This window comes from Streptomyces sp. NPDC058145 (genome assembly GCF_042884245.1).
Classification (GTDB): Bacteria; Actinomycetota; Actinomycetes; order Streptomycetales; family Streptomycetaceae; genus Streptomyces.
Genome location: NZ_JBHVUH010000007.1, coordinates 338579 through 396249, shown reverse-complemented (window position 1 = coordinate 396249; position 57671 = coordinate 338579). Strand labels below are relative to the sequence as shown.

Annotated in this window: 51 protein-coding genes, 1 pseudogene and 1 riboswitch (2 of these 53 running past the window's edge); of the genes and pseudogenes, 41 read left to right on the top strand and 11 right to left on the bottom strand. The window is 72.2% G+C overall.

From position 1 onward, the window contains the following. The 3 genes and pseudogenes from ACFVVO_RS18660 to ACFVVO_RS18650 form a co-directional block, all read left to right on the top strand. Positions 1 to 1044 carry the 3' portion of an amino acid permease gene (locus ACFVVO_RS18660; protein ID WP_390056164.1) on the top strand. 420 nt of this gene lie to the left of the window's left edge, so the window shows 1044 of its 1464 coding nt (coding positions 421–1464); its start codon lies off the left edge, out of view; the stop codon is at positions 1042 to 1044. 219 nt (positions 1045 to 1263) lie between these two features. Then, positions 1264 to 1407: pseudogene (locus tag ACFVVO_RS18655) on the top strand (Appr-1-p processing protein); the annotation flags it as partial. After that, positions 1404 to 2321, top strand: coding sequence for a PfkB family carbohydrate kinase (locus ACFVVO_RS18650; protein ID WP_390056162.1), 918 nt, complete (start codon positions 1404 to 1406; stop codon positions 2319 to 2321). The pseudogene ACFVVO_RS18655 and the gene ACFVVO_RS18650, both read left to right, overlap by 4 nt. 12 nt (positions 2322 to 2333) lie before the next feature. Here ACFVVO_RS18650 and ACFVVO_RS18645 read toward each other — a convergent pair whose 3' ends face one another. Then, positions 2334 to 3827: a M1 family metallopeptidase gene (locus tag ACFVVO_RS18645; protein ID WP_390056161.1), complete on the bottom strand. Its 1494-nt coding sequence runs from the start codon at positions 3825 to 3827 to the stop codon at positions 2334 to 2336. A gap of 172 nt (positions 3828 to 3999) precedes the next feature. On the opposite strand from ACFVVO_RS18645, the gene ACFVVO_RS18640 reads away from it, so the two are divergent. Further along, positions 4000 to 5949: a Xaa-Pro dipeptidyl-peptidase gene (locus ACFVVO_RS18640; RefSeq protein ID WP_390056159.1), complete on the top strand. Its 1950-nt coding sequence runs from the start codon at positions 4000 to 4002 to the stop codon at positions 5947 to 5949. Positions 5950 to 5953: 4 nt separating this feature from the next. Here the strand turns inward: ACFVVO_RS18640 and ACFVVO_RS18635 are convergent, their stop codons facing one another. Continuing rightward, positions 5954 to 6871, bottom strand: a complete 918-nt coding sequence (locus ACFVVO_RS18635) for an FAD-dependent oxidoreductase (protein WP_390056270.1) — start codon at positions 6869 to 6871, stop codon at positions 5954 to 5956. A gap of 90 nt (positions 6872 to 6961) precedes the next feature. On the opposite strand from ACFVVO_RS18635, the gene ACFVVO_RS18630 reads away from it, so the two are divergent. Continuing rightward, the gene (locus ACFVVO_RS18630) at positions 6962 to 7987 is read left to right on the top strand and encodes an oxidoreductase (protein WP_390056157.1); all 1026 of its coding nucleotides are present in this window, start codon (positions 6962 to 6964) and stop codon (positions 7985 to 7987) included. A 74-nt stretch (positions 7988 to 8061) separates the two neighbouring features. After that, the gene (locus ACFVVO_RS18625; protein ID WP_390056156.1) at positions 8062 to 9705 is read left to right on the top strand and encodes an ABC-F family ATP-binding cassette domain-containing protein; all 1644 of its coding nucleotides are present in this window, start codon (positions 8062 to 8064) and stop codon (positions 9703 to 9705) included. Positions 9706 to 9947: 242 nt separating this feature from the next. On the opposite strand, the gene ACFVVO_RS18620 is transcribed toward ACFVVO_RS18625, so the two are convergent. Both ACFVVO_RS18620 and ACFVVO_RS18615 read right to left on the bottom strand, forming a co-directional pair. Continuing rightward, entirely contained in the window at positions 9948 to 12380 is a 2433-nt protein-coding gene (locus ACFVVO_RS18620) for a Tex family protein (RefSeq protein ID WP_390056154.1), read from the bottom strand. Between the two features lie 103 nt (positions 12381 to 12483). Next, positions 12484 to 12615: an LPFR motif small protein gene (locus ACFVVO_RS18615; protein WP_351668260.1), complete on the bottom strand. Its 132-nt coding sequence runs from the start codon at positions 12613 to 12615 to the stop codon at positions 12484 to 12486. Positions 12616 to 12754: 139 nt separating this feature from the next. Between ACFVVO_RS18615 and ACFVVO_RS18610 the strand changes: the two genes are divergently transcribed. After that, positions 12755 to 13714 (top strand): GlxA family transcriptional regulator, encoded by a 960-nt coding sequence (locus tag ACFVVO_RS18610; RefSeq protein ID WP_390056152.1) that lies wholly within the window; start codon positions 12755 to 12757, stop codon positions 13712 to 13714. 11 nt (positions 13715 to 13725) lie between these two features. Further along, entirely contained in the window at positions 13726 to 14361 is a 636-nt protein-coding gene (locus ACFVVO_RS18605; RefSeq protein ID WP_390056150.1) for a DJ-1/PfpI family protein, read from the top strand. Here ACFVVO_RS18605 and ACFVVO_RS18600 read toward each other — a convergent pair. After that, positions 14348 to 15097, bottom strand: a complete 750-nt coding sequence (locus ACFVVO_RS18600; RefSeq protein ID WP_390056149.1) for an enoyl-CoA hydratase/isomerase family protein — start codon at positions 15095 to 15097, stop codon at positions 14348 to 14350. The two genes, ACFVVO_RS18605 and ACFVVO_RS18600, sit on opposite strands and share 14 nt — an antisense overlap. Positions 15098 to 15384: 287 nt before the next feature. Between ACFVVO_RS18600 and ACFVVO_RS18595 the strand changes: the two genes are divergently transcribed. After that, on the top strand, positions 15385 to 15882 hold the full coding sequence (locus ACFVVO_RS18595; RefSeq protein WP_390056268.1) for an ATP-binding protein: 498 nt from the start codon (positions 15385 to 15387) through the stop codon (positions 15880 to 15882). A 3-nt stretch (positions 15883 to 15885) separates the two neighbouring features. Here ACFVVO_RS18595 and idi read toward each other — a convergent pair whose 3' ends face one another. From idi to galE, 3 genes are all read right to left on the bottom strand, one after another. Then, positions 15886 to 16479, bottom strand: a complete 594-nt coding sequence (gene idi / locus ACFVVO_RS18590; RefSeq protein WP_390056147.1) for an isopentenyl-diphosphate Delta-isomerase — start codon at positions 16477 to 16479, stop codon at positions 15886 to 15888. A 198-nt stretch (positions 16480 to 16677) separates the two neighbouring features. After that, a complete protein-coding gene (locus tag ACFVVO_RS18585; protein WP_390056145.1) occupies positions 16678 to 17619 on the bottom strand; it encodes a cation diffusion facilitator family transporter in 942 nt (313 codons plus the stop codon). A gap of 158 nt (positions 17620 to 17777) precedes the next feature. Beyond that, complete coding sequence (gene galE, locus ACFVVO_RS18580) at positions 17778 to 18749, bottom strand: UDP-glucose 4-epimerase GalE (protein WP_390056143.1); 972 nt, start codon at positions 18747 to 18749, stop codon at positions 17778 to 17780. 278 nt (positions 18750 to 19027) lie between these two features. Here galE and ACFVVO_RS18575 point away from each other — a divergent pair, with 278 nt between their 5' ends. From ACFVVO_RS18575 to ACFVVO_RS18480, 20 genes are all read left to right on the top strand, one after another. Then, a complete protein-coding gene (locus tag ACFVVO_RS18575; RefSeq protein WP_390056141.1) occupies positions 19028 to 20851 on the top strand; it encodes a DUF5941 domain-containing protein in 1824 nt (607 codons plus the stop codon). Beyond that, positions 20848 to 21600 (top strand): sugar phosphate nucleotidyltransferase, encoded by a 753-nt coding sequence (locus tag ACFVVO_RS18570; protein WP_390056139.1) that lies wholly within the window; start codon positions 20848 to 20850, stop codon positions 21598 to 21600. The genes ACFVVO_RS18575 and ACFVVO_RS18570 overlap by 4 nt, the downstream gene beginning before the upstream one ends. Continuing rightward, on the top strand, positions 21588 to 22649 hold the full coding sequence (locus ACFVVO_RS18565) for an iron-containing alcohol dehydrogenase family protein (RefSeq protein ID WP_390056137.1): 1062 nt from the start codon (positions 21588 to 21590) through the stop codon (positions 22647 to 22649). The genes ACFVVO_RS18570 and ACFVVO_RS18565 overlap by 13 nt, the downstream gene beginning before the upstream one ends. Further along, entirely contained in the window at positions 22627 to 23406 is a 780-nt protein-coding gene (locus ACFVVO_RS18560; protein ID WP_390056135.1) for a CDP-alcohol phosphatidyltransferase family protein, read from the top strand. Before ACFVVO_RS18565 ends, ACFVVO_RS18560 begins: the two co-directional genes overlap by 23 nt. Positions 23407 to 23411: 5 nt before the next feature. After that, complete coding sequence (locus ACFVVO_RS18555; protein ID WP_390056133.1) at positions 23412 to 24284, top strand: glycosyltransferase family 2 protein; 873 nt, start codon at positions 23412 to 23414, stop codon at positions 24282 to 24284. Positions 24285 to 24378: 94 nt separating this feature from the next. After that, entirely contained in the window at positions 24379 to 25308 is a 930-nt protein-coding gene (locus tag ACFVVO_RS18550; RefSeq protein WP_390056132.1) for an ABC transporter permease, read from the top strand. Then, positions 25301 to 26098: an ABC transporter ATP-binding protein gene (locus ACFVVO_RS18545; RefSeq protein ID WP_390056130.1), complete on the top strand. Its 798-nt coding sequence runs from the start codon at positions 25301 to 25303 to the stop codon at positions 26096 to 26098. The genes ACFVVO_RS18550 and ACFVVO_RS18545 overlap by 8 nt, the downstream gene beginning before the upstream one ends. Positions 26099 to 26454: 356 nt before the next feature. Next, a complete protein-coding gene (gene hpnC, locus ACFVVO_RS18540; RefSeq protein ID WP_390056128.1) occupies positions 26455 to 27351 on the top strand; it encodes a squalene synthase HpnC in 897 nt (298 codons plus the stop codon). Next, entirely contained in the window at positions 27348 to 28298 is a 951-nt protein-coding gene (gene hpnD, locus ACFVVO_RS18535; protein ID WP_390056127.1) for a presqualene diphosphate synthase HpnD, read from the top strand. Before hpnC ends, hpnD begins: the two co-directional genes overlap by 4 nt. Further along, positions 28298 to 28438, top strand: coding sequence for a DUF6380 family protein (locus ACFVVO_RS18530; protein WP_390056125.1), 141 nt, complete (start codon positions 28298 to 28300; stop codon positions 28436 to 28438). Before hpnD ends, ACFVVO_RS18530 begins: the two co-directional genes overlap by 1 nt. Next, the gene (gene hpnE / locus ACFVVO_RS18525; RefSeq protein WP_390056123.1) at positions 28435 to 29871 is read left to right on the top strand and encodes a hydroxysqualene dehydroxylase HpnE; all 1437 of its coding nucleotides are present in this window, start codon (positions 28435 to 28437) and stop codon (positions 29869 to 29871) included. The genes ACFVVO_RS18530 and hpnE overlap by 4 nt, the downstream gene beginning before the upstream one ends. Beyond that, positions 29871 to 31004, top strand: a complete 1134-nt coding sequence (locus ACFVVO_RS18520) for a polyprenyl synthetase family protein (protein WP_390056121.1) — start codon at positions 29871 to 29873, stop codon at positions 31002 to 31004. The genes hpnE and ACFVVO_RS18520 overlap by 1 nt, the downstream gene beginning before the upstream one ends. A 114-nt stretch (positions 31005 to 31118) precedes the next feature. After that, on the top strand, positions 31119 to 33170 hold the full coding sequence (gene shc / locus ACFVVO_RS18515; RefSeq protein ID WP_390056119.1) for a squalene--hopene cyclase: 2052 nt from the start codon (positions 31119 to 31121) through the stop codon (positions 33168 to 33170). 1 nt (position 33171) lies between these two features. Beyond that, complete coding sequence (locus ACFVVO_RS18510; RefSeq protein ID WP_390056118.1) at positions 33172 to 33813, top strand: 1-hydroxy-2-methyl-2-butenyl 4-diphosphate reductase; 642 nt, start codon at positions 33172 to 33174, stop codon at positions 33811 to 33813. Between the two features lie 5 nt (positions 33814 to 33818). Continuing rightward, positions 33819 to 34841, top strand: a complete 1023-nt coding sequence (gene hpnH / locus ACFVVO_RS18505; protein ID WP_390056116.1) for an adenosyl-hopene transferase HpnH — start codon at positions 33819 to 33821, stop codon at positions 34839 to 34841. Positions 34842 to 34845: 4 nt separating this feature from the next. After that, on the top strand, positions 34846 to 35979 hold the full coding sequence (ispG, locus tag ACFVVO_RS18500; RefSeq protein WP_390056115.1) for a flavodoxin-dependent (E)-4-hydroxy-3-methylbut-2-enyl-diphosphate synthase: 1134 nt from the start codon (positions 34846 to 34848) through the stop codon (positions 35977 to 35979). Between the two features lie 35 nt (positions 35980 to 36014). Continuing rightward, positions 36015 to 38114 carry a 1-deoxy-D-xylulose-5-phosphate synthase gene (gene dxs / locus ACFVVO_RS18495; RefSeq protein WP_390056113.1) on the top strand — a complete coding sequence of 700 codons (2100 nt, stop codon included), beginning with the start codon at positions 36015 to 36017 and terminating at the stop codon, positions 38112 to 38114. Then, positions 38111 to 39496, top strand: coding sequence for an aspartate aminotransferase family protein (locus ACFVVO_RS18490; protein ID WP_390056112.1), 1386 nt, complete (start codon positions 38111 to 38113; stop codon positions 39494 to 39496). The genes dxs and ACFVVO_RS18490 overlap by 4 nt, the downstream gene beginning before the upstream one ends. Positions 39497 to 39570: 74 nt before the next feature. After that, complete coding sequence (locus ACFVVO_RS18485) at positions 39571 to 40194, top strand: helix-turn-helix domain-containing protein (protein WP_390056111.1); 624 nt, start codon at positions 39571 to 39573, stop codon at positions 40192 to 40194. Continuing rightward, positions 40191 to 40313, top strand: coding sequence for a DUF6126 family protein (locus tag ACFVVO_RS18480; RefSeq protein WP_190019420.1), 123 nt, complete (start codon positions 40191 to 40193; stop codon positions 40311 to 40313). Before ACFVVO_RS18485 ends, ACFVVO_RS18480 begins: the two co-directional genes overlap by 4 nt. Positions 40314 to 40319: 6 nt before the next feature. On the opposite strand, the gene ACFVVO_RS18475 is transcribed toward ACFVVO_RS18480, so the two are convergent. Further along, on the bottom strand, positions 40320 to 41117 hold the full coding sequence (locus ACFVVO_RS18475) for a tyrosine-protein phosphatase (RefSeq protein WP_390056109.1): 798 nt from the start codon (positions 41115 to 41117) through the stop codon (positions 40320 to 40322). Positions 41118 to 41289: 172 nt separating this feature from the next. Here ACFVVO_RS18475 and ACFVVO_RS18470 point away from each other — a divergent pair, with 172 nt between their 5' ends. The 3 genes from ACFVVO_RS18470 (at position 41290) to ACFVVO_RS18460 (ending at position 45866) form a co-directional block, all read left to right on the top strand. Then, on the top strand, positions 41290 to 43386 hold the full coding sequence (locus tag ACFVVO_RS18470; protein WP_390056107.1) for an alpha-galactosidase: 2097 nt from the start codon (positions 41290 to 41292) through the stop codon (positions 43384 to 43386). A 308-nt stretch (positions 43387 to 43694) separates the two neighbouring features. After that, positions 43695 to 43856, top strand: a riboswitch (cyclic di-AMP (ydaO/yuaA leader). 4 nt (positions 43857 to 43860) lie between these two features. Then, the gene (locus ACFVVO_RS18465; protein WP_390056106.1) at positions 43861 to 44826 is read left to right on the top strand and encodes a peptidoglycan DD-metalloendopeptidase family protein; all 966 of its coding nucleotides are present in this window, start codon (positions 43861 to 43863) and stop codon (positions 44824 to 44826) included. Between the two features lie 254 nt (positions 44827 to 45080). After that, positions 45081 to 45866, top strand: a complete 786-nt coding sequence (locus ACFVVO_RS18460; protein WP_390056266.1) for an SGNH/GDSL hydrolase family protein — start codon at positions 45081 to 45083, stop codon at positions 45864 to 45866. A gap of 212 nt (positions 45867 to 46078) precedes the next feature. Here ACFVVO_RS18460 and ACFVVO_RS18455 read toward each other — a convergent pair whose 3' ends face one another. Next, positions 46079 to 46699, bottom strand: coding sequence for a TetR/AcrR family transcriptional regulator (locus ACFVVO_RS18455; protein ID WP_390056104.1), 621 nt, complete (start codon positions 46697 to 46699; stop codon positions 46079 to 46081). 66 nt (positions 46700 to 46765) lie between these two features. Further along, a complete protein-coding gene (locus tag ACFVVO_RS18450; protein WP_390056103.1) occupies positions 46766 to 47947 on the bottom strand; it encodes a Glu/Leu/Phe/Val dehydrogenase dimerization domain-containing protein in 1182 nt (393 codons plus the stop codon). Positions 47948 to 48129: 182 nt separating this feature from the next. Between ACFVVO_RS18450 and ACFVVO_RS18445 the strand changes: the two genes are divergently transcribed. From ACFVVO_RS18445 to ACFVVO_RS18405, 9 genes are all read left to right on the top strand, one after another. Beyond that, on the top strand, positions 48130 to 49323 hold the full coding sequence (locus tag ACFVVO_RS18445) for an MBL fold metallo-hydrolase (protein WP_390056101.1): 1194 nt from the start codon (positions 48130 to 48132) through the stop codon (positions 49321 to 49323). Positions 49324 to 49403: 80 nt separating this feature from the next. Then, positions 49404 to 50840, top strand: coding sequence for a polysaccharide pyruvyl transferase family protein (locus ACFVVO_RS18440; RefSeq protein ID WP_390056099.1), 1437 nt, complete (start codon positions 49404 to 49406; stop codon positions 50838 to 50840). 382 nt (positions 50841 to 51222) lie between these two features. Then, the gene (locus tag ACFVVO_RS18435) at positions 51223 to 53205 is read left to right on the top strand and encodes an ATP-binding protein (protein ID WP_390056098.1); all 1983 of its coding nucleotides are present in this window, start codon (positions 51223 to 51225) and stop codon (positions 53203 to 53205) included. Between the two features lie 98 nt (positions 53206 to 53303). Beyond that, positions 53304 to 53738, top strand: a complete 435-nt coding sequence (locus tag ACFVVO_RS18430) for a roadblock/LC7 domain-containing protein (protein WP_390056096.1) — start codon at positions 53304 to 53306, stop codon at positions 53736 to 53738. A 2-nt stretch (positions 53739 to 53740) separates the two neighbouring features. Next, positions 53741 to 54112 (top strand): DUF742 domain-containing protein, encoded by a 372-nt coding sequence (locus tag ACFVVO_RS18425; protein ID WP_390056095.1) that lies wholly within the window; start codon positions 53741 to 53743, stop codon positions 54110 to 54112. Continuing rightward, on the top strand, positions 54090 to 54689 hold the full coding sequence (locus ACFVVO_RS18420) for an ATP/GTP-binding protein (RefSeq protein WP_390056093.1): 600 nt from the start codon (positions 54090 to 54092) through the stop codon (positions 54687 to 54689). The genes ACFVVO_RS18425 and ACFVVO_RS18420 overlap by 23 nt, the downstream gene beginning before the upstream one ends. A 61-nt stretch (positions 54690 to 54750) precedes the next feature. After that, entirely contained in the window at positions 54751 to 55326 is a 576-nt protein-coding gene (locus ACFVVO_RS18415) for a GAF domain-containing protein (RefSeq protein WP_390056092.1), read from the top strand. Positions 55327 to 55526: 200 nt separating this feature from the next. Continuing rightward, on the top strand, positions 55527 to 56555 hold the full coding sequence (tdh, locus tag ACFVVO_RS18410) for an L-threonine 3-dehydrogenase (RefSeq protein ID WP_390056091.1): 1029 nt from the start codon (positions 55527 to 55529) through the stop codon (positions 56553 to 56555). A gap of 147 nt (positions 56556 to 56702) precedes the next feature. After that, positions 56703 to 57671 carry the 5' portion of a glycine C-acetyltransferase gene (locus tag ACFVVO_RS18405; RefSeq protein ID WP_390056089.1) on the top strand. Its footprint extends 231 nt past the window's final position, so the window shows 969 of its 1200 coding nt (coding positions 1–969); the start codon lies at positions 56703 to 56705; its stop codon lies beyond the right edge, outside the window.

Genomic DNA, 57671 nt, shown 5'->3' with positions numbered 1-57671 from the left:
CTGTTCACGGCCATCCCGCAGTGGGTGCTGGCGCTGATCGCCCTCGCGGTGGTGCTGGCGGTGAACCTGATCTCGGTGAAGATCTTCGGCGAGATGGAGTTCTGGTTCGCGATCATCAAGGTCGCGACCCTGGTCGGCTTCATGTTCGTCGGCATCTTCCTGCTCGCCACCCAGCACGAGGTCGGTGGCGAGAAGCCGGGCCTGAGTGTCATCACCGACCACGGCGGCCTCCTGCCGCAGGGCATGATGCCGGTCGTCCTGGTCATGCAGGGCGTGATCTTCGCGTACGCGGCCCTCGAGCTGGTCGGCGTCGCCGCCGGCGAGACCGCCGAGCCGGAGAAGGTCGTCCCGCGCGCGGTGAACTCGATCATGTGGCGCGTGGGCCTGTTCTACGTCGGCTCGGTCGTGCTGCTCGCCCTGCTGCTGCCCGGCTCGGTGTACTCCGCCGACCAGAGCCCGTTCGTCACGGTGCTGTCGAAGATCGGCATCCCGGCGGCCGGCGACGTGATGAACCTCGTCGTGCTGACCGCCGCCATGTCCTCGCTCAACTCCGGCCTGTACTCCACCGGCCGCATCCTGCGCTCGATGGCCACGGCCGGTTCGGCGCCGAAGTTCACGGCCCGCATGAACCGCAGCCAGGTGCCCTACGGCGGCATCCTGCTGACCTGCGCGGTCTGCGTGCTCGGCGTCGGCCTGAACTACCTGGTGCCCAGCCAGGCCTTCGAGATCGTGCTGAACGTCGCCTCCCTCGGAATCATCAGCACCTGGGTGATCATCATGGTCTGCCACCTGGTCTTCGTCCGCCGCGCCCGCGCGGGCCTGGTGACCCGGCCGCACTTCCAGCTCAGGTTCAGCCCGGTCGCCGAGATCGCCACGATCGTCTTCCTGCTGGCCTGCCTCGGCATGATGTGGAACGACCCCGAGGTCGGCCGCAAGACCCTCCTGCTCATCCCCCTGATCGCCGTCCTCCTGATCGCCGGCTGGTTCGGCGTCCGCCGCCGCGTGTCCCAGAACACGGACCAGGAACTGTCCCGGCTGACGTAGTGGTGAAGTGGGGGCCACTCCTGACAGTGGTCCCCACGGAGCCCGCGGGTCCGGGATGTGAGGCGCACGGTCACGACCGCCCCCTGGAGGGGCGCGGGGAACTGCGCGACCGGCCACACCCGGTCTCGTGGTGCCCACCGACCCGAGGGCCTACGGCGAATCGCCGCCCTTTCGATTCAGCGGAGCGCTCCCGCACTCCACCGCCTCGGCAACCAAGTGATCGAACTCGGTGCGTCCGGGCACATGCCCCGCATAGGCTGCGGTCCGGCGGGAGGCAAGTGGTCCCGTGCCGAGCCGCTCGTGACCGAGCGGCTGGTGCGGCGCGGGATCGCGGTGACGGTGTACGGGGAGGGTGGGGGATGACCTCGCAGAGCGAAGCGATCGATGTGCTCGTGCTGGGTGGGGCCGGGGTGGACACGATCGTGTACGTCCCGGAGCTGCCCCTGCCGTACGCCGACAGTTACGGGATCGACTCCGGCATCCGTACCCGTGCCGGGCAGACCGGCGACTTCGTCGCCCTGGGGCTGGACGCGCTGGGGCTGCGCACCCACCACCTGGACCTGATCGGCGACGACCCGGAGGGCGACCTCGTGCGCGCCCTGCACCGGGAGCGGGGCATCGGGCTCACCGCGCTCCCGGGCCCCGCCGGGACCAAGCGGGCGGTCAACCTCGTGGGCCCGGACGGCCGGCGGCTGTCCCTGTACGACACCAGCCGCGCCCACCCCGACGACCGCTTCCCGGAGGACACGCTCCGCGCGCTCGCCGCGGCGAGCCGGCACGTCCACGTGACCATCACCCAGCCCTGCGCCCAGGCCCTGCCCGTGCTGGCCGAGACGGGCGTGCCGCTCTCCACCGACCTGCACGACTGGGACGGCGAGAACCCCTACCACGAGCCGTTCGCGCTCGCGGCGGACGTCGTCTTCCTCTCCGCGGCCGCGCTGTCCGACCCCGAGCGGACCGTACGGCGCATCGCCGAGCGGGGCCGGGCCGAGGTCGTCGTCGCCACCGCCGGGGCCGAGGGCGCGTATCTGCTGGCAGACGGCGAGCTGACCCGGATACCGGCGGTGGCCCCGCCCGCGCCGGTGGTCGACTCCAACGGCGCGGGCGACGCCTTCGCCGCCGCGTTCCTCTATGGCCGGCTCGCCGGCGAGCCGGCCGTGCGGTGCGCCCGGTACGGGGCGGTCGCCGGCGCCCACGCCTGCACGGTCCCGGCCACCCGCGCCGAGCCGATGGGCCGCGACGCCCTCGTCGAGCGGATGGCCGCCACCACGGTGTGAGCCGTTCGGGCGTCAGTGCCCGTGCACGTCGTTCGTCGCCTCGATCCGCTTCCACGACCGAGGCCGCGCGACGTCCGCTCCCGCCCCCGCGAGCGACGCCGCGCGGGCCGCGGGCGCGGCCGGCTTCGACGGCTGGAACAGCCAGGTGTCGAACAGCGCGGCCAGCGGCCTGCCCGACACCCGCTCGGCGTACTTCTGGAAGTCGGCCACCGACGCGTTGCCGTACGCGTGCTCCTTCGGCCAACCCTTCAGAACGGCGAAGAACGCGTCGTCCCCGATCTCCTCGCGCAGCGCCTGGATGGCGAGCGCGCCCCGGTCGTAGACGGCGGCGTCGAACTGGTGGTCCGGGCCCGGGTCACCGGGCGCGACCGTCCAGAACGCGTCGTCGGCCGGATGGGAGGCGTACACGTAGTCGGCGAGTTCCCGCGTGGTGCCCTCGCCCTCGTGCTCGGACCACAGCCACTGGGCGTAGCGCGCGAAGCCCTCGTTGACCCAGATGTCCTTCCAGCCCTTCAGCGACACGTCGTCCCCGTACCACTGGTGGGCCAGCTCGTGCACGACCACCGAGGTGTTGGAGCCGTTCGCGAACTGCTTCGGGCTGTAGTAGACCCGGGTCTGCGTCTCCAGCGCGTACCCGGTGGTGGTGTTGGGCACGTATCCGCCGGCCGAGGCGAACGGGTACGGCCCGAAGTAACCGCTCAGCCAGTCCACGAGCTCCCCGGTGCGCTCCACACTCGCCCGGGCGGCACCGTCGTTGTCGCCGAGGTCCTCGCTGTAGGCGTTGAGGACCGGCACCCCGCCGTCGGAGGTGCCGGTGGTGATGTCGAACCTCCCCAGGGCGAGCGTGGCCAGATAGGTCGCCTGCGGCTTGTCCTGCCGCCAGTTGTAGCTGGTCCGGCCCAGCTTCGAGACGGTCGACTGCAGCGTGCCGTTGGAGATGGCCTGCGTGCCGTCCGGCACGGACACCGACACGTCGTAGGTGGCCTTGTCGCTGGGGTGGTCGTTGCTCGGAAACCACCACCAGGCGGCCTCGGGCTCGTCGGCGGCCACCGCGCCGTCCGGCGTGCGGTGCCAGGTGGTGAAGCCGTAGGCGCTCTTCGCCGACGGCACCCCGCTGTAGCGGACCACGACGGTGACCGGTGTGCCCTTCGCCAGTGGTCTGCCCGGGGTGACGACGAGTTCGTGCTCGCCCGACCTGGCGAAGGCCGCCCTGCTGCCGTTGACCCGTACCTCGCTCACGTCCAGCAGGAAGTCCAGGTCGAAGCTGGACAGGTCCTGGGTGGTCCGCGCCAGGATGGTCGCGGTGCCCCGCAACTCGTCCGTCCCCGGCTGGTACCGCAGCCGCAGGTCGTAGTGCGAGACGTCGTAGCCGCCGTTGCCGTAGTTCGGGTAGTAGGGGTCGCCGATGCCCGGCGCGCCCGGGGTGTGGCTCGCGGCCGATGCCGGGATCGCCAGCAGGAGGGAGGCCGCCGCCAGTGCGCCCGGCGCGATGATTCTGCGGTGCACGTCAGCTCCAAGTCTTCGGGACAGGAAGTCTGTTCGGAGCCTATTCAGTCGCTGTGGCCCCCGGCCTGTCCATGGCCCCTGCCGTCACACGATCGCCATTCGGCCGTCATACGCCACCCGGCTGCCGTAAAGCCCTCTTCTGTACGGGAGTTGACGGGGGTACCGTCCGCGCATGCCGACACGCACGCGCTTCACGATCTGGAGAACGCTCGCGACCGCGGCCGTCGCAGCCCTGACGGCCGCCTTCCTCACCCCGTCCGGTGCCGACGCCGCGCCACGCGAGAGCCGGCCCGTCTACTCCTACGCACACGCCGTCCGCGAGGCCGTCTGGGTGGACACCGGCCTCGACGCGGACGGTGACGGACGGACCGACCGGGTGGCCGCCGACATCGTCCGGCCCTCCGAACCGGCCCGCCAGGGCCGCAAGGTGCCGGTCATCATGGATGCCAGCCCGTACTACTCCTGCTGCGGACGCGGCAACGAGAGCCAGCTCAAGACGTACGACGCGCAGGGCCGCGTCGTCCAGATGCCGCTGTTCTACGACAACTACTTCGTGCCCAGGGGCTACGCCTTCGTCGGCGTCGACCTGACCGGCACCAACCGCTCGGACGGCTGCGTCGACGTCGGCGGCCGCTCCGACATCCAGTCCGCCAAGGCCGTGATCGACTGGCTCAACGGCCGTGCCAGGGCCTACACGACCCGCACCGGCTCCACGACCGTCAGGGCCGGCTGGACCAACGGCAGAACCGGAATGATCGGCAAGAGCTGGGACGGCACCATCGCCAACGGCGTCGCCGCCACCGGCGTACGGGGCCTGAGGACGATCGTCCCGATCAGCGCCATCTCCTCCTGGTACGACTACTACTTCGCCCAGGGCGCCCCGCTGTACGACGGCGGCCCCGACGAACTGGCCGGCTACGTCGAGAGCGACGCCGCCCAGGCCCACTGCGCGGCCGTCCGGAAGAAGCTCGCCGACGGCAGCCCGCGCGACGGCGACTGGACCCCGCTGTGGACCGAACGCGACTACGTGAAGGACGCGGCCCGGGTACGCGCGAGCGTGTTCCTCGCGCACGGCATGCAGGATCTCAACGTGCGCACCAAGCACTTCGGTCAGTGGTGGGACGCGCTGGCCAAGCACGGCGTCGAGCGCAAGATCTGGCTCTCCCAGACCGGGCACGTCGACCCCTTCGACTACCGGCGCGGCGCCTGGGTCGACACCCTGCACCGCTGGTTCGACCACGAACTCCTCGGCTACGACAACGGCATCGACCGCGAGCCGATGGCCGACATCGAACGCCACCCCGACCAGTGGGTCACCTCCCGTGCCTGGCCGCCGCACGGCACCCGGACCACCACCCTGCGCCCGGCCCCCGGCGCACGAGCGGGCGTCGGCACCCTCGGCCTGCGCCCGGCCACCGGCACCGAGACCTTCACCGACGACCCCGCGCTGAGCGAGACCGACTGGGCCGCCCGGCTCACCACCCCCACCCCCGAGAAGGCCGGCTTCCTCACCCCACCGCTCACCCGCGACCTGCGCCTGTCCGGCTCCTCCCGGGTGACGGTCACCGCCACCCCGACCACCACGTCGGCCCATCTGTCCGCCGTCCTGGTGGACCTCGGCCCGGACACCGTCCGCGACTACGCCGACGCGGCCGAGGGCATCACCACGCTCACCGACCGCACCTGCTGGGGCGAGAGCACACCCGGGGACAGCGCCTGCTTCAAGAAGACCGCGGCCAGGACGGTGCGGACCGACTACACGGTGTTCAGCCGGGGCTGGGCCGACCTCGGCCACCACGTCTCGCTCGGCAGGGGCGTCCCGCTCACCCCGGGCAAGGCCGTCACGATGACCCTGGACCTGGCCGCCACCGACCACGTCGTCCCCCGGGGCCACCGTCTGGCACTGATCATCGCCGGCACGGACAAGGACCTCATCGACCCGCCGTCCACCCGGCCGGCCCTCACCCTGGACCTGTCCCGCACGTCGGCCCGGCTCCCGCTGACCGGAGGCACGGCGGCGTTCGCCGATGCCACCGCAGGCAGCACGGCCGCCGCTCCCGCACCCCGGCGGCTGACCGGCGTCGGCACACCGGACCTGACCGAGCACATCCCCGCGCCCTGACCCGTCAGGCGGCCGGGTTCAGCACCAGCCCGGCCGCCTGACGGGCGCACCCCCAGGCCACCGTGATCCCGGCCCCGCCGTGTCCGTAGTTGTGCACCAGCGGCCGCCCGTCCGGCAGCGAACGCCGTTCCAGGCGTACCGCGTCCCGGGCGGGCCGCAGACCCACCCGGTGCGCCAGGACCCGCGCCCCGGCGATCTCCGGCCGGATCTCCGCGCACCGCGCGACGATCGCCCCGGCGGTCGCGGGATCCGGTTCCAGCGACCAGTCGTCGTCCTCCGCCGTACCGCCGAGGAGCAGCACACCGGGCTGCGGGATGAAGTAGGCCGAGGCGGCGGAGGAGTGGTCGACGGAGGTGTACCAGGTCGCGATCCCCGGGTTCTCCACCACCACGAGCTGCCCGCGCACCGGGCGCACCGCCGGGTCCGGCACCAGCGAACGGGAGCCCAGGCCCGTGCAGTTGACCACGGCACCGGCGGGCACGGCCGCCAGGTCGGTCACCTCCCGCTCCTCGACCGTGCCGCCCGCCTTCGCCAACCGCTCCCGCAGCCACGCCAGATGGACCGGCATGTCGATCACCGGCAGCCGCGCCGCCAGCCCCCCGGGCACCGCCCGCAGCCCGGGCACCCGGCCCGCCCACGCGCCCAGCTCGTCCAGCCGCGTCCCTTCATGTACGCCCTCGACCAGGCGTACGCCCGTCTCCCCGGGGCGGGCCGCCAGTTCCCCGTACACGGCGAGGGAATCCAGCGCCCAGGCACCGACCAGCGGCTCGGGCTCGATCCGGTACGGCCACCACAGCCCGCCGGCCACCGCCGAGGTCGTGCGTTCGGCGGGCTCGCGCGCCCACACCCGCACCCGCCGCCCGGACTCGGCCAGCACCACGGCGGTCGTCAGCCCGGCGATCCCGCCGCCCACCACGATCACTTCGTCACTCGACTCGCGCTTCACACCCAGACGCTAAGCGAATATGTCATGCAGCGCTCACATCCGTCCCGGTGTGGGAATACTCACAGCATGTCTGCCGCATACGCGACCTTCGGCCTGGCACCGGCGACACGCGCCGGCGGTGTCCTCGCCGACGGCGGCTACCAGGTCCACCGCGACTTCGTGGACTTCGTCGTCGACGGCCGTCCCCTGCTGTTCCGGCTCTCCGACCTGGACGCCGTCTCCCCGCTCGCCTCCGACGTCCCCCCGGCCATCTTCACCGAGCAGGTGCGCGGCCTGCTGCGGGAGACCGAACCCCCGCTCCCCGGCGGCCGGTTCGTGATCTACGGCTGCCCCGAATGCGCGGACCTGGCCTGCGGCGCGGTGACCGCGGTCATCGAGCGGGACGGCGAGGACTACGTCTGGCGCGACTTCGCCTGGCAGACCGGTGAACACGCCGATCCGGAACTCAACGGGTACCACGGCATAGGGCCGTTCCGTTTCCACGGCCCCGAGTACCGGGCCACGCTCGCCGCCCTCGTCGCGGACACCGGCGGCCCGTCCGCGGCCCGCCGCCGGGTGCTGCTGATCGGCGCGCGCGTCGCCGTCCTCGCCCGGCTCGCCGCCGCGCTGCGCACCATCGGCATCGGCGCCGACATCACCCAGGACGCCACCGGCGTTCCCGCCGAGGAACTGCGCGGCTACGGCGCGGTCGCCTTCGGCCGTGCCGTGAGCGAGGCCCAACGAGCCTGTGTGATGGGCGCGTTCGAGCGGGCCGGGGTGGCGGTCGCCCGGGTGGACGGCCTGGCCCCGGTCGTCCCGCTGCTCGTCGCGCAGATCGAGCAGGCCCTGCACCGCGGCCCGCTGCCGGGCCGACTGACCTGCCTGGCCGCCGCCGACGGCACGGCGGACGTCGAGGTGACCTCCGCCTGCCGGGTCCGGGTGACCGCCTACCGCCTCGACCGGCTGCACCGTACCCACGCCCGGGACGTCTTCGACGGCGTCCTGGAGCCCGGCCTGCACCGCGTCCCGCTGGACCCGGAGGCGGTCAAGGGGGAGTCCTTCGTGGTGGCCCGGACCACGGGGAGCGTACTGGTGCGGCGGGTGGGGAAGTGAGCGGCGGGCCGCCCCCGCACGGCGGGGAACCGGGCTGAACGCGGGGTGCCCGGGAGATTAGGATCGGCGCTCTGATGACTGCCACCCTCGTCGCCAAGAACCTCGCCGCCGGACACGGCGACCGCTCCCTCTTCGCCGGGCTCGACCTTGTCGTCGCACCGGGCGACGTGATCGGTCTCGTCGGTGTCAACGGCGCCGGCAAGTCCACGCTGCTGCGCCTGCTCGCCGGCCTGATCCCGCCCGAGCAGGGCGAACTGCGGCTCTCCCCGCCGACCGCGACCGTCGGCCATCTGCCGCAGGAGCCGGAGCGCAGGCCGGGGGAGACCGTCCGGGGGTTCCTGGCCCGCCGCACCGGCGTGGCCGAGGCACAGCGGGTGATGGACGAGGCCACCCAGGCGCTGGTCGACGGCGCACCCGGCGCCGACGACGCCTATGCGGCGAGCCTGGAGCGCTGGCTCGGCCTCGGTGGTGCCGACCTGGAGGAACGCGCCGAGGAGGTGGCCGACTCGCTGGGCCTCGCCGTCGACCTGGACCAGCCGATGACCTCCCTGTCCGGCGGCCAGGCGGCCCGCGCCGGTCTCGCCTCCCTCCTCCTCTCCCGCTACGACGTCTTCCTCCTGGACGAGCCCACCAACGACCTGGACCTCGACGGGCTGGAGCGCCTGGAACGCTTCGTCACCGGCCTGCGCGCGGGCACGGTGGTCGTCAGCCACGACCGCGAGTTCCTCGCCCGCACCGTCACCAAGGTCCTCGAACTGGACCTGGCCCAAGGGCGGATCAATCTCTTCGGCGGCGGCTACGAGGCCTACCTGGAGGAGCGCGACGTCGCCCGCCGGCACGCCCGCGAGGAGTACGAGGAGTACGCCGACAAGCGGGGCGCCCTCCAGGACCGCGCGCAGATGCAGCGCTCGTGGATGGACAAGGGCGTGAAGAACGCCCGGCGCAAGGCCGGCAACGACAACGACAAGATCGGCCGCAAGTTCCGCAGCGAGGCCAGCGAGAAGCAGGCCGCCAAGGCCCGGCAGACCCAGCGCATGATCGAGCGCCTCGATGTCGTCGAGGAGCCGCGCAAGGAGTGGGAGCTGCGGATGGAGATCGCGGCCGCCCCGCGGTCCGGAGCGGTCGTGGCGACCCTGCGCGACGCCGAGGTCCGGCGCGGCGGCTTCACCTTCGGACCCGTCTCGCTCCAGATCGACTGGGCGGACCGGGTGGCGGTCACCGGGGCCAACGGCGCTGGCAAGTCCACCCTGCTCGGCGCGCTGCTGGGCCGGATCCCGCTGGACTCCGGACACGCCGCCCTGGGCTCGGGCGTCCTGGTCGGCGAGGTCGACCAGGCCCGCCGGCTGTTCCACGGCTCCGAGTCGCTGCTCGACGCCTTCTGCGCGGCCGTGCCCGACACCGAGCCGGCCGAGGTCCGCACCCTGCTCGCCAAGTTCGGCCTGAAGTCGGGCCATGTGCTGCGCCCGGCCGCGACCCTCTCCCCGGGCGAGCGCACCCGCGCGGCCCTGGCGCTGCTCCAGGGCCGCGGTGTCAACCTCCTCGTCCTCGACGAGCCGACGAACCACCTCGACCTGCCCGCCATCGAACAGCTCGAGTCGGCCCTCGACGCCTACGAGGGCACCCTCCTGCTGGTCACCCACGACCGCCGCATGCTGAACGCGATCCACGTCACCCGGCGCCTCGAGGTCGCCGCGGGCAAGGTGACCGAGCAGCCCTAGGGCCTGTCGTTCGGATCATGCCGGGCTCGCGGGCCCGGCACCGCCCCTCGCCGCGCTGTCGTCGGGTGCCATGGCTCCGCCTTGGCGCCCTCCGCCGCCCTGCGAGGCTCCCTAGCTGCCCGAAAGGCGTGGGAGCTGACCCCACACCAGACCCCGCTCCCTGATCCCGCCTGATCCGAACGAAGGACCCTGGCCGCCCTCAGCGGCCGGGGCCGGGGTCGGGCACCCCGGCCCCGGGACGGTCAGCGGCGGCCGTTCTTCGGGTCGAGCAGGCCCGCGCGGCGCAGCGCGTCGGCCATCGCGCTGTTGGCCGGAGCCGGGGCCTGACGGCCGCCCCGGTCGCCGCCACCGCGGCCCTGCCGCTGCCCCTGGCCGCCCTGCCGCTGCTCTTGCCCGCCCTGCCGCTGCCCTTGGCCGCCCTGCCGCTGCTGGGGCGGGCGGGCGCCGGCGCCGCGCTGTTGACGGCCGCCCCCCTGGCCCTGGCCCTGGGGTGCGGCCTCGTCGTCCAGCCGCAGGGTCAGCGCGATCCGCTTGCGCGGGATGTCCACGTCCAGGACCTTCACCTTGACGATGTCACCGGGCTTCACCACGTCCCGCGGCTCCTTGACGAACGTCTTCGACATCGCCGAGACGTGCACAAGACCGTCCTGGTGGACACCGATGTCCACGAACGCGCCGAAGGCGGCCACGTTCGTGACCACGCCCTCCAGGATCATCCCGGAAGCCAGGTCGGAGATCTTCTCCACGCCATCCTTGAAGGTGGCCGTCTTGAACGCCGGACGCGGGTCGCGGCCCGGCTTCTCCAGCTCCTTGAGGATGTCCGTGACGGTCGGCAGTCCGAAGGTGTCGTCCACGAAGTCGGCGGGCCGCAGCGAGCGCAGCGCACCCGTGTTGCCGATGAGGGACGCGACCTCCTGCCCCGAGGTCTTCACCATGCGCCGCACCACCGGGTACGACTCCGGGTGCACGCTGGAGAAGTCCAGCGGGTCGTCGCCGCCGCGGATGCGCAGGAAGCCCGCGCACTGCTCGTACGCCTTGGGGCCGAGCCGCGGCACCTTCTTCAGCTCCGCACGCGACTGGAACGGGCCGTTCTGGTCGCGGTGGGCGACGATGTTCTCGGCGAGTCCGGCGGAGACGCCCGACACCCGCGCCAGCAGCGGCACGGACGCCGTGTTGACGTCCACGCCGACACCGTTCACACAGTCCTCGACCACCGCGTCCAGCGAACGGGACAGCTTCACCTCGGACAGGTCGTGCTGGTACTGGCCGACCCCGATCGACTTCGGGTCGATCTTCACGAGCTCCGCCAGCGGGTCCTGCAGCCGGCGCGCGATGGAGACCGCGCCGCGCAGCGACACGTCCATGTCGGGCAGCTCCTGCGAGGCGTACTGCGAGGCCGAGTACACGGACGCGCCCGCCTCGGACACCATCACCTTGGTGAGCTTCAGCTCCGGGTGCTTCGCGATCAGTTCGGCGGCGAGCTTGTCGGTCTCCCGGGACGCCGTGCCGTTGCCGATGGCGACCAGGTCGACCGCGTGCTGCTCGGCGAGCCGGGCCAGCTTGGCGATCGCCTCGTCCCACTTGTTGGCCGGGACGTGCGGGTAGATCACGTCCGTGGCGACGGCCTTGCCGGTCGCGTCCACCACGGCGACCTTCACGCCCGTACGGAAGCCGGGGTCCAGGCCCAGCGTCGCGCGCGTGCCGGCCGGCGCGGCCAGCAGCAGGTCGCGCAGGTTCGCGGCGAAGACGTTCACCGCCTCGTCCTCGGCGGCCGTCCGCAGCCGCAGCCGGAGGTCGATGCCCAGGTGGACCAGGACGCGGGTGCGCCAGGCCCAGCGGACCGTGTCCTTCAGCCACTTGTCGGCGGGGCGGCCGCGGTCGGCGATGCCGAAGCGGTGCGCGATGACGCCCTCGTACGAGGACGGCCCCTCGGTGGCCTCCTCGGGTTCCAGGACGAGGTCCAGGACCTCCTCCTTCTCGCCGCGCAGCATGGCGAGAACGCGGTGCGAGGGCAGCTCGGTGAACGGCTCGGCGAAGTCGAAGTAGTCGGCGAACTTGGCGCCCGCCTCCTCCTTGCCCTCGCGCACCTTGGCGGCCAGCCGCCCGCGCACCCACATGCGCTCGCGCAGCTCGCCGATCAGGTCGGCGTCCTCCGAGAACCGCTCGGCCAGGATCGCCCGCGCGCCCTCCAGCGCGGCCTGCGCGTCGGCGACGCCCTTGTCCGCGTCGACGAACGCGGCGGCGGCCGCCTGCGGGTCGACCGTCGGGTCGCCCAGCAGCCCCTCGGCCAGCGGCTCCAGGCCCGCCTCGCGCGCGATCTGCGCCTTGGTGCGCCGCTTGGGCTTGTAGGGGAGGTAGACGTCCTCCAGCCGCGCCTTGGTCTCGGCGCCACGGATCCGCGCCTCGAGCTCCTCGGTGAGCTTGCCCTGCTCACGCACCGACTCCAGGATCGCCGTCCGACGCTCCTCCAGCTCCCGCAGGTAGCGCAGCCGCTCCTCGAGCGTGCGCAGCTGCGCGTCGTCGAGCATCTCGGTCGCTTCCTTGCGGTAGCGGGCGATGAAGGGCACCGTCGAACCGCCGTCGAGCAGTTCGACCGCGGCCTTCACCTGCCGCTCCCGTACGCCGAGTTCCTCGGCGATCCTGCCTTCGATGGACCCTACGAGGGGTGTCGTCACGATCCCGTACCGCCTTCTCCACTGAGGTTGCGCGGCAATTGTGGCAGGTGACGCCGACAACCGGGGATCAGGGCGACACGCGGCGGGCCGCCGGTCCGGGAAGTCAGGCCCCGCTGCCGCGAGCGGAGGAGGAGGCACCGCCGAACAGGCGGGCCAGGGCCCGGAACGGCAGCGTCACCACCGTCGCGATGGCCCCGCCGATCTGCCGCAACACGTCTGCGATGGCACGGAACACGAGAATCTCCCCTTCCTCCCGGACTCCCTGCCCGGGTACCTCCGCCGTCGGCGTTCATGCCCGGCGGGCCGCACCGGATGGCAGCAAAGGTGGGGAATCCGTCATTGCGGCCATGCGGGCAACGGCGAAGAATCGGGGCATGCCGCAGCGCACCGTTCTCCTCGTCCTGTTCGACGGCGTGCAGAGCCTCGATGTCACCGGCCCCCTGGAGGTGTTCACCGGGGCCGAACAGCACACTCCGGGGACGTACCGCGTCCGCACCGCCTCCCTGGACGGCGGTCCCGTGCGCACCTCCAGCGGGCTGGCCCTCGTACCCGACGGGGCGCTCACCGCGATGCCGGACCCGGACACCCTGCTGGTCCCCGGCGGGCAGGGCACCCGCGGCCCCGATCCGCGGCTGACGGACTGGCTGCGCGCGCACGGCCCGCGCGCGCGGCGCCTCGTCTCCGTCTGCACCGGCGCGATCCTGCTCGCGGCCGCCGGGCTGCTCGACGGCCGCCGGGCCACCACCCACTGGGCCTACTGCGACAAGCTCGCCCGCGACCACCCGGCCGTGACGGTGGACCCCCAGCCGATCTACGTACGGGACGGGTACGTCGCCACATCCGCGGGCGTGACCTCGGGCATCGACCTGGCCCTCGCCCTGGTGGAGGAGGACCTCGACCGGGAGGTCGCGCTGACCGTCGCCCGGCATCTGGTGGTCTTCCTGCGCCGGCCAGGCAACCAGGCGCAGTTCAGCGCCCAGCTCGCCGCACAGACCGCGCGCCGCGACCCGCTGCGGGAGGTGCAGCGCTGGATCACCGAGCACCCCGCCGGCGACCTGACCGTGGAGTCGCTCGCCGCCCGCGCCCGGCTTTCGCCGCGCCACTTCGCCCGCGCCTTCCGGGAGGAGACCGGCACGACCCCCGGCCGCTACGTCGACCGCGTCCGGCTCGAACACGCCCGCCGGCTCCTGGAGGACACCTGCGACGGCGTCGAGGAGATCTCCCGCGCCAGCGGCTACGGCACCCCCGAGGCCATGCGGCGCGCGTTCGTCAGGGCGCTCGGCACGGCCCCGGCCGAGTACCGGCGCTGGTTCCGCCCCGTCACCGTCAACTGAAGGGACACCCCATGCAGATCGCCGTCGTCGTCTACGACCGGTTCACCGCCCTCGACGCGGTGGGACCGTACGAGGTCCTCTCCCGCGCCCCCGGCGCCGAGACGGTGTTCGTCGCCGAGCGCCCCGGCCCCGTCCGCACCGACACCGGCGCGCTCGCGGTCGTCGCCGACCGGTCCCTGGACGAGGTGCGCGGCCCCGACGTCGTGCTCGTGCCCGGCGGCCCCGGCCAGAGCGCGCTGATGGAACACGGGCCGCTGCTGGACTGGCTGCGCGCCGCCGACGCCACCAGCACCTGGACCACCTCGGTGTGTACCGGCTCCCTGCTGCTGGCCGCCGCCGGTCTCCTGGACGGCCGCCGCGCCACCTCGCACTGGCTGGCCCTGGACCAGCTCGAGCGGTTCGGCGCCGCGCCGGCGGAGGAAAGGGTGGTGTTCGACGGCAAGTACGTCACCGCCGCCGGTGTCTCCGCGGGCATCGACATGGGTCTCGCCCTGCTCGGCCGGATCGCGGGCGACGAACACGCCCAGGCGGTCCAGCTCGCCACCGAGTACGACCCGCGGCCGCCCTACGACGCCGGATCCCCGGACAAGGCCCCCGCGCACCTCGTGGAGAGCCTGCGCGCCGGGAGCCGGTTCATCCTGCGGTAGTCCAGGTGAAGCGCGGCTGCCTGCGCTCCAGGTACGCGGCGACCCCCTCGGCGGTGTCGCCGCTGCCCCGCGCCTGCCGCGCCCAGTGGGCGTCCCGGTCGGTGCGGCCGTCGGCGAACTCCTTGGCGGCGGCCTGGGTGAGCCGGGAACGCGACGCCAGGACGCGTGTCAACTCGGCGACGCGCTTGTCCAGTTCGCCTTCGGGCAGCACCTCGTCCACGAGCCCGGTGCGCAGCGCCCGCCCGGCGTCGATCAACTCGGCGGTGAAGAGCAGGTACTTGGCGGTGGCCGGGCCCACCAGCGACACCAGCCGCCGGGTGGACGACGACGGATAGACGATCCCGAGCCGGGCCGGGGTCACCCCGAACAGGGCGCCCTCCTCCGCGAGCCGCAGATCGCAGGCGGCCGCGAGCTGGGCCCCGCCGCCCACGCAGTGGCCGCGGATCGCGGCGAGGGTCGGCCCCGGGAACGCGGCGAGGGCCTCCTCGGCAGCCACGGCCAGCCCCTGCGCCTCGAGCGGCGACCCCTGGAGCGTGGAGATGTCGGCGCCCGCGCAGAAGGTCCCGCCCTCGCCGGTCAGCACCAGGGCCCGCACGCCGGGATCGCCCGCAAGCTCCGCCAGCAACGGTGGCAGGGCCCGCCACATGTCGGCCGTCATGGCGTTGCGCTTGGCCGGATGACGGATCACGACCGTGGCGACGGAGTCGGTGACCTGGTGCGACAGCTGGGGCTCCATGAGGGCGGATGCTATCCGCCCCGCCATGGCGCCCCGCCGGGTGGGCGCCTGGGCGGGCGGACGCCGCGCGCGCTGCGGCGCGCGGCGCGCGCCAACCCGTACAACCCGAATAGTTCGTGAACCTTGCACGCGAGGAACAGGAACAGTCCCGCGCCTGCCGGTGTCATACGCAGGCGGTCAGAACCGTTCGATACCAGCTGACTTCTGTTCAGTCCTCGAGAGCGGAGCGCATCGTTACCAACACTCGACGTGTGGTGACAATCGAGCGCGAGGGTGGCGACCGGACGATGGACGACCATGGGCGTGGGGACGGTGGCCCGCGCCCGGCGGGAGGCGCCGAGCTGCCGCCCGATCCGCTGCCGTACGAGGGAGTCTGGCGGTTCACCGCGGCCGCCGTGGACGCCTCGGTTCCGCAGGCCCGGCACGCTGTACGGGATCTGCTGCTGCGACAGGGCGTACCGGTCGGCGACGACACGGTGTACGGCCTGCTGCTGATCGTCTCCGAGCTGGTCACGAACGCGGTCCGGCACGCGGCGCTGCTGTCGCCGATGCTCGCCGTGGAGGTGGCCGTCGGCGCCGAGTGGGTGCGGGTGTCGGTGGAGGACAACCACCCCTACCGGCCCACCGCCCTGGAGGCCGACCACGGCCAGACCGGCGGCCGGGGGCTGCTGCTGGTGCGTGAGGTGGCCCGGGAGGCGGGCGGGGCCGTCGATGTGGAGCACACGGCGAGCGGCGGCAAGGTGATCTGGGCCGCCCTGCCGCTCAAGCCGGCGGCGCCGGTGTAGCGCCTACCAGCCCGCGGACTGGCCCGTCAGTTCCCTGATCGCCGGGCGGGCCGCGTCCAGCACGGTCATGAACCACGCCGAGAACGGCTCCCGGGCGTGCCGCTCGCCCAGCTCGGCCGCCGTCACGAAGGCCGTCGAGCCGACCTCTCCGGGGTCCGGCGCCAGCGGTGCCTGCACCATGCCCACGAACAGGTGGTTGAACTCCTGCTCGACCAGGCCCGAGGCCGGGTCCGGGTGGTTGTAACGGACCGTGCCCGCCTCCGCCAGCAGCGAGGGCGAGACCCCCAGCTCCTCGTGGGTCCGCCGGGCCGCCGCGGCGAACGGCGCCTCACCGGGGTACGGGTGACCGCAGCAGGTGTTGGACCACACACCGGGGGAGTGGTACTTGCCGAGCGCCCGCTGCTGGAGCAGCAGCCGGCCCTGCTCGTCGAAGAGGAAAACCGAGAACGCGCGGTGCAGCCGCCCCGGCGGCTGGTGCGCGGCGAGCTTCTCGGCCGTGCCGATCGTCACGCCCTTCTCGTCCACCAGTTCCAGCAAAATCGCCTCTGCGGTGCCGTTCGACGAGCTGTGCGTCTCGGTGGCAGGTGTGATCGGCATACCCATCCTTCGCCTCGGTCTTGCGCCCCAAGTCTGCCGTACGAATCCGGCACTCCCGGCACTTCCCTGCATGTCCGCATGTCCTGTGCGGGGCGGTGCCCGAGCGGGACCCCGGTGATTCATCGTGCCCGGCGGCTCCGGCCGGGAACCGTCCGCCGGGCTCGAACAGAAGTGCCTACGGTGTCGAGGAGCCCGCGGTCAGTGGCACAGCCGCGCCTCGTGCTCCGCGTGCCCGCCCGGCTCCAGCTGGAAGGTGCAGTGCTCCACGTCGAAGTGGTGGCCGAGGCAGCCCTGGAGCTCGTGCAGCATCTTCTCGTGGCCGATGGCGTTCAGCGCCTCCGAACTGACCACCACATGCGCGGACAGCACCGGCATGCCCGAGGTGATCGTCCAGGCGTGCAGATCGTGCACGTCCTCCACGCCGTCCAGCGCCAGGATGTGCGACCGCACCTCGGCCATGTCGACGTCCTTCGGGGCCGCCTCCAGCAGGACGTCCAGCGTCTCGCGCAGCAGCTTCACCGTCCGCGGGACGATCATCAGCCCGATGACCAGCGAGGCGATCGGGTCGGCCGCCTGCCAGCCCGTGGTCAGGATCACGGCCGCCGAGATCAGCACCGCCACGGAGCCCAGCGCGTCCGCGGCCACTTCCAGGAAGGCGGCGCGCACGTTCAGGCTCTCCTTCTGCCCGCGCATCAGCAGCAGGAGCGAGATGGAGTTCGCGACCAGGCCGAACAGGCCGAACACGATCATCAGACCGCCCTCGGTGTCCGCGGGCGTGAGGAACCGCTGGATCGCCTCGAAGAGCACGTAGCCGCCGACGCCGAGCAGCAGCAGGCAGTTGGCCAGGGCGGCGAGGATCTCGGCGCGGGCGAGGCCGAAGGTGCGGTGGGTGCTCGGCGGACGGTTGGCGAAGTGGATGGCGAGCAGCGCCATGCCCAGGCCCAGCGCGTCGGTCGCCATGTGGGCCGCGTCCGCGATCAGGGCGAGCGAGTCCGCGAGGAGACCACCGGCGATCTCCACCACCATGATCGTGAGCGTGATGCCCAGTGCCACCCGCAGCCGGCCGCGATAGGCGGCCGCGGCCGTACCCGTGGGCGGTGCATGGCCGTGCGCGTGCCCGTGGTCGTGCCCTGCCCCCATGAGAGGACCACCCTTCCGTGTTGCGCGCGTGGTCACAGTGAACTACGGGTGGGGGGTATCGGGCAACGCGGCACTGAACACCGTTGTCATCTGCCCTGACCTGCGCAAACAAGCGGCAGGTCAGGCGGTGGGCGGCTCCTTCGAGACCGTGCTCCGGCTCAGTCGCCGTGGTGCAGCAGCCAGCCCGCCCAGGCCGACTCGATCATCTCCCGTACCCCGCGCCGGGCCCGCCAGTCCAGCGCCTCGGCGGCCCGCTCGGCCGAGGCGACCGCGCGCGGCGCGTCCCCGGGCCGGCGCCCCTCCACCTGCGCGGGCCGCCGGTCGCCGGTGACCTCCCCGATGACCGTGACCATCTCCCGCACGGAGACGCCCTCGCCGCGGCCGATGTTCAGCGTCAGGTCGCCCGCGCGGTCGTCCCCGGCGAGCCGTCGGGCCGCCGCCAGATGGGCCTCGGCGAGGTCGGCGACGTGAATGTAGTCACGCACGCAGGTGCCGTCCGGCGTCGGATAGTCGTCGCCGAAGATCCGCGGGGCCTCGTCCCGGGTGAGCCGGTCGAAGACCATCGGCACGATGTTGAACACACCGGTGTCCGCGAGTTCCGGCGCGGCCGCCCCCGCCACGTTGAAGTAGCGCAGGCACACCGTGGAGATCCCGTGCGCCCGCCCGGCCGCCCGTACCAGCCACTCCCCGGCCAGCTTGGTCTCGCCGTAGGGGTTCACCGGGGCGCAGGGGGTGTCCTCGGTGATCAGGTCCACGTCCGGATTGCCGTACACGGCCGCGGACGAGGAGAACAGCAGCCGTCCGATCCCCGCCCCGGCGATCGCGTCCAGCAGCGTGGCCAGGCCGCCCACGTTCTCCCGGTAGTAGCGGGTGGGCTGCGCCACGGACTCGGCGACCTGCTTGCGCGCCGCGAGATGCACCACACCCGTCACGCCGTACTCAGCGAAGACCCGCTTGAGCAGGTCCCCGTCCAGCGTCGAGCCCTCGACGAGCGGGACACTCGCCGGGAGCCGCGCGGGCACGGCTGCCGACAGGTCGTCCAGCGCCACGACGCTCTCGCCGGCGCCGGTCATGGCCCGTGCCACGTGCGCCCCGATGTATCCGGCTCCGCCGGTGATCAGCCAGGTCATGGTCGCCCACCCTATGCCGAACCGGGCATGTGTCCGCGATGCCGGAGGATGCCCGGGTCTGCGCCGCGCGGTTTGTGGGGCGGGCCCCGCATCCCCGATGATGATCGCGGCAAAGGAGCGGGCAGCCCCCGTGGACCGGGCCGTGAACGGCCGATGAACACGGGCTTCCGCCCATCCGATAGCCTCTGCCGACATGCCGCCCGGGTGCCACAGGCAGGGGCGCCCCACCACGCAGAAGACCGGCGCCCCCGCGCCGGCACCCAGGGAGTGAGTTTCGGTTGTCGACCGCCATCGTCACCGGTCAGCCGGTCCCCGGATCGTCGCTCGAGAACGATCTGCGGTCCCTCGGCTTCGACGTGCGCGTGGCCGCTGACGCCGCCGAGACGGAGACCCTGCTCGCCGCCGTACCCGCCGGTCTGCGCGTGGCCCTGATCGACGCCCGCTTCGTCGGCCACCCGCACGCCCTGCGCCTCGGCCTCACCGACCCGCGCTTCCCGCTCGCGGCCGTGCCCGGAGCCGTCACCGCCCAGCCGGAAGCCCGCCAGGCACTGACCCGGGCGCTGGCCCGCGAGACCGCCGCGGGCGGCGGCACCGCGGGTGGGGGCGCCCCCGCGCGAGCGAAGTCGAGCGTGGGGGACGTCGAATCCATCGCCGACCGCGTAGCCGCCGCGCTCGACGCCGACGACGCCGGTGTGCACCACCCCGAGCTGGGCAGCCTGGTCGCCGCCGTCCCGGCCGACCCGCAGGCCCGCAACGAGGCACGGCAGGCCGTCGCCGCCGTGGACGACGAGGCCGTACGCCTGAGGTCGGCCGTGAAGTCCCGCGACGGCTTCTTCACCACGTTCTTCATCAGCCCGTACTCGCGCTACATCGCCCGCTGGTGCGCCCGCCGGGGCCTGACCCCCAACCAGGTCACCACCGCCTCGCTGCTCACCGCCCTGATAGCCGCGGGCTGCGCGGCGACCGGCACCCGGACCGGCTTCGTCGCGGCCGGCGTCCTGCTGATCGCCTCGTTCGTGCTGGACTGCACCGACGGCCAGCTCGCCCGCTACGCCCTGAAGTACTCCACGCTCGGCGCCTGGCTCGACGCCACCTTCGACCGGGCCAAGGAGTACGCCTACTACGCCGGCCTCGCCCTCGGCGCGGCCCGCGGCGGCGACGACGTCTGGGCCCTGGCGCTGGGCGCGATGATCCTGCAGACCTGCCGGCACGTCGTGGACTTCTCCTTCAACGAGGCCAACCACGACGCCACCGCCAACACCAGCCCCACCGCCGCCCTCTCCGACAAGCTGGACAGCGTCGGCTGGACGGTCTGGGTGCGCCGGATGATCGTCCTGCCGATCGGCGAGCGCTGGGCGATGATCGCCGTTCTCACCGCGGTCACCACCCCGCGCATCACCTTCTACGTGCTGCTCGCCGGCTGCGCCTTCGCCGCGACGTACACCACGGCCGGCCGCGTGCTGCGCTCGGTTACCCGCAAGGCGATCCGCACCGACCGGGCGGCCCAGGCGCTGGCCGACCTCGCCGACAACGGCCCGCTCGCCTCGTATGTGGCACGTGCCACCCGGGTCCGCCTCGGCGCCCCGCTGCTGGTGGCCCTGGCCGGCACCGCCGTGCTGGCCGTCTCCCTCTTCTCCGGTGTGACCTGGGCGCCCGTCGCCGGTGCCGCGGTCTACGCCGTCACCGCGGGTCAGGCCCTGTACCGCCCCCTCAAGGGCGCCCTCGACTGGCTGCTCCCGCCGCTGTTCCGCGCCGCCGAGTACGGCACCGTGCTGGTACTGGCGGCCCACGCGGACGTGAACGGAGCCCTTCCAGCGGCTTTCGGCCTGGTGGCGGCCGTCGCCTACCATCACTACGACACGGTGTACCGCATCCGCGGCAACGCCGGAGCGCCCCCGGCCTGGCTGGTGCGCGCCATCGGGGGGCACGAGGGGCGGACGCTGCTCGTCACCGTCCTGGCCGCGGTGCTCACCGCCTCGCAGTTCAAGGCCGCGCTCACGGTCCTCGCCGTGGCCGTCGCCCTGCTGGTGCTCGTGGAGAGCATCCGCTTCTGGGTGTCCGCAGGGGCGCCCGCCGTACACGACGAAGGAGAACCCGCATGATCGGCCTCGTGCTGGCGGCCGGCGCCGGACGGCGTCTGCGCCCCTACACCGACAGCCTTCCCAAGGCTCTGGTGCCGGTGGGTCCCGCGGGCATAGAGGGCGAGCCGACGGTCCTGGACCTCACCCTCGGCAACTTCGCCGAGATCGGCCTGACCGAGGTCGCGATCATCGTCGGCTACCGCAAGGAAGCCGTGTACGACCGCAAGACGGCCCTCGAGGAGAAGTACGGCCTCAAGCTCACCCTCATCGACAACGACAAGGCCGAGGAGTGGAACAACGCCTACTCCCTGTGGTGCGGCCGTGACGCCCTCAAGGACGGCGTGATCCTCGCCAACGGCGACACCGTGCACCCGGTCTCGGTGGAGCACACGCTGCTCGCCGCCCGTGGCGAGGGCAAGCGGATCATCCTCGCGCTGGACACCGTGAAGTCCCTCGCGGACGAGGAGATGAAGGTCGTCGTGGACCCCGCCAAGGGCGTCCAGAAGATCACCAAGCTCATGGACCCCGCCGAGGCCACCGGTGAGTACATCGGCGTCACCCTCATCGAGGGCGACGCGGCCCCCGAGCTGGCCGACGCGCTGAAGACGGTCTTCGAGACCGACCCCCAGCAGTTCTACGAGCACGGCTACCAGGAGCTGGTGAACCGCGGCTTCCGGATCGACGTCGCGCCGATCGGCGACGTGCAGTGGGTGGAGATCGACAACCACGACGATCTCGCCCGCGGACGGGAGATCGCGTGCCAGTACTGACCCGGCTGATCCCCTCGCCGCTGGTCGTGGACATCCGCCCGGGTGCCCTCGACGACCTGGCCGGGGTCCTCGCCGACGAGCGCATCTCGCAGTCCGGCCGGCTCGCCGTCGCCGTCAGCAACGGCTCGGGCGCCCGGCTGCGCGAGCGCCTCGCCCCCTCGCTGCCCGGCGCCACCTGGTACGAGGTCGGCGGCGGCACCATCGACGACGCGGTCCGGCTGGCGAGCGACATAAAGGCCGGCCACTACGACGCCGTCGTCGGACTCGGCGGCGGAAAGATCATCGACTGCGCCAAGTTCGCCGCCGCGCGCGTCGGGCTGCCGCTGGTCGCCGTCGCCACCAACCTCGCGCACGACGGTCTGTGCTCGCCGGTCGCGACCCTCGACAACGACGCGGGCCGCGGCTCGTACGGTGTGCCGAACCCGATCGCGGTCGTCATCGACCTCAACGTGATCCGTGAGGCGCCGGTCCGCTTCGTGCGTTCCGGCATCGGCGACGCCATCTCCAACATCTCCGCCGTCGCGGACTGGGAGCTGGCCAACCGGGTCAACGGCGAGAAGATCGACGGTCTCGCCGCCGCCATGGCCCGGCAGGCCGGCGAGTCGGTGCTCAGGCACCCCGGCGGCGTCGGCGACGACGGCTTCCTGCAGGTGCTGGCCGAGGCCCTCGTCCTCACCGGCATCGCCATGTCCGTCTCCGGCGACTCCCGCCCCTCCTCCGGGGCCTGCCACGAGATCAACCACGCCTTCGACCTGCTCTACCCGAAGCGGGCGGCCGCCCACGGCGAGCAGTGCGGCATCGGCGCCGCCTTCGCGATGTACCTGCGCGGAGCGCACGAGGAGGCGGCGTACATGGCCCGCGTCCTGCGCCGGCACGGGCTTCCGGTGCTGCCGGAGGAGATCGGCTTCTCGGTGGACGAGTTCGTCCGCGCCGTGGAGTTCGCTCCGGAGACCAGGCCCGGCCGCTACACGATCCTCGAACACCTCGACCTCAAGACGAACCAGATCAAGGACACCTACGCCGACTATGTCAAGGCCATCGGTAGCTGAACTCCGTCCGGTCGTCCACCCCGTCGGGGTGAAGGACCGGCGCAGCGGTGAGCACTGGGGAGGACGCCTCTACATGCGAGAGGTGTCCCTGCGCGTCGACCGCTACCTGGTGAACACCCGGGTCACGCCCAACCAGCTCACGTACCTGATGACCCTCTGCGGGGTGCTCGCGGCCCCGGCGCTGCTGGTGCCGGGGATCGCGGGCGCCGTGCTCGGCGTGGTCGCCACCCAGCTGTACCTGCTGCTGGACTGCGTCGACGGTGAGGTCGCCCGCTGGAAGCAGCAGTACTCGCTCAGCGGGGTCTACCTGGACCGGGTCGGTGCCTACCTCACCGACGCGGCCGTCCTGGTCGGCCTCGGGCTGCGCGCCGCCGACGTGTGGGGCAGCGGCCGGATCGACTGGCTGTGGGCCTTCCTCGGCACGCTCGCCGCGCTGGGCGCCATCCTGATCAAGGCCGAGACCGACCTGGTCGGCGTCGCCCGCCACCAGGCCGGGAAGCCGCCGGTCCAGGACGCGGCGGCCGAGCCGCGCTCCTCCGGCGTGGCGCTGGCCCGCCGGGCCGCCTCGGCGCTGAAGTTCCACCGGCTGATCCTCGGCATCGAGGCCGCGCTGCTGATCCTGGTCCTGGCGATCGCCGACCAGATCCACGGCGACCTGTTCTTCACCCGGCTCGGCACCGCCGTCCTCGCGGGCATCGCCCTGCTGCAGACCGTGCTGCACCTGGTGTCCATCCTGGCGTCCAGCAGGCTGAGGTGAGTGCCATGAAGATCGGCGCGGTCATCATCACCATGGGCAACCGGCCCGAGGAGCTGCGGGCACTGCTCGACTCCGTCGCCAAGCAGGACGGCGACCCCGTCGAGGTGGTCGTCGTCGGCAACGGCTCGCCCGTCCCGGACGTCCCCGAGGGCGTCCGGACCGTGGAACTGCCCGAGAACCTGGGCATCCCCGGTGGCCGCAACGTCGGCATAGCGGCCTTCGGGCCGGCCGGCCGTGATGTCGACGTATTGCTCTTCCTGGACGACGACGGCCTGCTGGCCCGCCATGACACGGCCGAGCTGTGCCGTGCGGCCTTCGCGGCCGACCCGGAGCTCGGCATCATCAGCTTCCGCATCGCCGACCCCGAGACCGGCGAGACCCAGCGCCGGCACGTGCCCCGGCTGCGTGCCTCCGACCCGATGCGCTCCTCCCGGGTCACCACCTTCCTCGGCGGCGCCAACGCCGTGCGCACCCGGGTCTTCGCCGACGCCGGCGTCCTCCCGGACGAGTTCTTCTACGCCCACGAGGAGACCGATCTGGCCTGGCGGGCCCTCGACGCCGGCTGGATGATCGACTACCGGTCCGACATGGTGCTCTACCACCCGACGACCGCGCCCTCGCGGCACGCGGTGTACCACCGTATGGTCGCCCGCAACCGGGTCTGGCTGGCCCGCCGCAACCTCCCCGCCCTCCTGGTCCCGGTGTACCTCGGGGTCTGGCTGCTGCTCACGCTGCTGCGCCGGCCCTCGGGACCGGCCCTGAAGGCCTGGTTCGGCGGCTTCAAGGAAGGGTGGACCAGCGCCTGCGGACCCCGGCGCCCGATGCGCTGGCGTACGGTGTGGCGGCTGACCCGACTGGGCCGGCCCCCGGTGATCTGAGAAGCTCGACCGTACGGGCCCGCGCCCGCGGCCGGGTCCGCCGCCCTTGAGGCGCAACCGTGCAAGACGTACTCGAAGACGAAAGCTTCCACCCGTGAGTGAGACAACGCATGACGCCGGAGTCGCGGTGACCGCGGCCCCGTCGCCCGACGAGGGGCTGACGGCGGCCGAGCTCGCCGCCAAGTACGGACTCGCCGTGAGCGGCGCCCGGCCCTCGCTCGCCGAGTACGTGCGCCAGCTGTGGGGGCGCCGCCACTTCATCCTCGCCTTCTCCCAGGCGAAGCTGACCGCGCAGTACAGCCAGGCCAAGCTGGGCCAGCTGTGGCAGGTGGCGACCCCGCTGCTGAACGCGGCGGTCTACTACTTCATCTTCGGCGTCATCCTGCACGCGAGCCGCGGCATGTCACAGGACGTGTACATCCCGTTCCTGGTCACGGGCGTGTTCGTGTTCACGTTCACGCAGAGCTCGGTCATGACCGGGGTCCGCGCGATCTCCGGCAACCTGGGCCTGGTGCGCGCCCTGCACTTCCCACGCGCCTCGCTGCCCGTCTCCTTCTCGCTGCAGCAGCTCCAGCAGCTGCTGTTCTCGATGATCGTGATGTTCGTCGTGGCGATCGGGTTCGGCAGCTACCCGGGCCTGTCCTGGCTGCTGATCGTCCCGGTACTGGTGCTGCAGTTCCTGTTCAACACCGGTCTCGCGCTGATCGTCGCCCGCCTGGGCGCCAAGACCCCGGACCTCGCCCAGCTGATGCCGTTCGTCCTGCGCACCTGGATGTACGCCTCCGGTGTCATGTTCTCCATCAGCAAGATGATGGAGGGCCGCTCCGAGTGGGTGGTCCGGCTGCTGCAGGTCAACCCGGCCGCGGTCTACATGGACCTGATGCGCTTCGCGCTGATCGACGGGTACGACGCCTCGAACCTGCCGCCCCACGTGTGGGCCATCGCCCTGTTCTGGGCCGTGATCGCCTTCGCCGGCGGCTTCGTGTACTTCTGGAAGGCGGAGGAGAGGTACGGCCGTGGCTGAGACCAACCCCCAGGACACCCCGGACCCGCGCCCGACCGTCATCGCGGACGAACTGCACATCGTCTACCGGGTCAACGGCGCCAGGACCGGCAAGGGCAGCGCCACCGCGGCCCTCAGCCGCATACTCAAGCGCGGCTCCGACGACGGGGCGCGTGGCGTGCGCAAGGTGCACGCGGTCCGCGGCGTCTCCTTCGTCGCCCGCCGCGGCGAGGCGATCGGCCTGATCGGATCCAACGGCTCCGGCAAGTCCACGCTGCTGCGCGCCATCGCCGGACTGCTCCCCGCCGAGAGCGGCAAGGTCTACACCGAGGGCCAGCCCTCCCTGCTCGGCGTCAACGCCGCCCTGATGAACGACCTCACCGGTGAGCGCAACGTCATCCTCGGCGGGCTCGCCATGGGCATGTCCCGCGAGCAGGTCAAGGAGCGCTACCAGGACATCGTCGACTTCTCCGGGATCAACGAGAAGGGCGACTTCATCACCCTGCCGATGCGGACCTACTCCTCCGGCATGGCGGCCCGGCTGCGCTTCTCCATCGCCGCCGCCAAGGACCACGACGTCCTCATGATCGACGAGGCGCTGGCCACCGGTGACCGCAAGTTCCAGAAGCGCTCGGAGGCGCGGATCCGGGAACTGCGCAAGGAGGCCGGCACGGTCTTCCTGGTCAGCCACAACAACAAGTCCATCCGCGACACCTGCGACCGCGTCCTGTGGCTGGAACGCGGCGAGCTGCGCATGGACGGACCCACCGAAGAGGTCCTCAAGGAGTACGAGAAGTTCACGGGCAAGTGACCCGTTTCGGCCAGGGCCCCGCGGAACCTCTCCGGCGGGGCCCTGCGTCTGCGAAGGAAACGTCAACTCGCGCATGACGTAGGAATCTTGACGGCAATCGTGTGTTGTTGAGATGCGCCGGACACCCCGCCGGTCCAAGCCGCGTTCTACAACGTAAGCTGTACCGGTCCCGGAAAGCGGCAAGTGGGGCGATAATGCGCGACACCCTCCACCGGGCGCCCGGCGGAGGGCCAGGCGGCGTGTCCGAAATAGTGTGTATCGGATCGGCAGTGTAGAACGGGAGATGTGACGGCAATGGCTACGGAAACTCCCCAGCTCAGCGCAGCGTGTGCCGTTCACGCCCCGGGCAGCCCGCGGTGACGGGAACCAGCACGGCGCCGGACCTGGAGCGCGCCACCCTGGACAAGGCCGCGAGCGAGAACTTCCCCGTGGCCCCCTTCTTTCTGCCCCGGACCTGGCGCGACGACCTCATGGCCGTGTACGGCTTCGCCCGCCTGGTGGACGACATCGGCGACGGCGACCTGGCCCCAGGGGGCGCCGACGCCCGCGCCCTCGGCGTGCCGCCCGCCGAGGCCGGGGACCGGCTGGTCCTCCTCGACGCCTTCGAGGCCGATCTGCGCCGGGTCTTCGACGGCACCCCGCGCCACCCGCTGCTGCGCCGCCTGCAGCGCACGGCACGCCGCCGCTCCCTCACCCCCGAGCCGTTCCTCGGCCTGATCGCCGCCAACCGCCAGGACCAGCTGGTGCGGCGCTACGAGACCTACGCCGACCTCCTCGCCTACTGCGAGCTGTCCGCGAACCCCGTCGGCCGCCTCGTCCTCGCCGTCACCGGCACCGCGACCCCCGAGCGGATCCGGCTGTCCGACGCGATCTGCACCGCGCTGCAGATCGTCGAGCACCTCCAGGACGTCGCGGAGGACCTCGGCCGCGACCGGATCTATCTGCCGGCCCAGGACATGAAGCGTTTCCACGTCCAGGAAACCGACCTCGCCGCGAAAACCGCGAGCGCTTCGGTGCGCGCCCTGGTTGCATATGAAGCACAACGCGCCCGCGATCTGCTGAATGAAGGCGCCCCCCTGGTGGGTAGCGTCCACGGCAGGTTGAAGCTACTGCTCGCGGGGTTCGTGGCGGGGGGAAGGGCGGCGGTCCGGGCGATCGCCGCCGCCGAATACGACGTACTTCCCGGCCCGCCCAAGCCCGGCAAGGTCCAGTTGCTGCGTGAGGCGGGCGCGACTCTGCGAGGAGAGGGGTGATCCGGACCGTGGAGTCTGTGCCGCGCGTGTCCGCACCGGTACTCGCCGCCTACGGCTACTGCGAGGCCGTCACCGGGCAGCAGGCCCGCAACTTCGCCTACGGCATCCGGCTGCTGCCGACGCCCAAGCGGCGCGCCATGTCGGCGCTGTACGCGTTCTCCCGGCGTGTCGACGACATCGGCGACGGCGACCTGCCGGGCGAGGTGAAGGTCGCGCGGCTCGAGGACACCCGGGAACTGCTCACCCGGATCCGCGCCGGCGAGGTCGAGGAGGACCACACCGACCCGGTGGCGGTGGCCCTCGCCCATGCCGCGCGCGCCTTCCCGATCCCGCTCGGCGGCCTGGACGAGCTGATCGACGGCGTCCAGATGGACGTGCGCGGCGAGACCTACGAGACCTGGGACGACCTGAAGGTCTACTGCCGCTGCGTGGCCGGCGCCATCGGCCGCCTCTCGCTCGGCGTTTTCGGTACGGAACCGGGCGCGCGCGGCGCCGAGCGCGCCCCCGAGTACGCCGACACGCTGGGCCTCGCGCTCCAGCTCACCAACATCCTCCGGGACGTCCGTGAGGACGCCCAGGGCGGGCGCACCTATCTGCCCGCCGACGACCTGGCCAAGTTCGGCTGCTCGGCCGGGTTCGACGGGCCCACTCCACCGCAGGGCTCCGACTTCGCCGGCCTCGTGCACTTCGAAGTGCGGCGGGCCCGCGCCCTTTTCGCCGAGGGCTACCGGCTCCTCCCCATGCTCGACCGGCGCAGCGGCGCCTGCGTGGCCGCCATGGCCGGCATCTACCGCCGGCTGCTGGACCGGATCGAGCGCGACCCCGAGGCCGTGCTGCGCGGCCGGGTCTCGCTGCCCGGACGCGAGAAGGCCTACGTCGCCGTGCGCGGACTGTCCGGCCTCGACACCCGGCACGTCTCCCGGCGGGCCGTCAGGAGGCGCGCCTGATGGGCTCCCAGGAACCGTCCGGCTCCGACGATCCGGCGCGACGGGCAACCCTGCGCTGCGGCGTGGCGTCCCTGACTGCGACGGCCGACCGTGCACCGTTCATCCAGCACGGCCGGCACGCACGGAAGGACGCAGGATGAGCGACGGCTCCCGCGCCGTACAGGCGCACGCCGGTGCCCGGGCACCGGAGGCCCTGGCGCGGCGCACCGCCGTCGTCGTCGGCGGCGGTCTCGCCGGCGTCACCGCGGCGCTCGCGCTCGCCGACGCGGGCGTCGACGTCACGCTCGTCGAAGGCAGACCCAGGCTGGGCGGACTCGCCTTCTCCTTCCAGCGCGGCGAGTTGACCGTCGACAACGGCCAGCACGTGTACCTGCGCTGCTGCACCGCCTACCGCTGGTTCCTCGACCGGATCGAGGGCGCGGCGCTGGCACCGCTGCAGGACCGCCTGGACGTGCCCGTCGTCGACGTCGCGAAGCCCGAGGGCAGACGCCTCGGCCGGCTGCGGCGCGACCCGCTGCCCGTCCCCCTCCACCTGGGGCGCAGCCTGGCCACCTACCCGCACCTCTCGCTCGCCGAGCGCGCCGCCGTCGGGCGCGCCGCGCTCGCGCTCAAGGGGCTAGACCTCGCCGATCCGGCCCTGGACGCCCAGGACTTCGGCAGCTGGCTGGCCGCGCACGGCCAGTCGGCGCGCGCCGTCGAGGCCCTCTGGGACCTGGTCGGGGTCGCCACCCTCAACGCGGTCGCGGGCGACGCCTCACTGGGGCTCGCCGCGATGGTGTTCAAGACCGGTCTGCTGTCCGACCCGGGCGCGGCCGACATCGGCTGGGCCGGTGTCCCGCTGGGCGAACTGCACGACCGGCTGGCCCGCAAGGCGCTCGACTCCGCGGGCGTCCGTACCGAGGTCCGTACACGCGTCACCTCCGTCTCCCTCAACGAGAACGGAGGCTGGAGCGTTCAGGTTCCCGGCGAAACGCTCCGGGCCGACGCGGTCGTCCTCGCCGTGCCCCAGCGCGAGACGCACGACCTGCTGCCGCCCGGCGCCCTCGACGCCCCGGGGCGGCTGCTGGAGATCGGCACCGCGCCCATCCTCAACGTGCACGTCGTCTACGACCGCCCGGTGCTCGCCCGGCCCTTCCTCGCCGCCCTCGGCACCCGCGTGCAGTGGGTCTTCGACCGTACCGCCGCCTCCGGGCTGCGCGAGGGCCAGTACCTCGCGGTGTCCCAGTCGGCCGCGCGGGACGACATCGACGAACCGGTCGCCGTGCTCCGTGAGCGCTACCTGCCCGAGCTGGAGCGGCTGATCCCCGGTACGCGCGACGCCTTGGTGAAGGACTTCTTCGTGACCCGGGAGCGCACGGCGACGTTCGCCCCCACCCCCGGCGTCGGCCGGCTGCGGCCCGGCGCCCGCACCAAGGCCCCCGGCCTGTACCTGGCCGGAGCGTGGACCGCCACCGGGTGGCCCGCGACCATGGAGAGTGCGGTCCGCAGCGGCGTGAGCGCGGCCGACGCGGCGCTGAGCGCCCTGGGCCGGCCCCGCCCCGCCCGCCTCTTCGCGTTCGAGGAGGCGGCCTGATGACCGAGCGACACGCGGCGGGCCCCCGCACCCCCGGTACCGCAACAACAGGAGAGACTGTGCCCACTGTGCCCCCCGCCTCGACGGCCGACTCGAGGACCGCGGTGGACGTGACCGCGCTGCTGGAGCGCGGCCGCACCCTGGCCACCCCGGTCCTGCGCGCCGCCGTCGACCGCCTGGCGCCGCCCATGGACACCGTCGCCGCCTACCACTTCGGCTGGATCGACGCCGCGGGCAACCCTGCCGACGGGGACGGCGGCAAGGCCGTCCGCCCCGCCCTCGCCGTGCTCTCCGCCGAGGTCACCGGCGCCGCCCCCGAGGTGGGTGTCCCCGGCGCGGTCGCCGTCGAACTCGTCCACAACTTCTCGCTGCTGCACGACGATTTGATGGACGGCGACGAGCAGCGCCGGCACCGCGACACCGTCTGGAAGGTGCACGGCCCCGCCCAGGCCATCCTGGTCGGCGACGCCCTGTTCGCCCTCGGCAACGAGGTCCTGCTGGAGCTCGGCACCGTCGAGGCCGGCCGCGCCACCCGCCGGCTGACCACCGCCACCCGCGCCCTGATCGACGGTCAGGCGCAGGACATCTCCTACGAGCACCGCGACCGCGTCAGCGTCGAGGAGTGCCTGGAGATGGAGGGCAACAAGACCGGCGCGCTGCTCGCCTGTGCCTCCTCGATCGGCGCGGTCCTCGGCGGCGCGGACGACGCCACCGCCGACGCGCTGGAGCGCTACGGCTACCACCTCGGCCTCGCCTTCCAGGCCGTCGACGACCTCCTCGGTATCTGGGGCGACCCGGAGGCCACCGGCAAGCAGACCTGGAGCGACCTGCGCCAGCGCAAGAAGTCCCTGCCGGTGGTGGCCGCGCTCGCGGCGGGCGGCGACGCCTCCGAGCGGCTCGGCGAGATCCTCGCCGCCGACGCCAAGAGCAGCGACTTCGAGAACTTCTCCGAGGAGGAGTTCGCGGCCCGGGCGGCCCTCATCGAGGAGGCGGGCGGCCGCGAGTGGACGGCCGGGGAGGCGCGCCGGCAGCACGCGATCGCCGTCGAGGCCCTCGACGCCGTCCACATGCCCGACCGGGTGAGGGCCGCCTTCACGGCGCTCGCCGATTTCGTCGTCGTACGGAAGAGATGATCACTATCGGTCGAATAACCCTCGCGTAGTCGCCGGCCGGTGTCGCGGATGACGGCACCGGCCGACGGCGGACCCACAGCAGCACGACTCGCACGACTGCACGAAGGGGAAGCCATGACAGCGACGACCGACGGAAGCACCGGAGCGACCATGCCGCCCCGCGCTGCCGCGGCCAGCGAAACAGACATCACCACCCCCGAGGCGGCCGGGGTACCAGAAGCCGCCGAACGCGCCGCGCGCCGCGCCACCGACTTCCTGCTCGCCCGCCAGGACGCCCAGGGCTGGTGGAAGGGCGACCTCGAGACGAACGTCACCATGGACGCCGAGGACCTGCTGCTCCGTCAGTTCCTGGGCATCCTGGACGAGGAGACGACGCGGGCCGCCGCCCTGTTCATCCGGGGCGAGCAGCGCCCGGACGGTACCTGGGCCACCTTCTACGGCGGCCCCGGCGAACTGTCCACCACCATCGAGGCGTACGTCGCCCTGCGCCTGGCCGGCGACGCGCCCGACGCCCCGCACATGGCGAAGGCCTCGGCCTGGGTCCGAGAGCACGGCGGTATCGCCGCCTCCCGGGTCTTCACCCGTATCTGGCTCGCCCTGTTCGGCTGGTGGAAATGGGAGGACCTGCCCGAACTCCCGCCGGAACTGATCTACTTCCCCCACTGGATGCCGCTCAACATCTACGACTTCGGGTGCTGGGCCCGGCAGACCATCGTCCCGCTGACCATCGTCTCGGCCAAGCGCCCCGTCCGCCCGGCCCCCTTCCCGCTGGACGAGCTGCACACCGACCCGGCCGACCCCCACCCCGTCAAGCCCCTGGCACCGGTGGCGAGTTGGGACGGCGCCTTCCAGCGCCTCGACAAGGCGCTGCACCAACTGCGCAAGGTCGTCCCGCGCCGGCTGCGCAGGGCCGCGATGAACTCCGCCGCCCGCTGGATCATCGAGCGGCAGGAGAACGACGGCTGCTGGGGCGGCATCCAGCCCCCGGCCGTGTACTCGGTCATCGCCCTGCGCCTGCTCGGCTACGACCTCCAGCACCCGGTGATGCGCGAGGGTCTCGCCTCGCTGGACCGCTTCGCGGTGTGGCGCGAGGACGGCGCCCGGATGATCGAGGCCTGCCAGTCCCCGGTGTGGGACACCTGCCTCGCCACCATCGCGCTGGCCGACGCGGGCCTGCCGATCGACCATCCGCAACTGGTCAGGGCGGCCGACTGGATGCTGGGCGAGGAGATCGTCCGGCCCGGCGACTGGGCCGTGAAGCGACCCCAACTGCCGCCCGGCGGCTGGGCGTTCGAGTTCCACAACGACAACTACCCGGACATCGACGACACCGCGGAGGTCGCCCTGGCGCTGCGCCGGGTCCGGCACCACGACCCCGAGCGCGTGGACCACGCCATCGGGCGCGCGGTGCGCTGGAACCTGGGGATGCAGTCGAGGAACGGCGCGTGGGGCGCTTTCGACGCCGACAACACCAGTCCGTTCCCCAACCGGCTGCCGTTCTGCGACTTCGGCGAGGTAATCGACCCGCCGTCCGCTGACGTCACCGCCCACGTCGTCGAGATGCTCGCCGCCGAGGGCCTGGCCCACGATCCACGCACCCGGCGCGGCATCGACTGGCTGCTCGCCGAACAGGAGCCGGACGGCTCGTGGTTCGGGCGCTGGGGCGTCAACTACCTGTACGGCACCGGCTCCGTGGTGCCCGCGCTGACCGCGGCCGGCCTGCCCGGCTCCCACCCGGCGATCCGGCGGGCGGTGGCCTGGCTGGAGAAGGTGCAGAACGACGACGGCGGCTGGGGCGAGGACCTGCGCTCCTACAAGCACGTCAAGGAGTGGAGCGGCCGCGGCGCCTCCACCGCCTCGCAGACCGGCTGGGCGCTGATGGCGCTGCTCGCGGCGGGGGAGCGGGACTCGGAGGCCGTGGAACGCGGCATCCAGTGGCTGGCCGCGACCCAGCGGGAGGACGGCTCCTGGGACGAGCCGTACTTCACCGGCACCGGCTTCCCCTGGGACTTCTCCATCAACTACCACCTCTACCGCCAGGTGTTCCCGCTCACCGCGCTCGGCCGCTACCTGCACGGCGACCCCTTCGAGCGGCCGCCGCTCGCCCGGGTCAGGAGGTCCCACTCCGACGGCAGGAAGCCGCTGCCCGAGGCCACGGTGAGCTGAGGTGAGCACCCGGCCCGCCCCGCCTCCGCTGCTGATCGCCTGCGCGCTCGGCATCGAGCACTTCGCCCTGCGCACCGGCGAACGGGACGGGGCGGGAGGGCCGGTCACCTTCGTTCGCACGGGCATGGGGCCCCGGGCGGCGGAACGGTCCGTCAACCGGCACCTGTCCGAGCCGGCGCTCACCGCCGCGGCCGTCCTGGCCACTGGCTTCTGCGCCGGACTCGCCCCCGGCATGCACCCCGGCGACCTGGTCGTCGCCGAGGAGACCCGGGACCCGCGCGGGACCGTCCCGTGCGTGGGCACCGAACTGCTCGTCAAGGAAGTCGGGCGCGTCCTGCCCGGGCGCACCGTGCACACCGGACCGCTCACCGGCTCCGACCACGTCGTCCGCGGCCCGGAGCGTTCCGCGCTGCGCGCGACCGGCGCGATCGCGGTCGACATGGAGTCGGCGGCCACGCTGCTGAGCGCCGTGCGCGCCGGCGAGCGTCCGGTTGCGGCCGTACGGGTGGTGGTGGACGCTCCCGAACATGAACTCGTCCGGATCGGCACGGTGCGCGGTGGAATATCAGCCTTCCGTGTCCTTCGATCGGTTCTACCCGCTTTTTATGAATGGCACCGTTCTTTGTCGCTCCCCCGGAGGTGAGCCAGATGGCCATGCCGTTGCGTCAGTCCATCAAGGTCGCTACATACCTGGCCGAACAGAAACTCCGCAGGCGGGACAAGTTCCCGCTCATCGTCGAGCTGGAACCGCTCTTCGCCTGCAACCTCAAGTGCGAGGGCTGCGGCAAGATCCAGCACCCGGCCGGTGTCCTCAAGCAGCGCATGCCGGTCGCCCAGGCCGTGGGCGCGGTGCTGGAGTCCGGTGCGCCGATGGTGTCCATCGCCGGCGGGGAACCGCTGATGCACCCGCAGATCGACGAGATCGTGCGCCAGCTCGTGGCCAAGCGGAAGTACGTCTTCCTCTGCACCAACGCGCTGCTGATGCGCAAGAAGATGGACGAGTTCACGCCCTCGCCCTACTTCGCCTTCGCGGTGCACATCGACGGGCTGCGGGAGCGGCACGACGAGTCGGTCGCGAAGGAGGGGGTGTTCGACGAGGCGGTGGAGGCCATCAAGGAGGCCAAGCGGCGCGGCTTCCGGGTGACCACCAACTCCACCTTCTTCAACACCGACACCCCGCAGACGATCATCGAGGTGCTCAACTTCCTCAATGACGACCTGCAGGTGGACGAGATGATGATCTCGCCCGCCTACGCCTACGAGAAGGCGCCCGACCAGGAGCACTTCCTGGGTGTGGAGCAGACCCGCGAGCTGTTCCGGAAGGCTTTCGCGGGCGGTAACCGCCGCAAGTGGCGGCTCAACCACTCCCCGCTCTTCCTGGACTTCCTGGAGGGCAAGGTCGACTTCCCGTGCACCGCCTGGGCGATCCCGAACTACTCGCTCTTCGGCTGGCAGCGCCCCTGCTACCTGATGAGCGACGGTTACGTCCCGACGTACCGCGAGCTCATCGAGAAGACCGACTGGGACAAGTACGGCCGCGGCAAGGACCCGCGCTGCGCCAACTGCATGGCGCACTGCGGGTACGAGCCCACCGCCGTCCTCGCCACCATGGGCTCCCTGAAGGAGTCGCTGCGGGCCATGCGCGAGACCGTCTCCGGAAACCGGGAGTGACGTCATGACCGCCGTCCTCCTGGGCGTCCCCGAGGTGCCGGCCCGGCCGGTCGCGCCGCGCCGCGTGGCGCGGCGGATCCACGTCGGGCCGGTGGCGGTCGGGGGCGGAGCCCCGGTCTCGGTGCAGTCGATGACGACGACCCGTACGTCGGACATCGGCGCCACCCTGCAGCAGATCGCGGAACTCACCGCGTCCGGCTGCCAGATCGTCCGCGTCGCCTGCCCCACGCAGGACGACGCGGACGCTCTGCCGGCCATCGCCCGCAAGTCGCGGATCCCGGTGATCGCGGACATCCACTTCCAGCCGAAGTACGTCTTCGCGGCCATCGAGGCGGGCTGCGCGGCGGTGCGGGTGAACCCGGGCAACATCAAGCAGTTCGACGATCAGGTGAAGGAGATCGCGCGGGCGGCGAAGGACCACGGCACGCCGATCCGGATCGGCGTCAACGCGGGTTCCCTGGACCGGCGGCTGCTGCAGAAGTACGGCAGGGCGACCCCGGAGGCGCTGGTCGAGTCGGCCCTGTGGGAGGCGTCCCTCTTCGAGGAGCACGACTTCCGCGAGATCAAGATCTCGGTCAAGCACAACGACCCGGTCGTGATGATCGAGGCCTACCGGCAGCTCGCGGAGCAGTGCGACTACCCGCTGCACCTCGGCGTCACCGAGGCCGGCCCCGCCTTCCAGGGCACGATCAAGTCCGCGGTCGCCTTCGGCGCCCTGCTGTCGCGTGGGATCGGCGACACCATCCGCGTCTCCCTCTCCGCGCCTCCCGTGGAGGAGGTCAAGGTCGGCATCCAGATCCTGGAGTCCCTGGCGTTGCGGCAGCGGCGGCTGGAGATCGTCTCCTGTCCGTCCTGCGGGCGTGCCCAGGTCGACGTCTACAAGCTGGCGGAGGAGGTCACGGCAGGCCTGGACGGCATGGAGGTGCCGCTCAGGGTCGCGGTGATGGGGTGCGTGGTCAACGGCCCGGGCGAAGCCCGTGAAGCCGACCTCGGAGTTGCCTCGGGCAACGGCAAGGGCCAGATCTTCGTCAAGGGCGAGGTCATCAAGACCGTCCCGGAGTCCAAGATCGTGGAGACCCTCATCGAGGAGGCCATGAAGCTCGCCGAGGGGGCGGGCGCCGCGGATGAAGTGGGTTGAGGCAAGGCACGGCACGGACCGAGAGGGGGCCCAGCGTGACGATCCTGGAGACCATCCGGCAACCACGCGACCTGAAGGCGCTGTCCGAGGCGGAACTCGGCGAACTGTCCGAAGAGATACGTGAGTTCCTGGTGCACGCGGTGTCGCGAACCGGCGGTCACCTCGGGCCCAACCTGGGGGTGGTGGAACTCTCCATCGCGCTCCACCGGGTCTTCGAGTCACCGGTCGACCGCATCCTGTGGGACACCGGCCACCAGAGCTATGTGCACAAGCTGCTGACGGGACGTCAGGATTTCTCCAAGCTGCGCGGCAAGGGCGGCCTGTCCGGCTACCCCTCCCGCGAGGAGTCCGAGCACGACGTCATCGAGAACAGCCATGCCTCCACCGCGCTGGGCTGGGCGGACGGCCTCGCCAAGGCCAACCAGGTGCGGGGGGAGAAGGGTCATGTGGTCGCGGTCATCGGCGACGGCGCGCTGACCGGCGGCATGGCCTGGGAGGCACTGAACAACATCGCGGCCGCCAGGGACCGGCCGCTGATCGTCGTCGTCAACGACAACGAGCGCTCCTACGCCCCGACCATCGGCGGCCTCGCCAACCACCTCGCCACCCTGCGTACCACCGACGGGTACGAGAAGGCCCTCGCGTGGGGCAAGGAGGTGCTGCTGCGCACTCCGGTGGTGGGCAACACGATCTACGAGTCCCTGCACGGCGCGAAGAAGGGCTTCAAGGACGCCTTCGCCCCGCAGGGCATGTTCGAGGACCTGGGGCTGAAGTACGTCGGCCCGATCGACGGGCACGACATCGGCGCCGTCGAGTCGGCGCTGCGCCGCGCGAAACGCTTCCACGGGCCCGTCCTGGTCCACTGCCTCACGGAGAAGGGCCGCGGCTACGAACCCGCCCTCGCCCACGAGGAGGACCACTTCCACACCGTCGGCGTGATGGACCCGCTCACCTGCGCGCCCCTCGCGCCGGCCGGCGGGCCGTCCTGGACCTCGGTGTTCGGCGACGAGATCGTCCGGATCGGCGAGGAGCGCGAGGACGTCGTCGCGATCACGGCCGCCATGCTGCACCCGGTGGGCCTCGGCCGCTTCGCCGAGCGGTTCCCCGACCGGGTGTGGGACGTGGGCATCGCCGAACAGCACGCGGCCGTCTCGGCGGCCGGACTCGCGACCGGCGGACTCCACCCCGTCGTCGCCGTCTACGCCACCTTCCTGAACCGCGCCTTCGACCAGTTGCTGATGGACGTGGCCCTGCACCGCTGCGGGGTCACCTTCGTGCTGGACCGGGCCGGCGTCACCGGGGTGGACGGGGCGTCGCACAACGGCATGTGGGACATGTCCGTCCTCCAGGTCGTGCCCGGCCTGAGGATCGCCGCCCCGCGCGACCCCGGACAACTGCGCGCCCAGCTTCGCGAGGCGGTCGCCGTGGACGACGCGCCCACCCTGGTCCGCTTCCCGAAGGAGTCGGTCGGCCCGGACATCCCGGCGGTCGGCCAGGTGGGCGGCATGGACGTCCTGCACCGCGACGAACACTCCGAGGTACTGCTGGTGGCCGTCGGCGTGATGGCGCCGGTGTGCCTCCAGGCCGCCGAGCTGCTCGCGGCCCGGGGCGTCGGCTGCACGGTCGTGGACCCCCGCTGGGTCAAGCCCGTCGACCCCGCCCTGCCGGACCTGGCCGCCGGACACCGCCTGGTCGCCGTCGTGGAGGACAACAGCCGTGCGGCCGGCGTCGGTTCGGCCGTGGCCCTGGCCTTCGGCGACGCGGACGTGGACGTGCCGGTACGGCGGTTCGGCATCCCGGATCAGTTCCTCGCGCATGCCAAGCGCGGCGAAGTACTGGCCGACATCTGCCTCACGCCCGTGGAGATCGCCGGACGCATCAGCGCCGGACTGGGGCCTGCCGCGAACGTCCCCCCTGCCGGACGACGCCATGGACGCACTCTCGCCGCACCGGGCCCCGACCCGAGTACGCCCGGTACGAGGGCCGTGGCCCGGCACTCCCCCAGCCTCCGGCCGGGGGACCCCCAGAGCACGCACCTGACGCCGCCCGGCCCGCCCTCCGGGCGAACGACGGGACCCTCGCGACAGGCCCCGGCCGTCACGCCCGTCGACGGCACAGCCAAGGAGAGTGAATGAGCACGGAGTTCGACCTCGGCGCCCTCCTCGCCGAGCGCGGAGCCGAACGCTACGAGCTGCACGCCAAGCACCTCAACCCGCAGCTCCCGCGCATGCTGCACACCATCGGCTTCGACCGGGTCTACGAGCGGGCCGAAGGCGCCCACTTCTTCGACGCGGACGGCACCGACCACCTGGACATGCTCGCCGGGTTCGGTGTGATGGGCCTCGGCCGTCACCACCCGGTCGTCCGCAAGGCGCTGCACGAGGTCCTGGACCTCGGCCTCGCCGACCTCACCCGCTTCGACTGCCAGCCGCTGCCGGGCCTGCTCGCGGAGCGGCTGCTCGCCCACAGCCCGCACCTGGACCGGGTGTTCTTCGGCAACAGCGGCACGGAGGCGGTGGAGACCGCCCTGAAGTTCGCCCGGTACGCCACCGGAAGACCCCGCGTCCTGTACTGCGACCACGCTTTCCACGGCCTGACCACCGGCTCCCTGTCGGTCAACGGCGAGGCCGGCTTCCGTGACGGCTTCGCCCCGCTGCTGCCCGACACCGCCGTACCCCTCGGCGACCTCGACGCCCTCGCCAGGGAGCTGAAGAAGGGCGACGTGGCCGCCCTGATCGTCGAGCCCATCCAGGGCAAGGGCGTGCACGAGGCACCGCCCGGCTATCTGCGCGCCGCCCAGGAACTGCTGCACCGGCACAAGGCGCTGCTGATCGCCGACGAGGTGCAGACCGGCCTCGGCCGCACCGGCGACTTCTACGCCTACCAGCACGAGGAGGGCGTGGAGCCGGACCTGGTGTGCGTGGCCAAGGCGCTGTCCGGCGGCTATGTACCGGTCGGCGCCACCCTGGGCAAGGAGTGGATCTTCAGGAAGGTGTACTCGTCCATGGACCGCGTCCTGGTCCACTCGGCCAGCTTCGGCTCCAACGCCCAGGCCATGGCTGCCGGGCTCGCCGTGCTCTCGGTCATGGAGAACGAGCAGATCGTCGCCGGGGTGCGCGCCACCGGCGAGCTGCTCAAGTCGCGGCTCAGCGCGCTGATCGACCGGTACGAGCTGCTCGCGGACGTGCGCGGCCGGGGCCTGATGATCGGCATCGAGTTCGGGCGGCCCTCCTCGCTGAAGCTGCGCGGCCGCTGGACCATGCTGCAGGCCGCCCGCAAGGGCCTGTTCGCGCAGATGGTCGTCGTCCCGCTGCTGCAGCGCCACCACATCCTCACGCAGGTCTCCGGCGACCACCTGGAGGTGATCAAGCTCATCCCGCCGCTGATCATCGACGAGGCCGACGTGGACCGGTTCGTCGCCGCCTTCACCGCCGTCATGGACGACGCGCACAACGGCGGCGGACTGATGTGGGACTTCGGGAAGACGCTGATCAAGCAGGCGGTGGGCAACCGCTGAGGCCGCCGACCGGGCAGATTTGCCTCTGAGGCAATAAATTTGCCGCAGAGGCAAACCTGCGGCTCAATGGAGGCATGAACGCCTCAGAAGCCTCGCCACCGGCGGGCGAGGGCGGCGACCTGCCCGCCGTGGCGCCGCAGCTCCGTGCCCTGCGCCGGCGCGCCGGTCTCACCCTGGAGGCCGCGGCCCGCTCCGCCGGGCTCTCGCCCGCCCACCTCTCCCGGCTGGAGACCGGCGGGCGCCAGCCCTCGCTGCCGATGCTGCTCGCGCTCGCCCGTACCTACGGTACGACCGTCTCCGAACTGCTGGGCGAGCGGGTCGCCGACCGGGACGCCATCGTGCGCGCCGCCGACATGGAGCCCACCCACGCGGGCGGCTGGACCTACTTCCAGGCCGGCGCGTCCGGACGGGGCATGCAGGCGCTGCGCGTCCGGGTGCCGTACGGCGCCCAGGGCGACATCGTGCGCGTCCATCCCGGCGAGGAGTGGCTGCACGTCCTGAAGGGACGTCTCCGGCTGCGCCTCGGTGACACCACGCACCTGCTCGCCCCCGGCGACAGCGCGCACTTCGACTCCCTCACCCCGCACCGCCTGGCCGCCGAGGACCGGGACGGCGTGGAGCTGCTGTTCGTCCACACCCTGTTGCAGAGCCCCACGGCCGCGCTGTGCCTGGGCCCCCTGACTGGAGAGCTGCCATGAGCGACTTCGAGGAGAAGTTCCCCCGCTCCCTCTGGATCCGGCTGATCATCTACATCGCCGTGGGCCACCTGTTCGCCGCGTTCCTCTACCTGCTCTTCGCGGTGGGCGCCAAGAGCTGACGGGCGTCAGTCGACCAGGCGCTCCCGCAGCCGCTCACGGGTCCGCGAGGTGACCCCGAGGCCCTGCTCGAGGTAGGCCTCGACCCCGCCCCACGTCGCCTCGATGCTCCCGAACGCCGCCTGCAGGTACTCCGCGCGCGCGTCGAAGAGCGGGCTGAGCAGCTCCATCACCTCGGGGGTGTACGCGGTGTCGGGGCTGCCGTTGCGGCGCACCTTGTAGCGGCGGTGCTTGGCGTTGGACTCCAGGTAGTCGGCGACGATCGCGTCGCGCTCCACGCCCACGGCGAGCAGGGTCACCGCTATGGAGATGCCCGCCCGGTCCTTGCCCGCGGCGCAGTGCATCAGCGCGGGGACGCTGTCCTCGGCCAGCGAGTGCAGCACCCGGGAGTGCTCGGCGGTGCGCTCGGTGACGATCGTCCGGTACGAGGTGACCATCCGGGCGGCGGCCTTGCCGTCCGCGAGGATGTCGCGCAGCTGGTCGAGGTCGCCGTTGCGGACCATCTTCCAGAACTCGGCGCCGTCCGCCGGGTCGCTCAACGGCAGGTTCACGTTCCGCACGCCCGGCAGATCGACGTCCGGGCCCTCCAGCTTCTGGTCGGCCGCGTTGCGGAAGTCGAACACCGTGTGCAGGCCCAGGGAGCCGAGGAAGGCCGCGTCCTTCTCCGTCGCGTGCGCGAGGTGGCCGCTGCGGAACAGCACCCCCGGGCGCACCCGCCGGCCGTCCACGGTCGGCAGTCCGCCCACGTCACGGAAATTGCGCACTCCGGCCAGCTCGGGCTCGGTCGACGGGACCTGCTGCGTCACGGGGGCTCCTCCCGGTCGGACCCCGTCGGCTCGGCTCGCCGGCGGGCGCTCCGTCGACGATACGACATCGATCACCTCGGGCAACGAGTTGTCCACAGGCGTTGCCACCGGAGCGCACCGGCCCCGATGATGTGCGCACCTGCGCGGATCTGTTGACACCTGTGAGGTCTCGATGGTGGACATCGCCGAGAACGGACGCACCTGGCTCCTGTCGGGGCCCACCAGCAGCTACGCCCTGCACCTGAGCGAGGCGCACGAACTGCTCCACCTCCACTGGGGGCCCCGCATCGCGCTCGCCGACGCCGAGGCCCTGGCCCGGAGCCCACTGCCCGCCTACCGGCCCTTCGAGTCCCCGCTCGACGGCCGCGAGGAGTACCCCGTCGAGGGCGGCCCCCGCTTCGTCCGTCCCGCCCTCTGCGTGCGCACCGACGAGCGGCGCGGCACCGAATGGCGCTTCGTGTCGTACGAACTGGGAGCCGGCACCGAAGGCGGCCCCGACGGCGCGGAGCTGCGGCTGCGCTTCGACGACGACGGACTGGCGATCACCCTGCACTACCGGATGCGCGGCGACGTCGTGGAGCGCCGGGTCACCCTGGAGAACGGCGGGCGCGGGCGCGTGGAGCTGCTGCGCGCCGACGCCGCCACCTGGACGCTGCCCGACCGCGACGGCTGGCAACTGTCCCAGCTGCACGGCCGCTGGGCCGCCGAGTCCCTGCTCACCCGTGCGCCGCTCACCCACGGCGAGAAGGTCATCGGCAGCCGCCGCGGCCACACCGGCCACCAGTACCTGCCCTGGGTCGCCCTCGACACCGACGCCACCGAGGAACGCGGCGAGGTCTACGGCTGCGCGCTCGGCTGGTCCGGCTCGTGGCGGATCGCCGTCGCCCAACTCCCGGACGCGCGCGTGCAGATCACCGGCGGGGCCGGCCACGACGACTCGGGCCTGCTGCTCCTGGGGCCGGGGGAGTCGTACACCACCCCCGTCTTCGCGGGTCTGTGGAGCGACGGCGGCTTCGGCGGGGCCAGCCGGACCTGGCACGCCTACCAGCGCGCGCATGTGATCCCGGACGCCGAGCGGGACCGGCCGGTGCTGTTCAACTCCTGGGAGGCGACGTTCTTCGACATCTCCGAGGAGCAGCAGGCGGCGCTCGCCCGGCGGGCGGCCGGCATCGGCGTCGAGCTGTTCGTCGTCGACGACGGCTGGTTCGGCGCCCGCACCAGCGACCGGGCCGGACTCGGCGACTGGACCCCCAACCCCGACCGGTTCCCGCACGGCCTGAAGCCCCTGGCGGACCAGGTGCGCGGCCTCGGCATGCGGTTCGGTATCTGGGTCGAGCCCGAGATGGTCAACCCGGACAGCGACCTGTACCGCGCCCACCCCGACTGGGTGCAGTACCAGCCTGGCCGCAGGCGGACGGAACTGCGCAACCAGCTCGTTCTCAATCTCGCCCGGGAGGACGTCCAGGAGTATCTGTGGGAGCGGCTGGACACCCTGCTGTCCGGTGCCCCGATCGACTACGTGAAGTGGGACTTCAACCGCTGCTTCACCGACGCGGGCTGGCCGGGTGAGCCGTATCCGCAGCGCCTGTGGGTCGACCACGTCCGCGCCCTGTACGCCCTGCTCGACCGGCTGCGCGCCGCCCACCCCCGGGTCGCCTTCGAGTCCTGCTCGGGCGGCGGCGGCCGGATCGACCTCGGGGTGCTGAGCCGCACCGACCAGGTGTGGACCTCCGACAACACCGACCCGCTCGACCGGCTCGCCATCCAGCACGGCTTCAGCCAGATCCATCCCGCGCGCGTGATGGCCGCCTGGGTCACCGACAGCCCGAACACCCAGCTCAACGGCAGGGCAAGCTCGCTGCGCTTCCGGTTCGTCAGCGCCATGGCGGGCGTGCTCGGGGTCGGTGGCGACCTCACCGAGTGGACCGAGGAGGAGCTTGCCGAGGCCCGGGAGTGGGTGGCCCTCTACAAGGAGATCAGACCGCTCGTCCAGCGCGGCGAGCTGTACCGCCTGCGGCCTCCGACGGGCGGCCTGAGCGCCGTCCAGTACGTACTCGGGGCGGAGACGGTGGTCCTGGCCTGCCTCCGGACGCAGAGCTACGGAGAGCCGGTACCGCGCGTACGGCTGCGCGGACTCGACCCGACAGCATCGTACGAATGCCGTGAAACGGGCGAAGTGCACCGGGGTGCCGTTCTACTGCACCACGGACTGCCGACCGGGCTGTGCGGCGACCTGGATGCGGCAATTCTCCGCCTGTGTCGTATCTGATCCTTCTGTCCCAATTAGCACTTTCATTCCAACTCGACGCGGAGTAAAGGTGCCTGGGGGAGTGGTGCGTGAGGAGCGTCATAATCGTGACCGTCCGCTGTTCGTCATGTCCACCTAATTCCCGAACGGGGGCGGGAAATTGAATTGACGGCGCGGGTGGGAATTCACGCACGGTGACCGTGGATTTCCCATTTCGATCTTCTGGCACGTGAACGCCGGGAATCGGCCGCTTGTTTCCTTGCGTCCCGCTCGCTTACGTTCGCCACCAATCCGGACGGAACGCCGAATCCTGCCGCCGCCCGGAGCCCCACACACATGACCCGTGTACGGCAGGAGCGGGGGACCCACCAGGTACGACTGCCTATCCCGGTCTCCGCGACAGGCTCGGGGTGCAGCCGCGCACGCACCGTGCGGCCGGGCAGCTCCAGCCCGAACCCGACAGCTCACCTCGCAGGCGCCGGAGAGGAATGCGTCATGCCCGCGAAGGGTAAGCACCGCCGTCCCAAGTCTCAGCGTTTCACCCGTTCCATCGCCGTCGCCGGAACCGGGGGCGCCGCACTGGCCCTGCCCCTGCTGGGTGCCACCGGAGCGCACGCCGCCACCGCGCAGCCTGTCTCCGGAAAGGCCGTGCAGTCCGTGGAGAGGGCGGCGGCCGGGAAGGCCGCCGCGCAGAAGGCCTCCGGCGTCCGCACCTACACGGTGAAGTCCGGCGACTGCCTCGCGAAGATCGCCGGCCAGCAGCACGTGAGCGGTGGCTGGCACCGGCTCTACGCGGACAACCGGCAGGCCGTCGGCGAGAATCCGGCGCTGATCCACCCGGGTCTGAAGCTGTCGCTCGGCAAGAAGGCCGCCGCGCCGACCCGCGCCGAGTCCCCCACTCCCTCGCGGGCCTCGCGGTCCGCGCAGCCTTCGGACGCCCGGGCGGCGGCCCCGGCGAAGACCGCCCCGGCCACCCAGGCGTCTCCGGTGGCCCGGGCCACCCAGGCCACCCAGGCGGCCCCCGCCACCCAGGCCGCCCAGGCGGCCCCCGCCACCGGCTACACCCTCCCGGTCGCCGCCCCCACCGTCGGCACCGCCTACCACGTGGCGGGCAGCATGTGGTCCAGCGGCTACCACACCGGCGTCGACTTCGTCGTCCCCACCGGCACCTCCCTCAAGGCCGTCGGGGCCGGCACCGTCGTCTCCGCCGGCTGGGGCGGCGCGTACGGCAACCAGGTCGTCATCAAGCTGAACGACGGCTACTACGCCCAGTACGCCCACCTCTCCCAGCTCTCGGTGACGGCCGGTCAGACGGTGACGGCCGGCCAGCAGGTCGGCCTGTCCGGCGCGACCGGCAACGTGACCGGCCCGCACCTGCACTTCGAGATCCGCACCACGCCCGACTACGGCTCGGACGTGGACCCGGTCGCCTACCTCCGCTCGCACGGCGTCGCCCTCTGAGCCACCGGCGCCGAGGGACGCGCTCCTCACGACCACCTGCCTGACACGCCTCCGAAGGCCGGACCCCCGATCCCCGGGTCCGGCCTTCGGTGTGTCCGGACGGTCCCCGTACCGGCCGTATTCCTGGGTTGGCAAATTCTTTAAGGGTGTCTCATCTCACCGCTCGTCAACCCCGGCCTACGGTCGCGTAGGCCACATCCGAAGGTGAATCATGGTCCGACGTGGCAGACGATTCGAAGAGTGACAACACATCAGTGATCGGGTCGTACGTGGCGGTGGGGGACAGCTTCACCGAGGGCGTCGGCGACCCCGGGCCCGACGGGGCGTTCGTGGGCTGGGCCGACCGGTTCGCGGTCCTGCTCGCCGACCGGCGGCCCGAGGGCGACTTCAAGTACACCAACCTCGCGGTCCGCGGGAAGCTGCTCGACCAGATCATCGAGCATCAGCTCCCGAAGGCCGTCGAACTGGCCCCGGACCTCGTCTCCTTCTGTGCGGGCGGCAACGACATCATCCGGCCCGGCACCGACCCCGACGAGGTGGCCGAGCGCTTCGAGCGGGCCATCGCCCCCCTCGCGGCGGCCGCTGGCACGGTGATGGTGACGACCGGCTTCGACACCCGGGGCGTGCCGGTGCTCAAGCACCTGCGCGGCAAGATCGCCACCTACAACGGGCACGTCCGCGCCATCGCCGACCGGTACGGCTGCCCCGTGCTCGACCTGTGGTCCCTGAGGTCCGTCCAGGACCGCAGGGCCTGGGACAACGACCGGCTGCACCTCTCGCCCGAGGGGCACACGCGCGTGGCGCTGCGCGCCGGTCAGGCGCTCGGCCTCGAGATCCCGGCCGACCCGGAGCAGGCCTGGCCGCCGCTCCCGCCCCGGGGCACCCTGGAGATCCGCCGGGACGACGTCCACTGGGCCCGCGAGTACCTCGTCCCGTGGATCGGCCGCCGACTGCGCGGCGAGTCCTCCGGGGACCACGTCATGGCGAAGGGCGCCCTGTCGCCGAACGACATCAAGATGCGCATCGCGTCGGTCGCCTGACCAGGACGCGCGGCGTGACCGTGCCCCGTACCGCGACTCAGCGGTACGGGGTGCCCGGCCGGGGCGGACCGCGTGTCCGTCCGGGGCGGCCCGGCGTCGCCCTCCGGGGCGGCCCGGCGGGCGCGTCCCGCGCGGGAAGACGTTTCCGGCCCCGGTCGGCCCGGTGCCTGCCTCGAGTCCCGGTCCGGGCCGGCGCACCGGTCCGGACCGGTTCAGCGCTCGCGGCCGGTCGACTCCACCTGCTGCAGGCCCAGTTCCGTGGCCAGGGCGTCGTTCACCCACTTCTGCGCGCGAGCGCGTGGCACCGCGCCCGGGTAGGACGTCAGCTGTACGGCCAGGCCGTCGAGCAGGGCGGTGAGCCGCAGGGCCGTGCTCGCGGGGTCGGGGCAGGTGAACTCGCCCGCCGCCACGCCCTCGGCGATGACCTCGGTGATCGCCGCCTTCCACTGCTGGTCGAGGTCCCGGGTGACCGCCCGCAGGGCCGGCTCGCGCAGCGACACCGCCCAGCCCTCGATCCACAGCCGCCAGCCCTTGGCCTGGCCCGTGGGCGCGTACCAGCGCACGGCTGCCCGCAGCCGGCGCAGTGCGGAGGTCCGCCGGTCCAGCAGCGCGCGCAGACGCGCGAGATCGTCCTCGGCCGCGTAGGCGAAGGCGGCGGCGACCAGCTTCTCCTTCGTCGAGAAGTGGTACAGCACCAGCGCGTTGCTCACCCCGAGCGCCGAGGCCACATCGGCGATCCTGACCGCCGCCACGCCCCGCGCCTCGATCTGCCCGATGGCGGCCCGCAGCATCTCCTCACGCCGCTCGGCCACGCTCAACCGCACTCTCGCCACGCGGTCACCCTAGTCCGTCCGCCGGACACCGCCCCAGGGCCCCGACGGCCGCGGCTCCCACCGGGGTCAGCGGTACCAGCCGAAACGCCCGGCGATCACCGGCAGCCGGTCCGACACCAGGGCGTGGGCGGCGGCGCGCGGAGTCGTCCCGTCGGCCCGTGCGCGGTCCAGCACCGTCCCGGTCAGGGCGCGCATCGAGCGGCGGATGTGGGCGAACGCCTCGTCGGCGTCCGGGCCGATGTCGCCGAACAGCGTCCACCACCACCAGGCGTTGGTGGCGGAGTTGACCACCACGTCCGGCAGCACCGTCACCCCGCGCGCGGCCAGCAGCCGCTCCGCCTCCGGCAGTACGGGCATGTTGGCGGCCTCGACGATCCAGCGGGCGGTGATCCGCTCCTGCCCGGCGGTGTCGACCGCGTACGACACCGCCGCCGGCACCAGCACCTCCGCGTCCGCCGACAGCCAGGCGTCACCGGGCAGCTCACGGTCGGCCGGGCGCAGCGCGGAGCGGTCGAGCGTGCCGTAGGCGTCCCGCGCCGCCAGCAGTGCCTCCACGTCGAGGCCGTCCGGGTTGGCGACGGTCCCCTTGACATCGGCCACCGCCACCACCGTCAGACCCGCGCGCGTGAGGAAACGCGCCGTGGCGCCGCCCATCGTGCCCAGCCCCTGCACGGCCACCCGGGTGCCCCGGTACGGCACCGAGGCCCGGTCCAGGGCCGCCAGCACCGACTCGGCGACCCCGCAGCCGCCCGCCAGCTCGTCCAGTCCGATGCCGTCCACCCGCACCGCGAAGGCGTCCGCGAGCCGCGCGCGGGCCGCCGGCTCGTCGTCCAGCAGCGGGAACACGGCCTGGACGGGGGAGACCAGGCCCGCCTCGGCTGCGGCCCGGTCCACCAGGTCCTGGCTGAGGCCCAGATCCTCGCCGGTGGTCCAGCAGCTCTCGATGTACGGCCGCATCGCGCGCAGATAGCGCACGAGCAGCCCGTAGGCCGCCGGGTCCCGCGGATCGCAGTCGATGCCGCCCTTGGCGCCGCCGAGGGGGACGTAACGGGCCTCCGGGTCGTAGTGCAGTGCCTCCTTCATCGTCATGCCGCGCGCGAGCCCGGTGACCTCCTCCAGCGTGCAGCCGGCGCGCATGCGCAGCCCGCCGCTGGCCACGCCCCGCACCAGCCGGTCGACGACCAGGAAACCCTGCCGTCCGGTGACATGGTCGGTCCACACGAGCGACAGGAGAGGGGTGGCGGTCATGGGGGCTCCCGGAGGACGGATACTGAACAGCCGGTCAGTATCCGCAGCCGCCGGGCCGCTGTCAAAGTGCCGTGCGGGCCGCCACGGATGCCGGTGGGGCGGGACGATGGAGCGGGCGGCGCCGCGCTGTCGGAGGGGCCGACCATAATGGAGGACCTCAGCGACTTCACTGGAGGTAACCCGTGACCGGTTGGCGTTCCAAGAGCTCCGGGCTCAGCGCACTGCAGCCCGAGGCCTTCGGCGCGCAGCCGCGCGGTGAGCGCCTCGCCCGGATCCGCCGTTCCCCGCACTTCAAGGACGGCGTCTTCCAGAACCCGGGCGGCACCGCCCGTACCCGGCCCTCCGGCTCCACGCTCGACCTCGCCAAGGTGTTCCTGGACAAGGACACCCGGCCCCTGCGCTCCCCGGTCGGCACCGTCCCGGTGCACGCCACCACCCTCGCCGACCTGGCCAAGCCGCCCACGACGGGGCTGCGCGTGACCTGGATGGGCCACTCCGGCGTGCTCGTGGAGATCGACGGTCACCGCGTCCTGTTCGACCCCGTCTGGGGCGAGCGCTGCTCCCCGTTCCCCTTCGTCGGGCCCAGGCGGCTGCACCCGGTGCCGCTGCCGCTGGCCGCGCTCGGCCCGGTCGACGTGGTGGTCGTCTCGCACGACCACTACGACCACCTGGACATGCCCACGATCAAGACGCTGGCCGGTACGGACACCGTGTTCGCGGTGCCGCTGGGAGTCGGGGCGCACCTGGAGCACTGGGGCGTCTCGGCGGACCGGCTGCGCGAACTCGACTGGCACGAGTCCACCAAGGTCCGCGGCCTGACCCTGACCGCCACCCCGGCCCGCCACTTCTGCGGCCGCGGCCTGCGCAACACCCAGCACACCCTGTGGGCGTCCTGGTCCGTCGCCGGTGAGGAGCACCGGGTCTACCACAGCGGTGACACCGGCTACTTCGAGGGCTTCAGGGAAATCGGCGCCTCCCACGGCCCGTTCGACGTCACGATGATCCAGATCGGCGCGTACAGCGAGTTCTGGCCCGACATCCACATGACTCCCGAGGAGGGTCTGCGCGCCCACCTCGACCTGCAGGGCGGCACCCCGCACGGCGTGCTGCTCCCGATCCACTGGGGCACCTTCAACCTCGCCCCGCACCCCTGGGCCGAACCCGGTGAGTGGACCAAGGAGGCCGCCGAGGAGGCTGGCCAGGCGGTGGCCCTGCCCCGGCCCGGCGAGCCCTTCGAGCCCGCCGGAAAGCTGCCCGCCGACGCGTGGTGGCGATCCGCCTCGGCGCCCGTCGCCCACCTCCGGCGCCGGCCCCAAGAGCCGTCGGCCGCTCCCGGGTTCAGCCGCACCGAGGTCGACCTGGCGGGCGAGCGGTGACGCGGACACGCCTGCCACGACGAAGAAAAGGATGTGCAAGGATTCCGTAAAGGGGTGGCGCGACGCTACGATCCCGGCCTGTGAAGCGCATTCTCATGCAGGCGGGGAGCGACCCCTTCAACGTGCCCACGATCGAAAGCACCCTGGTGCGCAACAGCATTCGGGGCAACGTCGGCAATCTCATGTACACCAATTCCGCCTACCGGCACATGGCCGTGCCGGGCGCGGAGATACGGGTCGACACGACGCACTTCGCCGAACTGACGGTCGCGGACGCGGACCGGATCAATGACGAATGCGATGTCTTCGTGCTGCCGATGGCCAATGCCTTCAAGTCGAAGTTCATTCCGCACATGCACATCCTCGCGGACCTCATCGGCAAGCTGAAGGTCCCGGTGGTCGTGTTCGGAGTCGGCGCGCAGGCGAAACTCGACTACGACACCGCGTTCCTGAAGCCCGTCGACGAGGCCGTCAAGCGGTTCGTCGCGGCGGTACTGGACCGGTCGGCGTCCATCGGTGTGCGGGGTGAATTCACCCAGCGCTACCTCGGCGAACTCGGGTTCCGTGCTGTCGACGTCATCGGATGCCCCTCGGTCTACTTCCGAGGCCCGGACTTCCGGGTGGAACACCCGGGCGGGCAGGCGCTGCCCGAGGGGGCCCGGATCGCGCTGTCCACCGCGCTGCGGCTCGCGAACGCCGAACTCGCCTCGGCCATCAACGACTCCATCCTGGAGCAGCACCCCGGCCTCACCTATTTCGCCCAGGAGGGACGCGACCTCCAGACGCTCTACTGGGGTGACACCGCGGTCGCCGCCCGGCAGTCCATGCCGATGCCCGACCTCAGCTCGCACCCGCTGATACGCACGGCCGACGTGTGTGTCCCGCTGGAGCCGCACAGTTGGATGGACGCCCTCACGCAGTACGACTTCGCCGTCGGAACGCGCATTCACGGCAACATCGCCGCTCTGGTCGCCGGTACCCCGGCGTTCGTGTTCGCCCATGACTCACGAACGCTCGAGCTGTCCCGCTACCACCACATCCCCCACCGGGTCATCACCGACCTGGACGCCGACGTCGACGTCGCGAGCCTCTATGCCGAGACCGACTACACGGCGTTCGACGCGCATTACGCCGAGGGGTTCCAGCGGCTGCTGGACTTCATGACGAAGAACGGGCTGCGGAACGCCTACGAGCACGGGGACGGCGGCGAGGAGTACGACCGGAAGGTCCAAGCCGCGGAATTCCCCCTGCCGTTCCGCCGTTCCGAGGCGGCGAGCGTGGACGACCTGCTCTTCCGCATCACCATGCTCAGGGAGCAGAGCAAGGCGATCGCGCGCCAGGCCGCCAGGGCCGAGAAGAAGGCATCCGCTCAGGCCACCCACATCAAGAAGCTCGAGGCAGCCCTCACCGCGCAGCGGGAGTCCAGCGAGAAGCGGCTCCGGGCGCTCGAGGCCCAGGCGAAGAAGCGTCTGCCCACCAAGGCGCGGCGCCTGGTCAAGCGGCTCGCGCCGAAGTGACCGGACCTGCCGTGGGTGACGGAAGGTGACGAATCCTCCGCCCCTGCGCCGGCACCTCCGACCCGTGGACACCCGGACGGCCGGCCACCGGGCCGGGCCTGCGGACACCCCGAGGGCCGGTACGCACACCAGTGCGCACCGGCCCTCGCTGCTTGTTTCTGACCACTTCTGAACAGGTCGGATCGAGTCATTACGGCTCTGTCTCCGGAGTCCAGCGCGGTTATCGGTCTGTCGTACGACACCTCATACCAGAGCGGGACGCTGCCCGGGGGAGTTTGGCAACTGCCCACCGCACGTGATGCGCAGGCGACTACTGTGAGTGTCCGTCGCACGACGCAGGGCCTGGGGCGAACCAGGCCGACGGACCAGTACGAGGACGCAGATGTCTCATCTCCGTGCACCGGCCGCCCGTGCCGACCGCCGGGAGGGCGGCCGCCACGGGAGACCGGTCGCCCGACCCGCTCCCGCACTGCCCGAGACGCACATACGGCCCCAACTCATGCGGCTCGCCGTGCTTCCGCCCGTCGCCGTCGCCCTCAGCGCCACCGCGGCCGTCCTGTTCAGCATCCGCTCCACCGGCACGCGTCCGGGCCCCACCCTGTGGGCCGTGCTCGCCGGAGCGGTCGCGGTGACCGTCGCGGGCGTCCTGATCGCCGCCGTGGCGGCCGACCGCGCCGCCCGCTCGGTCGCCGACCGCGTCGACGCCCTGCGCCGCGGTGCCGCCCGCGGCGAGGCCGAACTGCACGCCCTCGTCGAGGCGTTGCGTCGGGGCGAGGCCCCGGCCCGGCGCGGACCGGGCCGCCGTCCGCCCGTGGACGCCGACGACTTCGACCTGCTCGCCGCCGACCTGGCCCGGGCGCACGACGGCGCCGTCACCGCCGTCGTGCAGGCCGCCCAGCTCTCCAGCCAGGCGGGCAGCGAGCAGAAGCTCGAGGTCTTCGTCAACCTGGCACGCCGGCTGCAGTCCCTGGTGCACCGGGAGATCTCGATCCTCGACGACCTCGAGAACGAGATCGAGGACCCCGACCTGCTCAAGGGTCTGTTCCACGTCGACCACCTCGCCACCCGGATCCGGCGGCACGCCGAGAACCTCGCCGTGCTGGGCGGCGCCGTGTCCCGGCGGCAGTGGAGCAACCCGGTGGACATGACCGAGGTACTGCGCTCGGCCATCGCCGAGGTCGAGCAGTACTCCCGGGTCAAACTGGTCCCGCCCATCGACGGCGAACTGCGCGGTCACGCCGTGGCCGACGTCATCCACCTGCTCGCCGAACTCGTGGAGAACGCGACGGTGTTCTCCGCCCCGCACACCCAGGTGCTGCTCCGCGCCAACCTCGTCACCTCCGGGCTCGCCGTGGAGGTCGAGGACCGCGGGCTCGGTATGCCGGTCGGTGAGCAGGACAAGATGAACGCCCTGCTCGCCGACCCCGACCAGGTCAACGTGGCCAGCCTGCTGGCCGACGGTCGCATCGGCCTCTACGTCGTCTCCCAGCTCGCCCGGCGACACGGCATCTCGGTGCGCCTGCAGACCAACATCTACGGCGGTGTGCAGGCCGTACTCGTCGTCCCGCAGGCGCTGTTGGGCACGGCGTCGGGCGTACAAGGGGTGGCCGGGGCGGCGATGTCCCAGCAGCGGGATCCCGCGCCGCACGGCCCATTGACGGTGCCGTCGGGTCAAGTCCCGTACGCCCTGACGGCACATGGGCCCGGCTCCGGAACGGCGGACGCGGGAAGGCTTGCCGAGGCCGGTCCGGGTGGCGAGGAGTTCGCCTCCGTGCCGGGCCCTGCCCTGGTCCCGGCCACCGGCAGGCGCCGGCACGCGCAGCGTGGGTCCGGGCACGCCGGCGACATGCCGAACGCGGCCGCGCGGAACGGGAGTACGCACAGGGAGGGGACGCGAGGCGCAACCGCTCGGAGCGAAACGGACCGGAGCGAACCGGCGCCGAACGACGGCGCGCCGGCCCCGCTTCCCGTGCGGGCCGCGCGTGAGAAGCGGGCCAACCCCGCCGAGGCCGTACCGGGCATCGGTTCCGAGCACCGGCCGGTGATCGAGTCCCACGCGGGGGCCCTGCCCGCCCCACGCGGCGGCACGGCCGTACGCGGCACCATGGGCAAGCCCCAACTGCCGCGCCGCCGCGCCCAGGAGCACATCGTCCCGCAGTTGCGCGGTGGCCCCGCCCCGCGTCAGGACGCCGGCATCGTCGCGGGCCACGACCCGGGACTGATGGCCGCCTTCCAGCGCGGCATAGGACTGGCCGAGGCACAGGAGCCCACCGAGACGGAACCGCGGCCCGCGGCCCGGCAGCACGTGTACGCGCCGGCCGCCGAGGGCGCCGGCCGCCCCGACGGGAGCGCACCGGCCGGATGACCCTCCTCTCCGGCCGCACGGGCCCCGCCCTCCCCACCTCCAGCACCCCCACATCCAGCGCTCCCGCTGGTCTTCGTACCCCAAGGAGTCGATCCACCATGGCGAGCGATGCGCCGATCGCCCAGGCATCCGACCTCGACTGGCTGCTGAGCGGCCTCGTGCAGCGCGTACCGCACACCTCCAGCGCGGTGCTCCTGTCCTGCGACGGACTGGTGAAGTCCGTGCACGGCCTCGATCCCGACAGCGCCGACCACATGGCGGCCCTGGCATCCGGGCTGTACTCCCTCGGCCGCAGCGCGGGCATCCGGTTCGGTGACGGCGGCGACGTCCGTCAGGTCGTCGTCGAACTCGACTCGACGCTGCTGTTCGTCACCACGGCCGGCTCCGGCACCTGCCTCGCCGTGCTCGCCGGCCGCGAGGCCGACGCCGCCGTGCTGGGCTACGAGATGGCGATGCTGGTCAAGAGCGTGCGTCCCTACCTGGTGACCGCGCCCCGCCAGCACGCCGCCGAACCCACGGCGACGAGGCTTTGAGGGTGGCCACAGCCGGCGACGGGCCCTGGCTCGACGACGCCGCCGGGCGGCTGGTGCGCCCGTTCACGGTCAGCAACGGCCGCACCGAGCCCAGCATCGCCCTCGACCTCATGTCGCAGGTGATGGCCACCGGCGTCACCCCGCTCGGCTACCTCGGCCCCGAGCACACCCAGGCGCTCGAGGTGTGCCGCGCGCCCGTCCCGGTGGCCGAGGTCGCCGCGCACCTGAAACTGCCCGCGGTGGTCACCAAGGTGCTGCTCTCCGACCTCGTCGACTGCGGCGCGCTGACCACCAAGCCCCCCGTCTTCCACCACACACCCACTGACCGGTCCCTGCTGGAGGCAGTGCTCGATGGACTACGACGACAGCTCTGACCCGTTCCCCACCGCGCTCAAGGTCCTGGTGGCGGGCGGGTTCGGCGTCGGCAAGACGACCTTCGTGGGAGCGGTCAGCGAGATCGCCCCGCTCAGCACCGAGGAGCTGCTCACCACCGTCAGCGCCGCCACCGACAACCTCGACGGCATCGAGAACAAGGTCGAGACGACGGTCGCCATGGACTTCGGCCGGATCACCCTCGATCCGCGTCATGTGCTCTACCTGTTCGGCACACCGGGGCAGGAGCGGTTCTGGTTCATGTGGGACGAGCTGTCGGAAGGGGCGCTCGGCGCGGTCATCCTCGCCGACACCCGCCGCCTGCAGGAGTGCTTCGCGGCGGTGGACTTCTTCGAGGAGCGCGGCCTCGCGTTCATCGTCGCCGTCAACGAGTTCGACGGCGGCTACCGCTACGGCCCGGAAGAGGTGCGCGCCGCCCTCGACCTCGATCCCGTTGTTCCCGTCGTCCCCTGCGACGCCCGCATCTCCAGCTCGGGCGTGCAGACCCTGCTCACCCTCGTACGCCACCTCATCGCCCACGCCCCGGCGCCCACGCCGAGCCACGGCGCCCACATGTGATCCAGCCACACCGCCCACGGAGCCGCCATATGAGCTACGTCCACAGCGCCGGAGACCGGTCATGAGCTACGAGCCGCCCCGTCCGGTCCGGGGTCTGCTGCTCACTCCCGAGGACAAGGAGGCCCCCGCCCGTACCTCCAGACTCCGCGGGCTCGGCCTGGGGGAACGGCCCGAACCCGCTCTCGACGCCTTCGCGGACCATCTCGCCCGGCTCACCGGCGCGCCGTACGCCATGGTCAACTTCGTAGGCGAGGACCGCCAGTTCTTCGCGGGCCTGCGCGCCCCGGTGGCCGCGCCCGTGGTCCGGGAGGACGGCAGCAGGCCCGAGGTCGGCCGCGTGCTGCCGCGCGACCACGGCTTCTGCCCTCATGTGGTGGTCCGGCGCAAGGCCCTGGTCCTGGAGGACGTCCGCGACTACCCGCGCTTCGCGGGCAACCCCGTCGTCGACGAGTACGGCATCCACTCCTACCTCGGCGCCCCGCTCATCGACAGCTCCGGCATGGCGCTCGGCACCGTGTGCGCCGCCGACGTCGCCCCGCGGGCCTGGGGCAGGACCGGACTGGAGACGATCAAGTCGCTGGCCGCCGAACTCGCCGCGCACATGGAGGGGTCGGCGCGGGACGGTCTGCCGCTCTGAGCGGACTCCCACCGGACCCGGGGCGCGGCGGAGACCGCGCTCAGGGGGCGTGAAGCAAAGCTGAGGCGGCGGTTAAGAAAAGCTCGATGGACCCCGGCGCGCGCGTACGGCAGATTGCAGGGTGATTCCACCCCTCTGACCCGGTGCGGGCTTCTTCGGCATGCCCGCGGGCCGGGACCTCACCCACAGGAGCCGTAGCGTTGAAGGCGCTGGTCAAGGAGAAGGCGGAGCCCGGGCTCTGGCTCACGGACGTCCCGGAGCCCGCCATCGGTCCCGGCGATGTGCTGATCAAGGTCATGCGGACCGGTATCTGCGGCACCGACCTGCACATCCGGGCCTGGGACGGCTGGGCGCAGCAGGCGATCAGCACGCCGCTCGTGCTGGGGCACGAGTTCGTCGGGCAGGTCGTGGAGACCGGCCGCGACGTCAGCGACATCCGGGTCGGTGACCGGGTCAGCGGCGAGGGCCACCTGGTGTGCGGCAAGTGCCGCAACTGCCTCGCCGGGCGGCGCCATCTGTGCCGGGCCACCATCGGCCTCGGCGTCGGCCGGGACGGCGCGTTCGCCGAGTACGTCGCGCTGCCGGCGTCCAACGTCTGGGTGCACCGCGTCCCCGTCGACCTCGACGTCGCCGCGATCTTCGACCCGTTCGGCAACGCCGTGCACACCGCGCTGTCGTTCCCGCTGGTCGGCGAGGACGTCCTGATCACCGGCGCCGGCCCGATCGGCCTGATGGCCGCCGCGGTGGCCCGGCACGCCGGCGCCCGCAACGTCGTCATCACCGACGTCAGCGAGGAGCGCCTGGAGCTGGCCCGCAAGATCGGCGTGAGCCTCGCCCTGAACGTCGCCGGGACCACCATCGCGGACGGACAGCGGGAACTCGGTCTGCGGGAGGGCTTCGACATCGGCCTGGAGATGTCCGGCCGCCCCGAGGCCATGCGGGACATGATCGCCAACATGACGCACGGCGGCCGGATCGCCATGCTCGGCCTGCCCGCCGAGGAGTTCCCCGTCGACTGGGCCCGCGTGGTCACCTCGATGATCACCATCAAGGGCATCTACGGCCGCGAGATGTTCGAGACCTGGTACGCGATGTCGGTGCTGCTGGAGGGCGGCCTGGACCTCGCCCCCGTGATCACCGGACGCTACGGCTACCGCGACTTCGAGGCGGCCTTCGCCGACGCGGCCGGCGGCACCGGCGGCAAGATCATCCTCGACTGGACTGCTTGATCTTCCGGCTCGGTCCGCCTCCGGGCGCCTGCCGCCGGTGTCGGAAGACCGACCGTGCGCAGCCCTTCGGGCCTCCGCGCCCCCACGATCTCTCGCCCCCGGCGCGCCCCTTCGGCTCACTCGCCCCCGCACTTGTTGGAGTCCCTCATGTTCAACTCTGTTCGCGACGACCTGCGCGCCACCCTCGACGAGATCCGTGCCGCCGGTCTGCACAAGCCCGAGCGGGTCATCGACACCCCGCAGTCCGCGACCGTCAACGTCAGCGCCGGCGGCCGCCCCGGCGAGGTCCTCAACTTCTGCGCCAACAACTACCTCGGCCTCGCCGACCACCCCGAGGTGGTCGCCGCCGCCCACGAGGCGCTCGACCGCTGGGGCTACGGCATGGCCTCGGTCCGCTTCATCTGCGGCACCCAGGAGGTGCACAAGGAGCTGGAGGCCCGCCTCTCGGCCTTCCTCGGTCAGGAGGACACCATCCTGTACTCCTCCTGCTTCGACGCCAACGGCGGTGTGTTCGAGACCCTGCTCGGCGAGCAGGACGCGGTGATCTCCGACGCCCTCAACCACGCCTCCATCATCGACGGCATCCGCCTGTCCAAGGCCCGCCGCTTCCGCTACGCCAACCGCGACCTCGCCGACCTGGAGGCCAGGCTGAAGGAGGCGACCGAGGGCGGCGCCCGGCGCAAGCTGGTCGTCACCGACGGCGTCTTCTCCATGGACGGCTACCTCGCGCCCCTCGCGGAGATCTGCGACCTCGCCGACCGCTACGACGCGATGGTCATGGTCGACGACTCGCACGCCGTCGGCTTCGTCGGCCCCTCCGGCCGCGGCACCCCCGAGCTGCACGGCGTGATGGACCGCGTGGACATCATCACCGGCACCCTCGGCAAGGCACTCGGCGGCGCCTCCGGCGGCTATGTCGCCGCCCGCGCCGAGATCGTCGCCCTGCTGCGCCAGCGCTCGCGCCCGTACCTGTTCTCCAACACCCTGGCCCCGGTGATCGCCGCCGCCTCCCTGAAGGTCCTCGACCTGCTGGAGTCCGCCGACGACCTGCGCGTCCGGCTCGCCGAGAACACCGCCCTGTTCCGCCGCCGGATGACCGAGGAGGGCTTCGACATC

What these genes read in the sequence shown, in the direction of transcription:
- ACFVVO_RS18650 (WP_390056162.1), top strand. Translation starts at nt 1,404, where the DNA reads ATGACCTCGCAGAGCGAAGCGATCGATGTGCTCGTGCTGGGTGGGGCC.
- ACFVVO_RS18640 (WP_390056159.1), top strand. Translation starts at nt 4,000, where the DNA reads ATGCCGACACGCACGCGCTTCACGATCTGGAGAACGCTCGCGACCGCG.
- ACFVVO_RS18630 (WP_390056157.1), top strand. Translation starts at nt 6,962, where the DNA reads ATGTCTGCCGCATACGCGACCTTCGGCCTGGCACCGGCGACACGCGCC.
- ACFVVO_RS18625 (WP_390056156.1), top strand. Translation starts at nt 8,062, where the DNA reads ATGACTGCCACCCTCGTCGCCAAGAACCTCGCCGCCGGACACGGCGAC.
- ACFVVO_RS18610 (WP_390056152.1), top strand. Translation starts at nt 12,755, where the DNA reads ATGCCGCAGCGCACCGTTCTCCTCGTCCTGTTCGACGGCGTGCAGAGC.
- ACFVVO_RS18605 (WP_390056150.1), top strand. Translation starts at nt 13,726, where the DNA reads ATGCAGATCGCCGTCGTCGTCTACGACCGGTTCACCGCCCTCGACGCG.
- ACFVVO_RS18600 (WP_390056149.1), bottom strand. Translation starts at nt 15,097, where the DNA reads ATGGAGCCCCAGCTGTCGCACCAGGTCACCGACTCCGTCGCCACGGTC.
- ACFVVO_RS18595 (WP_390056268.1), top strand. Translation starts at nt 15,385, where the DNA reads ATGGACGACCATGGGCGTGGGGACGGTGGCCCGCGCCCGGCGGGAGGC.
- idi (WP_390056147.1), bottom strand. Translation starts at nt 16,479, where the DNA reads ATGCCGATCACACCTGCCACCGAGACGCACAGCTCGTCGAACGGCACC.
- ACFVVO_RS18585 (WP_390056145.1), bottom strand. Translation starts at nt 17,619, where the DNA reads ATGGGGGCAGGGCACGACCACGGGCACGCGCACGGCCATGCACCGCCC.
- galE (WP_390056143.1), bottom strand. Translation starts at nt 18,749, where the DNA reads ATGACCTGGCTGATCACCGGCGGAGCCGGATACATCGGGGCGCACGTG.
- ACFVVO_RS18570 (WP_390056139.1), top strand. Translation starts at nt 20,848, where the DNA reads ATGATCGGCCTCGTGCTGGCGGCCGGCGCCGGACGGCGTCTGCGCCCC.
- ACFVVO_RS18560 (WP_390056135.1), top strand. Translation starts at nt 22,627, where the DNA reads ATGTCAAGGCCATCGGTAGCTGAACTCCGTCCGGTCGTCCACCCCGTC.
- ACFVVO_RS18555 (WP_390056133.1), top strand. Translation starts at nt 23,412, where the DNA reads ATGAAGATCGGCGCGGTCATCATCACCATGGGCAACCGGCCCGAGGAG.
- ACFVVO_RS18530 (WP_390056125.1), top strand. Translation starts at nt 28,298, where the DNA reads ATGGGCTCCCAGGAACCGTCCGGCTCCGACGATCCGGCGCGACGGGCA.
- hpnE (WP_390056123.1), top strand. Translation starts at nt 28,435, where the DNA reads ATGAGCGACGGCTCCCGCGCCGTACAGGCGCACGCCGGTGCCCGGGCA.
- ACFVVO_RS18520 (WP_390056121.1), top strand. Translation starts at nt 29,871, where the DNA reads ATGACCGAGCGACACGCGGCGGGCCCCCGCACCCCCGGTACCGCAACA.
- shc (WP_390056119.1), top strand. Translation starts at nt 31,119, where the DNA reads ATGACAGCGACGACCGACGGAAGCACCGGAGCGACCATGCCGCCCCGC.
- hpnH (WP_390056116.1), top strand. Translation starts at nt 33,819, where the DNA reads ATGGCCATGCCGTTGCGTCAGTCCATCAAGGTCGCTACATACCTGGCC.
- ispG (WP_390056115.1), top strand. Translation starts at nt 34,846, where the DNA reads ATGACCGCCGTCCTCCTGGGCGTCCCCGAGGTGCCGGCCCGGCCGGTC.
- ACFVVO_RS18490 (WP_390056112.1), top strand. Translation starts at nt 38,111, where the DNA reads ATGAGCACGGAGTTCGACCTCGGCGCCCTCCTCGCCGAGCGCGGAGCC.
- ACFVVO_RS18485 (WP_390056111.1), top strand. Translation starts at nt 39,571, where the DNA reads ATGAACGCCTCAGAAGCCTCGCCACCGGCGGGCGAGGGCGGCGACCTG.
- ACFVVO_RS18480 (WP_190019420.1), top strand. Translation starts at nt 40,191, where the DNA reads ATGAGCGACTTCGAGGAGAAGTTCCCCCGCTCCCTCTGGATCCGGCTG.
- ACFVVO_RS18470 (WP_390056107.1), top strand. Translation starts at nt 41,290, where the DNA reads ATGGTGGACATCGCCGAGAACGGACGCACCTGGCTCCTGTCGGGGCCC.
- ACFVVO_RS18465 (WP_390056106.1), top strand. Translation starts at nt 43,861, where the DNA reads ATGCCCGCGAAGGGTAAGCACCGCCGTCCCAAGTCTCAGCGTTTCACC.
- ACFVVO_RS18450 (WP_390056103.1), bottom strand. Translation starts at nt 47,947, where the DNA reads ATGACCGCCACCCCTCTCCTGTCGCTCGTGTGGACCGACCATGTCACC.
- ACFVVO_RS18435 (WP_390056098.1), top strand. Translation starts at nt 51,223, where the DNA reads ATGTCTCATCTCCGTGCACCGGCCGCCCGTGCCGACCGCCGGGAGGGC.
- ACFVVO_RS18430 (WP_390056096.1), top strand. Translation starts at nt 53,304, where the DNA reads ATGGCGAGCGATGCGCCGATCGCCCAGGCATCCGACCTCGACTGGCTG.
- ACFVVO_RS18420 (WP_390056093.1), top strand. Translation starts at nt 54,090, where the DNA reads ATGGACTACGACGACAGCTCTGACCCGTTCCCCACCGCGCTCAAGGTC.
- ACFVVO_RS18415 (WP_390056092.1), top strand. Translation starts at nt 54,751, where the DNA reads ATGAGCTACGAGCCGCCCCGTCCGGTCCGGGGTCTGCTGCTCACTCCC.